This is a genomic window from Haloarchaeobius amylolyticus, assembly GCF_026616195.1.
Classification (GTDB): domain Archaea; phylum Halobacteriota; class Halobacteria; order Halobacteriales; family Natrialbaceae; genus Haloarchaeobius; species Haloarchaeobius amylolyticus.
The window spans coordinates 989,323-1,045,439 of sequence record NZ_JANHDH010000002.1 but is presented as its reverse complement, the minus strand read 5'-3'; the positions used below and the strand labels follow the sequence as shown (position 1 = coordinate 1,045,439).

Sequence of the window (56,117 nt, the reverse complement as noted above, 5' to 3'; positions counted from 1 at the left end):
GTCGTACCCGAAGTGTTCGAGGACGCGGGCGGTCTGGTAGGGCGCGGGTGAGAGCAACGTCGTCCCGTGGAGGCCCCGAATCGCGTGCTCGGCCGGGACCGGCCCGGCATCCCAGACCGCGGCCTCGGCTACGCTCGCGCTCGGCACACCGACGAGTTCCAGCGGGAGCCCGTCGGGAGCCTCGAACGCGAGGCCCTGCTCGTCGAAGCGCGAGAACCGGGTCACCTCGACACCGTGGTCGGCGAGCCGACCGCCCCAGTAGTCGAGCGAGTCCGGGGGCACCGCCAGCGCGGTGGCACCGGGCTGAGGCGGCCCGACCCGCCCGTCGGGGCCGGCGTTGGACGGGAACAGCGTGAGCAGGGAACCGAGGCTCCCGGCCCCGTCACCGAAGTAGACGTGGTGGGCGAACTGGTCCTCGTAGTTCACGGTGCGCTTGACGAGGCGCAGGCCGAGCACGTCGGCGAAGAAGTCGACGACTGTCTGGGGGTCACCCGAGAGCGCGGAGACGTGGTGGAGCCCGGTGACCGGCGGCGGCCCGTCCGCCGTCCCGGTCTCCGGCCGGGACTCGTCGTCGTGTCCAGTCACTCAGTTCTCACCCTCGTCGGCTGCCTTCGGGCCGTCCGAACCGTCCTCACCGTCGTCGCCGTCGCTGTCGACCAGCCCCGCGACGATGTCGCGGACGTGCTCGATCTCGTCTTCGTTGACCGTGTGGCCCATCCCCTGGTAGATGCGCTCGGTCACGTCGGCATCGAGGCGCTCGAACACCTGCGTCGTCTCTTCGACCCGTTCGAGTGGGATGTGCGGGTCCACGTCGCTGCACCCGAGGAACACCGGCGTCCCCTCGAGCGACCCCTCGTAGTCGCGGGGCGTGCCCTCGGGTCCGATGACCCCGCCCGAGAGCGCCATCAGGCCGCCGTAGCGCCGGGCGTTCCGGGCGACGTACTCGCTGGCGAGGCAGGCCCCCTGCGAGAAGCCCATGAGTGCGATGCGGTCGTACGGGATGCCCGCCTCTCTCGCCGTCTCGACGGCGTCCTCGACGGCCTGCAGCGCCGAGGTGAGGTAGGGCTCGTTCGACTCGATGGGGGCCATGAACGAGTTCGGGTACCAGGTGCCGCGCTGGGCCTGCGGAGCGAGGAACGCGACGCCGTGTTCGAGGAACTCGTCGGCCATCGCGAGCATGCTGCGGGCGCTCGCGCCGCGGCCGTGGCACATGACCACCGCGCCGTCGGCGACCGCGAGTGGGGCGCCCGCGCTGGCGAGTGGCTGGTCCTGGTGGACGCCGGAACTCACTCGCTCGTCACCTCCGGGGCGGAGAGCGAGGGCAGGCTCGCCTCCAGTTGCTCGCGGTCGTCCTCGAGCCACGCCGGGAGCCTGAGTTCGGTCCCCAGGGTCTCGGCCGGTTCGTCGACGGTGAACCCGGGGTCGTCGGTGGCGACCTCGAACAGCACCCCGCCGGGCTCGCGGAAGTAGATGGACCGGAAGTAGTTGCGGTCCTTCTGCTCGGTGACGTACAGGCCGATCTCGTCGAGGTCGGCCGCGATGGCCTCCTGTGCCGCGTCGTCGGGCACCCGGAAGGCGACGTGGTGGACCGTGCCCGCGCCGGGGACCCCGCGGCCGCCGACGCCACGGAAGACGTCGACGACGCTGGCGCGGTCGCCGCCGACGCGGTAGCGGACCCGGTCGTCGCTCTCGGCGGCGCGCTCGTAGCCGAGGGTCTCGAGGACCGACCCGGTCACGTCTGGGTCCATCGAGTGCAGGGTGACACCGTGGAACCCGCGGATGGCGTACTCGGCAGGGACCGGGCTCTCGGTCCAGGGCTCGAGGTCGGTGGCGTCGTCGGTGTCGGTCGCGACGAGTTCCATCGGCTGGCCGTCGTGGTCGCGGAAGGGGACGACCGTCTCGTCGAAGCGCGACAGGGGCTCGTCGTGGTCGACGTCCAGCGTCGCGAACCGGTCGAGCCAGTAGTCGACCGCGCCTTCGGGGATGGCGAACGCGGTGGCCGTCGCCTGTCCCTTCCCGGGCTGGCCCTGCTGGCCGCCGTCGAAGGGGAAGAACGTCAGGATGGTCCCCGGCGTGCCCGTCTCGTCGCCGTAGTAGAGGTGGTACGTCGACGTGTCGTCGAAGTTCACGGTCCGCTTGACCAGCCGCAGCCCGAGGACCTCGGTGTAGAAGTCCACGTTCCGCTGGGGGTCGCTGGCGACCGCGGTGACGTGGTGGATACCGTCTGTCTGCATGGACCATCCTAGGGACCCCACGGACATATACCTAATCTGACAGTGGTGTCACCAGGGGACATCGATGTCAGGTGGGCAGTGAGGGCGTGGTCGGGCGACCGGACGACCCCGTACCGGTTGCATACCTAACAGGATGGGCAGGGAGCGTACAGGACCCGCCGAGAATGCACCCGTATGACTACGAAACCACTCGGGCGCATCGTCGGCGAGACGGACCTCCAATCGAAGACGTTGCACGCCTGCAACGTGACCGACGAGAGCGCGCTGGCCACCGTGAGTCGGTTCCTCTCGAAGCACGAGGTGGAGAAGGTCAAGGACAAGACGGCGTCTGGCCAGCCCAGGGACACCCTCGTGTTGCAGTCCGACGGGCGATTCGTCGCCGCGAACTCGATCCAGACGGTCGCCCGGTTCGCCAGCCGGGACGACCAGCCGTCGGACCGTGCGGAGATTCCCGCCGTCATCCAGCATCTGGACGGGACGCGCTTCCGGTCGTACGACAAGCGTCGGATGATCATGGCGTCGCGCAACGTCGAGTTCCGGGCGTGGAACGATGGGGAGGGGACCCTCCACTCGGGGTTCCAGCAGCTCTCGAAGGTCGACTTCCAGCGGAACGTCTACCGGAACCTCTCCCGGAGCGACCTCGACGTCCACGTCTACGGGCAGGCCGACTGGGAGCGCCCGGACGACCTCGACCTCACCGTCCACGCGAGCGACGCGAAGGAGGTCACGAAGCACTGGTGGGTCGTCTACGACGGGAACGGTCGCGACGACCGCAAGGCTGCGCTGCTCGCCCAGGAGACCGGCGACAACGAGTTCTACGGGTTCTGGACCTACGACGCCCGGACGACCGACGAGGTCCTCGACCGGCTCGCGGCGATGGGGTAGTCGGCAAACCAGTTCTCATCTGATAGCTGGTTCGGATACGAACCTCTAAGTGTGGCGGCGGCCAACGGTGGGGCAATGGCGACGAGTTCCGACGAGAACCCCAACGCGGCTGCCTGTCCCGTCATCGACTCCCTCGAACAGATCGGTTCGCAGTGGCGACTCGTCGTCCTGCACGACCTGCAGGGCGGTGAGAAGCGCTTCAACGAGCTCAAGCGCTCGACCGACGCGAGTTCGCGCACCCTCTCGCGGGTGCTCGACGACCTCCAGGAGATGGGGTTCGTCGACCGCCGGCTGGAGGAGGACGCCCCCGTCGCGACCTACTACTCGCTGACCGAGAAGGGCGAGTCGCTCTGCCCGGTGTTCGACGCCATCGGCGAGTGGGCCGAGGAGTGGATCTCGACCGAGGGCGGCGACGAGGACGAGACCGCCCCCGAGCGCGTCGAGACCGACGGCGGCTCGACGGCCGGGACCGAATGAGAGGGGTCCACACGGGCAGGCCACCGTCCCGCCGTTAGCCGGGACATAATCTTGGGGCCGGGTCCGCTGGTCTGTACCGATGCAACGACGGACGTTTCTGCGACGGGCACTCGCCGGACTCGCAGCGACCGCTGTCGGCTTCGGCGGGCTCGGCGGGTTCGGCGGTCGTGACGAGACGATGGCGACCGCCCAGCCAGCCGCGGACGACCGCACCCGCGGGACACTGCTCCCCGGGACGACGTACGAGACGCCGGTGGTGACCATCGACGGCGGCCAGCCGGGCCCGACCGCGGTCGTGGTCGGTGGGCTCCACGGCGACGAACGCAGCGGCTACCGGGCCGCCGGGGCCGTCGCCGAGTGGTCGTTCGAGGCAGGGACCGTGGTGGTCCTCCCGCGAGCCAACCAGCCGGCCATCAGGCGGGGGACCCGCGAGAACGACAACGGGGACCTGAACCGCCAGTTCACGCCCGGCGAGGAGCCCGCGACGAAGCTCGCCCGTGCCATCTGGTCGCTGGTCGAGGAGCACGACCCCGACGTGGTGCTCGACCTCCATCGCTCGCGTGGCATCTACCGGCTCCACCCGCGGAACGTGGGGCAGGCCATCTTCCCGACGGCGGCGGGCGACGCGACCGCCAACGCCGAGGCGACCTGCACCCACCTGAACGAGACGCAGGTCCCGTGGTCGATGCCACTCCACGACTTCACGACCGGGCCCGCGATGGGCGGCGGGTCGCCCCTGCTCGCCCACAAGGTCGGCGCCGAGCTCGGGACGCCGGCGTACGTCGTCGAGACGACCACGTTCCTCACCGACCTCGGCACCCGGGTCGACTGGACGACGGCCGCGGCCGAACACCTGCTCGCACAGCACGGTCTCGACCGACAGCCACCGGCGAGGGCCAACACGTGACCGACCCCGAGTCCCCGCCGTTCCGGCGCTGGTTCGCCGGGCGCGCCGTGGCCGTGACGTTCTCGCTGCTGGTGTTCCCGGTCGTCCTCCTGAAGTACGGCTACCACAACCCACTCGCACTCCCGGGCTACCTCGTCCTGGCCATCGGGAGCGCCATCGGGAACCGCATCGCCCCGGCGTACGAACTCTGGGTGTACTGGGGGCCGTTCGTGGTCGCCTCTTACGGGCTGTCGGTCGTCTTCGGCGGCCTCTACCGCCACGTTCGCGGGCGGGTCGCCGACCGCTGACGGGCTGGCGGCGCAGTCGGAGAACCCTGAAACCGCCGATTCGTACCGTCTCGGTACCGTGACGATACGAATTCTCGCCTTTCTACCTTGGGTGATGAGTTAGGCGCGCGGCGTCGAATGCTCCGATGAGGACGATACCATGCCACAGGACGACCGGACGACGGGCGGTACCGACGGTCGACAGCAGAACCAGGGACAGAATCAGGGACAGCAGCCGCAGGGACAGCAGTCCCAGCAACAGCCCCAGCAGCAGCAGGCGTCCAGGGGCTCGGGACGGCGGTCGGTCGGCTCGCGGCTCAGGGACTACCTGGCGACGACGGTCGTCCGGTTCGGCCTCGCGGCCATCGGCGTCGTCCTGCTGCTGTTCTCGCTCGGCCAGGCGTTCGGCGTCGACCTGCTCGGCGCGTTCGCCGACGCGCTCTCGACCCAGACCGGGCAGTGGCTCGTCGTCGCCCTGTTCGCGCTGTTCCTCATCGGCGCCGCCGAGCGCGGCCTCTCGCACGGCTAGAAAAGCACTCGCCGCGCGGTCGTTCTTCGCAGTCGCGGCTGTCGACCAGCGACGCGACCCCCCGGTTCGCGGCTGGTCGGTCGCGACCGCCATGCCGGGTTCCGCCCGGCACGCACGCCGCGAGCCGCGGCTACTCCAGTATCGGGACCGGCGTGTCCGTCGCGATCCACGCGTCCTTCTTCCCCAGCTCCTTGATCTCGACCCAGCCGTTCGTACAGTACACCAGTTTGCATTTGCTCTCTTGCTGTTTCATACTCCCCCCGGTCGTGCAATCGCGAGGACCCCGAGATTGCGACGTGATAACAGACGGCAGATTTGCTAAAAGTTATGTGCTTCGTACTGGCGCTGGCACGGGTCACTCCGTGTTTCGAGGGCGCCACTCGCCGGCGGTAAAGGAGAGCATACCGGTGAAAACGGGGCGTTAGGAACGACCGATTACCGGCCGGTGCCCCGGGTATCCGAACACGACGGTACCGTGGTGGTGAACCGTCGAACGGGGCGTTCGGTCAGGCCTCTTCGTGGGGGGCGATGCCGAGTTCCTCGTTCACGAGATCGACCGCCTCCTCGACGGCCCCGACCGAGGAGAGGTAGCCGGCGCCGACGGTCGTCTTCAGCGTCAGCGCTCCGCGCCCGGTGAAGACGCTCGGGCCGACCTGTGCGACCGCGCCGTTCCCGACCGTGACGAGCCAGCCCGGCGAGTCGAAGGTGTAACGCTCCAGCCGGGGCTGGAAGTCGCCGGCGTCGCCGTCTCGCAGGTGCGAGACGAGCCGCTCGACGTTCTTCCCGGCGACCCGGGCCTCCCGGATTGCCGCCTGCGCGCTGGCCGGGACGGCCGTGCCCGCGTCGTCGACGACCTTCGCCGCGTCCCCGACGACGAAGGTTGTCCCGTCGAGTCGCAGGTTGCTCCGGACGACCGGGCGCTCGCCGTGGAGGGCGTCGGGGCCGCGGATGCCGCCGGTCCAGACGAGCTGGTCGTAGTCGAGCGACTGCCCGTCGGCCAGTTCGAGCGTGTCGGCTGTCGCCTCGGTCACGGCCGCGTTCGTCCGGACCTCGACGCCCCGGGCGACGAGTGCGTCGTGGACCGCCCGCTGGAAGTTCTCCGGGAAGGCGGGCGCGACGCTGTCGAGCTGTTCGAGGACCGTGACGGTCACGTCGGCGCCCGTCTCGTCGGCGAGTTCGGCGAGTTCCCCGGCGACCTGGATGCCCGAGAGGCCGGCCCCGCCGACGACGACCCGGCCACCTGCCGGGCCGTCCTCGACCAGTTCCATGAACTCCTCGCGGATCTCGTGGGCGTCCTCGAGGCGCTTCAGGGGTGTCGAGTGTTCTTCGACGCCCGGCAGGTCGTAGTAGGCGGTCTCCGCGCCGAGGCAGACCGCGGCCACGTCGTAGGAGAGCGAGGAGTCGTCCGCGAACTGGACGGTCCGGGCGTCGGTGTCGACGTCGGTGACCCGGCCGATGCGGACCGTCGCCCGGTCGACCACGTCGGAGAGTGGGACCGTGATGAAGTCGGCGACGGCCGGGCGGCGGACGACCCGGTGCAACTCGTGCTGGACGAGGTGGTCGTCGGTGTCGTTGACGAGCACGACCTCCACGTCGGCGGGCAGGGACTTCTCTAACTTCTTGGTGAGGGTGACGCCAGCGTAGCCGGCACCGAGTACGGCGACCTTCATGCCGGCGCCTAGGTGGGCCGGGTGCTTAGTTGGTCGGCTGGCGGGCCACCGACGCCCCGGGACGAAATCGAGCCTTCTTACCCCCGGCCCACCAACGCTCGGCCATGACCGACGCGATAGTCGCCGACGGCCTCCGGAAGGCGTACGACGAGACGGTCGCGCTCGACGGCGTCTCCTTCGCCGTCGGCGCGGGCGACGTGTTCGCGCTCATCGGGCCGAACGGGGCCGGCAAGACCACGCTCGTCCGGGCGCTGACCGGGTCGGTCGCACCGGATTCGGGGACGGCGAAGTTGCTCGGGTCGGCCCCCGAGGCGGTCTCGAAGGAGCGCCTCGGCGTGCTCCCGCAGTCGTTCGCGCCGCCGGCGCGGCTCTCGGCGCGCGAGGTCGTCTCGTACTACGCCGGGCTGTACGACGACCCGCGGGACGTCGACGAGATTCTCAGGGAGGTCGGCGTCGCGGACGCGGCCGACACGTGGTACGAGAACCTCTCGGGCGGCCAGCAGCGCCGGGTCTGCCTCGGCGCGACGCTCGTCAACGACCCCGACGTGCTGTTCCTCGACGAGCCGACGACCGGCATCGACCCGGCGGGCCGGCGCACCCTCTGGGACCGCATCGAATCGCTGGCCGCCGGCGGGACGACCGTCTTCCTGACCACCCACGACATGGCCGAGGCGGAACGCCTCGCGGACCGGGTCGGCCTGCTCTCCGACGGGGAACTGGTCGCGGTCGGGACGCCGCAGGAACTCGTCCGGGCCCACGGTGGCGACCGCCGGCTCACCGTCACGGTCGACGGGGACGTGACGGCAGCAGCAGCGGTGCTCGGTGCCTGGAGCCATCGAACCGCCGGCAACCAGGTGGTCCTGGAGGGGTTCGACCCGCAGGCCATCGGCGACGTGGTCGACGCGCTCGACGACGCCGGCGTCGCCTACACCGAACTCTCGTGGGCGGAACCGGACCTCGAGGACGTCTACCTCTCGCTCACCGGCGAGGCGTTCGAGGGGCGCACCTCGGTCCCGGTGGAGTCGCCTGCCGACTGAGGCGGTCGGGACAGGTGACACGCACACACGGCGAATCGTCACGAAAGCGGTAAGGCACACAGGGTCATGTTTTCGCGTAGCAACCACGTGAGCACGATACAATGGACGACAGGGACCTGACCGACCGGCTGGAACGACTCGGCCTCTCCGAGAAGGAGATAGACACCTACCTCACCATCCTCGACCACGGGGAGGCGAAGGCGAGCACCATCGCACAGGACGCGGGCGTCTCGAAGCGCTACGTCTACAGCGTGAGCGAGAAACTGGAAGAGCGCGGCTTCGTCGAGGTGAACGACCACGCCGTCCCGACGCTCATCCGGGCGAACCCGCCCGAGGAGGTCATCGAGCGCCTCACGACCGAGTTGCGCTCGCTGGGGCCCGACCTCGCCGAGCGCTGGAACCGCGTCACCGAGGAGCAACGCGAGTTCGAGGTCATCAAGGCCCGCGCGACGGTACTCAAGCGCATCCGGGAGTTCCTCTCGACCGCCGAGGACGAGGTGACGCTCTCGATTCCGGCCAGCGTCCTGCCCGAGATCGAGGACGAACTCCGGGAGACGGTCGACCGCGACGTGCTCGTCTTCCTCATCCTGACTGGCGCGGAGTCGTCGGCCGCCGACGTCGGCGACGAGGACGACCCCGTCGCGAGCGTCGTCCGGGTGTGGGAGGAGCGCGCCCCGGTGCTGTTCACGGTCGACACCCGCCTCGGCGTGTTCGCGCCCTACGACCTGCTGGCCCGGTCGAACACCGGCGAGCAGGCGGTCGCCATCGCACAGGAACAGCTCGTCCCCATCCTCGTCGGCTCGTTCTTCGGCAACTACTGGCCCGTCGCCGAGGAGGCCGTCGTCGCCGAACCCGAGCCGCTGCCGGTCACCTACCAGGGCTTCCGGCACGCGGTCTTCGCCGCGACGCGCTACCGCAACAAGGGCATCGAACTGGTCGCGACGGTGGAGGCGAAGGCGGTCCCGGGCGACGGCGAGGTCGAGACGCTCCGGGGGCGTGTCGTCGAGGTCCACCAGACGCTGGTCACGCCCGTCGTGAAGAGCTCCATCGCGGTCGAGAACTCGCTGGTCCTCGCGGTCGAGGACGACGGCGAGGTCACCGAGGTCTCCATCGGTGGCCCCGGCGCGTTCATCGAGGACTACGAGGCGCAGTCGGTGCGGCTCGAAGCGGCGGAGTAGGGTCGGCACCCCTCGCGCGCACCCACGACGAAACCGACGCGCCTTAGCGGGTCGACGCCCGACCCCGAGGTATGACGACGGTGAGACGCGTCCGCTCGGAGTTCGTCGCGGCGTGGCACTCGTTCCTGCGCCGCCGCGTGGCAGTGTTCTTCACGTTCTTCTTCCCGGTGTTGCTCATCGGCATCTTCGGGGCGCTCGTACAGACGAACCCGGCCGGCGGCGGCCTGTTCGCCGAGGACCCGGCGTACTACGTGCCGGGCTACCTCGCGGTGGTCGTCCTGCAGACGCCGCTGTCGCGCATGGGCTCGGAGGTCGCCCGCTACCGCGAGGGCAGCCGGTTCGAGAAACTGGCGACGACGCCGCTCTCGCGGGCGGAGTGGCTCGCCGCCCACACGCTCGTGAACACCGTCATCATCGCCATCGCCGGCTTCGTCCTGCTCGTGCTGACGGTGCTGCTGACGGGCGCGACCGTCACGTTCTCGCCGCTCATCCTCGCGTTCGTCCCCCTCGGCGTGGTCTGCTTCTGCGGGGTCGGCTCCCTGCTCGGGAGCTTCGCCGACTCGCAGGACGGTGCCATCACCGCGGCGAACGCCATCGGGCTCCCCCTGCTGTTCCTCTCGGAGACGTTCGTCCCGCCGAGCATGCTCCCCGACTGGTTCCACCCCATCGTCGCGCTCTCGCCGCTGACGTACTTCGCTCACGGCCTGCGACAGGCCATCTGGGCGGGCGCGGAGTCCGGGACCGTGGTACTCGGACTCGACGCGGTCCAGTCGCTGGCGGTGCTCGCGGTGCTCGCGGTCGTCTTCTTCGCGCTGGGTGCCCGGGCGATTCCGCGGGCGGACTGAGAACGGGTCCGGGGTCAGAGGAAGTCCGAGAGCGTCTTCTCGCTCGCCTCGCGCGTCTCCACGTCGAACTCGGCGAGCCGGACGAACTCCATGTCGTTGTCCCGCAGTGCCCGCTTCACCCGGTCGCTGGCCGACGGCGCGACGAGCATCCCGCGGACCTCGGGGTTCGACTCGCGGTACAGCTCGATGTACCGTTTGAGCTGGTCGAAGTTGTTCAGCGTCGCCTGCCGGCGCTTGACCTCGACGACGACCGGAACGCCCGACTCGTCCTTCGCGAAGAAGTCGACGAAGCCGTACTTCGTCTCGCGCTCGTGCTCGACGATGCGGATGCCGGGCTCCAGCGCGGTCTCGGGGTTGCGCTCGATGTACTCGTGCATCTCGGCCTCGGTGCCGCGCTCCTGGTACTCGACGGGGTCGTCGGCGTCGAACCTGGTGAGGAGGTACGGGTCGTGGAGGTAGACGCGCAGGTACTCGTTGGGGTTCGACCGCCGGGCGTAGAGCAGGGGCGCGCCCGCGTCGGCCGGCTCGTCGCCGTCCCCCTCGCCCTCGTCGATCTCGACCTTGATGGTCGCGCCGCCGGGCATCCAGTTCACCGGCTTGTGCCCCGAGGGCCGGTGGACGAGCAGGGTGCCGTCGGGCTTGCAGACCACCATGCGGTCGCCGGGACCGAGGTAGCCGCCGCTGCGACCGTCGTACTCGACCTCGCACTCGGCCATGACCGAGACCATGGCCCCGTCGCGGAGCCCCTCGCGTACGACGCGCTCGACCGTCTCGGCGTCGGGCGCGTGGTGTCGTTCCGTCGTCATGGCTCTCGGGTTCCGGCGACGGCACGAAAAAGGTAGTCGGTTCGCGGTCGCGGCGACCGTTGGCGGGGGAGTTACTCGAGGTCGAAGCGGTCGGCCTGCATGACCTTCGTCCAGACCTCGACGAAGTCCTCGACGAACTCCTCCTCGCCGTCGTCGGCGCCGTAGACCTGCGAGACGGCGCGCAGACGGGCGTTGGAGCCGAAGATGAGGTCGAAGCGGGTGGCCTCCCACTCGGCCTCGCCGGTCTCGCGGTCGCGGATCTCGAAGACCAGCTCGTCGTCGTCGACGGGCTCCCACTCGTAGTCCATGTCGAGCAGGTTGACGAAGAAGTCGTTCGTCAGCTCGCCCGGGCTGTCGGTGAGCACGCCGCGGTCGGTGTCGCCGTAGGTCGCGCCGAGCGCGCGCAGGCCACCGACGAGCACCGTCATCTCCTGCACCGACAGGTTCAGCAGGTCGGCCCGGTCGACCAGCGTCTCCTCGGGGTCCTCGTCGACGTCACCGAGGTAGTTCCGGAAGCCGTCCGCGTCCGGTTCGAGCACCTCGAAGGACTCGACGTCGGTCTGCTCCTGGGTGGCGTCCGTGCGGCCGGGCTCGAACGGGACCGTCACGTCGTAGCCGGCGTCGGCCGCCGCCTGCTCGACGGCAGCGTGGCCGCCGAGGACGATGAGGTCCGCGAGCGAGACCTTCGTGCCGTCGGACCGCGAGCTGTTGAACTCTTCCTGGATGTCCTCGTAGGTCGAGAGGACCGACTCCAGCTCCTCGGGCTCGTTGACCTCCCAGCTGCGCTGGGGTTCGAGCCGGATGCGGGCGCCGTTGGCGCCGCCACGCTTGTCGCTGTCGCGGTACGTCGAGGCCGAGGCCCAGGCGGTCTTGACCAGCTGGGACCGGGTGAGGTCGGAGTCGAGAATCTCCTCCTTGAGGTCGGCGGCCGCCGCCTCGTCGATGATGTCGTAGTCGGCCTCGGGGATGGGGTCCTGCCAGAGCATGGTCTCCTCGGGGACCTCCGGGCCGAGGAAGCGCTCCGGCGGGCCCATGTCGCGGTGGATGAGCTTGTACCACGCCTTCGCGAACGCCTCCTGGAACTCGTCGGGGTTCTCCTGGAAGCGCTCGAGGACCTCGCGGTAGTCGTCGTCGTGCTTGAGCGCGATGTCCGTCGTCAGCATCATCGGCGCCTCGGTCTCGGACGGGTCGTCGACGCCCGGCGCGTCCTCGACGGCCTCGTCGTCGACGGGGCGCCACTGCCAGGCACCGCCGGGGCCCTTGACCGAGGTCCAGTCGTTGTTCAGCAGGTTGTCGACGTAACCCATGTCCCACTGGGTGGGCGCGCTCGTCCAGGGACCCTCGATGCCGCTGGTGATGGTGTCGGGACCCATGCCCTCGCCGAAGTCGCTCTCCCAGCCGAGACCCTGCATGTCGATGGGGGCGGCCTCGGGCTCCGGCCCGACGTGCTCGTCGGGGTCCGCCGCGCCGTGGACCTTCCCGAACGTGTGGCCGCCGGCGATGAGCGCGACGGTCTCCTCGTCGTTCATCGCCATGTGGCCGAACGTGTCGCGGATGTTCTGTGCGGAGCCCTCGACGTCCGGCTCGCCGTTCGGGCCCTCGGGGTTCACGTAGATGAGGCCCATCACGGTGTTGCCGAGCAGGTCCTGGAGCCGGCCGTCCTCGTCGAAGCGCTCCTGGGAGCTCGCCTCCCACTCCTCCTCGGGACCCCAGTCGACGGCGTCGTCGGGTGTGTAGTCGTCCTCGCGACCGCCCGCGAAGCCGAACGTCTCGAAGCCCATCGACTCGAGCGCGACGTTACCCGCGAGGACGATGAGGTCGGCCCACGAGAGCTGCCGGCCGTACTTCTGCTTGACCGGCCAGAGCAGGCGCCGGGCCTTGTCGAGGTTCGCGTTGTCCGGCCAGCTGCTGATCGGCGGGAGTCGCTGTCGGCCGCCGTTGGCGCCGCCGCGACCGTCGCTCGTGCGGTACGTCCCGGCGCTGTGCCACGCCATCCGGATGAACAGCGGTCCGTAGTGGCCGTAGTCTGCCGGCCACCAGTCCTGCGAGTCGGTCATGACGGCCTCGATGTCGGCCTTGACCGACTCGTAGTCGAGCTGCTGGAACTCCTCGGCGTAGTCGAACTCCTCGCCCATCGGGTCTACCTGCTGGGCGTTCTGGTCGAGAATTTCCAGGTTCAACTGGTTCGGCCACCAGTCACGGTTGGTGTTTCGCATCATAGGACGTTTGTCGCTTTCGTATGTTAAGATTGTCTAATTCGGAAACGAAGCTCTCGAAGTCACCAAAGATATCTATCGGTTGCAAGAACTATTGTTGGTGAAGCGTGGGGCCAGACCGGCTCAGTCGAGGGGAATCCGCGTTCCGCCGCTGGTTTCCCCGTCCCAGTCGGGGGCGCCCACGTCTGCCTCGTGGGAGTTCGTCCGGTCGGTCACGACCAGTCGTTCGGTCGTCTCGCCCGCGGGGCGCCTGACGGTCACCTCGACGGTGTCGCCCGGTCGCACCTCGGTCATGAGGTAGCGGACGAGCTCCTCGTGGGCGTGCAGTTCCCGGCCGTCGATGCCGGTGATGACGTCGCCGCCGACGGGGACCTGCCGACCCCGGATGGTCATCGTGTCGGTGCAGCCACCGAGGACGCCACTCGCGGGCCCCTCACGAACCTCGACGACGAGGACCCCGCGGGGCTCGTCGAGGCCGTTCGCCTCCGCGACCGTGGGCGAGACGTCCATCGTCCGGACGTGCAGGGTCGCGTGCTCGACGTGGCCGGTCGCGACGAGTTCGGGGACGACCCGGTGGACGAGTTCGGGCGAGATGGCGAACCCGATGTTGTCGCCCTGTCTGGCGCGGTTGACGCCGACGACCTCGCCCGCCATGGTGACGAGGGGGCCACCGGAGTTGCCGGGGTTGATGGGGGCGTCGGTCTGGACCGTGTCGGGAATGGTGAACCCCTCGTGGGTCGGCATCGACCGGTTGACGCCGGAGACGATGCCGGCCGAGATGGTCCCGTCGAGCCCCATCGGGTTGCCGAGGGCGGCGACCGGGATGCCCGGCTCGGGGTTCGACGCCGCGACCGGGAGGGGCGCGACGTACTCGGGGACGTCGTCGACCCGGAGCACCGCGAGGTCCGTCGCCGGGTCCGACCCGACGAGCGTGGCGGTCCGCCACTCGCCGCGGGAGAAGCGGACCTCCAGCCGGACCGGGCCGGCGGCGTCCGGTTCGGGGCCGCGATTGTGCCCGCGCCCGTGCCCGTTCCCGAAGACGACGTGGTGGTTCGTGACGACGTGGCCGGCCTCGTCGTAGACGAACCCTGAACCGGCGCCGTGGAGGCCGTCACCGGAGGTCGGGTAGATGGAGACCACCGCCGGGCTGGTTCGACGGTACAGGGCCGCGTAGGACTGGTCGTGTGATGTCATGAGGTGTGCGAGGCGTTCGCACTAACCTTGGGTAAGTGTCGGTCGTACTTAACCGAGGCGCCACCTCTCGGCGACTCGTCCAGACCAACTATCATATCCCATGCCCGAGAAGTGCGGGGCATGACTGGCGTCTACGAGCGCGCACTGGGCGAGGCGGCCGACGACCTGCACCCGAAGGTCCGCGAACGATACGACCTCGGCCCGGACGACAGGGTCGCCTGCGTCGGCGAGGGGCGGATGGACATCACCCGCGGGACGCACACCCTGCCGGTGCTGTACGCGATGACGACCCAGAACCTGCTGTTCCCGGAGGCGGGCAAGGACGTGCCATTCACCGTCACGACCGTCGGCTGGAAGAACGACGCCGGCTACGAGGTACTCACGACGCGGCGCGAGTTCGACTTCGGTGACAGGCGTCGTCACTTCGACTCCCTGACCGTCTGGGACCACGTCCGCGGCCGCCTGCTCGACTTCCTCGGGACGGACGGCCTCATCGCCTCCGAGTTGCACCCGCGGGTCGAGAACGGCGCACTCGTCGTCGAGGGCGGGAAACAGTGGGTCCGCGTCGGTTCGCGGTACCTGCCCCTGCCGGGCCCCCTGGCGGCCACCGTCGAGGTGCGCGACCGCTACGACGAGGCCGACGAGCAGTTCCACGTGGACGCGACCGTGGAGAACCCGCTGGCCGGCCACATCCTGAGCTACCGCGGGAGCTTCACGCAGACCTTCGAGGAGCGAGAGCCGGTTCCCGCGGACATCCGACCCTCCCGCAACGTCTCGACGCTGCCGTCGCGATGAGCGACGCGGGCGGGGAGCAGACGGGGCTGGACCCGACCGACCTGAGCGCCGTCCTCGGGGGCGTCGGCTGGCTGGTGCTGGTCGCCGTGGCCGACCTCGACGCTATCGACCGCGCACTGGCGCTGGCCCCGCTGGTGCTCGTCCCGCTGGGTCTCGGGATGGCGGCGACGCCCTCGTTCGCCGGGCTCGCCGGGCGACTCCACCGGCTCGCGGTGCTCGGCCAGCCCATCGGCGCGGGCCTGTTCGTCGCGTCGGTCGTCGCGCCAGTCGAGGGCACGACCGCGGCGCTGCTGGCAACCCCCTGGGTGCTGGTCACCGGACTCCTCGCACTCGTCGCTGCGGTGCGGGTCCGGGCGCGGGTCCGAACCCGGACCCGGGATACCGAGGTCGCGCTCGCACCACTGTCGGAGACCGTCCTGGACGCCGGCCTCGCCTACGCGGTGGTCGGCGCGGTCGCCCTCGTGCTGTTCCACCTCGGACTCACGTTCTGGTTCGACCCGACGATCGTCCGGCTGACCGCGGTCCACTTCCACTACGCCGGGTTCGTGCTCCCGGTCGTCACCGGCCTCGCGGGTCGGACCCTCGACAGGGAGGTCGGCCTGTACCGGGCGGTCGCCGCGGTCGTGCTCGTCGGGCCGGGGCTCGTCGCGGTCGGCATCTCGTTCTCGCCGACCATCGAGGTGCTGGCAGTCTCCGCGTTCACCCTCGCCGTGACGGTCCTCGGTGGCTTCGTCGCGACGCGGGTCGCACCGGCCAGACCGCGGCGGCAGGGCCTCCTGCTCGGCCTGTCTTCACTCGCACTGCCGGTGTCTATGGCGCTCGCGCTCGGCTACGCCGTCTCGGTGTTCACCGGGACCGACGTGCTCGGGCTCCGCATCCCGGTGATGGTCCGGGTGCACGGGTCGCTGAACGCGTTCGGGTTCGCGTTGCTCGGGCTGGTCGGCTGGCGGCTCGCGGTGCCGGAATGGTGAGGCGCCGGGGAGCAGTCAGGCGGTCTGTCCGTTTCGGCGTCGCCGGACGACGCCGCGGAGGTACGCACCACCGCCGGTCAGCAGCAGGAGCAGGCCGGTCGCGAGGGCGAGGTACACCCCCGGTTCTGGCGCGTAGCGGTCCACGCCGGCGAACGTCTGGAACCGGGTCCAGCCGACCAGGGTGACGAACGCGCCGGCGAGCGCGACCACCACGTCGGGTCGCCAGCGCCGGACGCGGGAGATGACGACCACGACGAGCGCGACCGCGACCGGCCCGAGGATGGCCATATCGGTCCCGCGGAAGCCGGTCTCCATGCCGGCGACGAACTCGCTGGTGTAGTAGGGCTGGCCGTCGGTGTAGCCGACCGGGAGCTTGCGCACCCAGGGCAGCCACGCGCTCGCGACCGCGAGCACGCCGGCGAGGGCGGTCGCTGCGAGGTAGGAGGTGGAGGGCGACTTGCGCATACCGGGACCTGTCACGGGGCGGGTAAATGCTTTCCCCGGGGCGCCGGTCTACGCCGAGAACGCCCCGAAGACCGCCTCGAAGTACGGGCCGACGACGGGCGAGACGCCGGCCACGTCGAACACGACGAGCAGGTAGTAGCTCGCGACCAGCAGCATCACCGCGCCGGTGACCCGGTTGATGCCCGAACTGTGCTGGGCGAGGGTGCGGGTCACGCGCTGGCCGGCGGACTGCGAGACCAGCCCGAACAGCAGCAGGGGCGTCCCCATCCCGATGCCGAACAGCAGGAAGCCGAGGAGACCCTCGACCGGCGTGTCGAACAGCACCGGGGCGCGGGCGAAGAAGAGCGCCAGCAGGCCGGGGTTGCAGGGCAGCACGATGGCCCCGAAGAAGAACCCGTAGCCGAAGGCGGTCGAGGCCGGGTGGCTGGTCTGTGGCGGTTCCTTCGTCGGCAGCCGGTGTGCGAGGTCGAGGTCGAAGATGAGGGCGACGCTCAGGACCGCGAGCACGCCGAAGGCGACCGGCGACACCACCTCCACGACGGTCGTCAGCGACTCGCCGAGGAGGAACGAGAACAGCACGCCCACCAGTCCCATGAACGCGATGACGCCGAGGGTGACGAGCCCCGCGAGCACGCCCGAGGGCAGCGCGGTCTCCTCGCCCTGCGAGGAGAGGTACGCGAGGAACCCGGGGTACAGCGGGAGGGCACACGCCGCCGTCAGCGGGGTGGCGAACCCGATGACGAACACCTCGACGAACCGCCCTAGCATTCCCGGGTCTTCTCCTGGAGGAAGCTCGTGCTCTTGTGGCCGTCCTTCAGCCGGGTCGTGGACCCGTCGGGACAGCGCCGGAGCATCGGGACCACCGGCGGCGAGGCCATCGACGACCCGAACTCGTCGACGAGCTGGCGGGTCACGGCGGGCGGAGAGACGGCGTAGTACCAGTCGTAGCCGTTCGATTCGGCGTGCTGGCGCACCTTCTCGGCGTCCTCGTTCTGGTCCGTGTTGAGCGCGACGCTGACCACGTCGTCGCCGACCGCCTCGTGGAACTCGATGAGTTCGTCCTGCTGGCGCTTGCAGTTCGAGCACCAGACGGCGAATGTCTCCACGAGGACCGGTTTCTCGAACTGGGAGACGGTGAACGTCTCGCCAGAGAGGACGTTCGTCAGTTCGGTGTCGTACCAAGCGGTGTCGCCGGAGCCGCCGCCGTCGGTGCCACCGCCGGTACCGTCGGTTCCCGTGTCGTCCGTACCGCCACCGGAGAGGCAGCCGGCCAGGCCGACCGTGCCGAGGCCTGCCAGTCGGAGGGCATCCCTGCGGGAGAGCGAATCCATGTCGGATATGGAGGACGGGTGAGATATAAAGCGCAACCGGGCAGTGCGTGGCCCGCGCACGACCGATTCGGGGTCGAAGAGCCGTCAACAGGCCTCAGAACAGCGGCCCGACCAGCATGAACCGGTAGTCGTAGATGTGGTTCAGCATGACGTAGGTGACCACGCCGAGCGTGAGCGAGAGGATCCACGAGCCGGCGGCGATGCGGCCGATCTTCTTGTGCGGCGTCTGCTTGAGTTCGCTCGGCGTGTGGGTCAGCCCGAGCACGAGCGCGTAGAGGACGACCGGGACGGAGACGACCGAGAGCACGATGTGGATGGCGAGCATCGCGATGTACGCCCAGTAGACGACGCCGGTCGCGCCGACGATCTCCTTCTCGCCGCCGCCCCCGACCTTCACGAGGTACAGCACGAGGAACACGATGATGAGCGAGAACGAGGTCAGCATCGCCTTGCGGTGCCTGTCGACCTCGCCGTTGCGGATCCAGTACCAGCCGAGCGCGAGGCTGACGGTGGCGATGGTGTTCACGACGGCGATGGCGTGGGACAGCTGGTTCGTCAACTCGCGGGAGATGTCCGGGTAGATGGGGAGCAACCCGGCGAAGGTGCCGAGGACGAGCGCGTACCCGACGACCGTGAGCAGGACGGTCGTCGCGCGGACGTTCTCCCGGACGGTCGCCCTGACGTCTGCGGTACTCATTGGCGGGGGATTAGGACGAGGGTGGAATACCGCTTTCGTTTGCGGGCCCCCGGGCAGCCGGGTGGCCGGCGACCCGCCCGGAATCCTACCGTCGTTGCGCTAATCCAGCCTGAGTTGTAGGCGACGGCGCCGAGACCTCCCGGATTTTCCGTTAAAGTAAAACCTGCCGCAGGGGAAACCCCAGACATGAGTACCGACCAGTCCCAGCGGTCGATTCGTTGCCTCGTGGCCAAGGTCGGATTGGACGGCCACGACCGCGGCGCACACGTCATCGCACGGGCCTTCCGCGACGCGGGGTTCGAAGTCATCTACTCCGGGTTGCACAAGGCCCCCGACGAGATCGTGCAGGCGGCGGTCCAGGAGGACGTCGACGTGGTGGGCATCTCCATCCTCTCGGGCGCACACAACACGCTCGTCCCGAAGATCATCGACGGGCTCAAAGAGTACGACGCGTTCGAGGACACCCTCATCCTCGTCGGCGGCGTCATCCCCGACGACGACAAGGAGCACCTCAAGGAGCTGGGCGTCGCCGAGGTGTTCGGGCCGGGGACCTCGATGCAGGAGACGGTCCAGTTCGTCCGGGACAACGCGCCGGAACGATGAGCACGAGCACGGCCGACCTGCTCGAGGACCTCCTCGCCGGGAAGCACCGCGCCCTCGCGCGGGCCATCACGAAGATAGAGAACCGCGAGGCGGGCTACCGCGACCTCGTCTCGGCGCTGTACGAACACACCGGCGACGCCGAGGTCATCGGCATCACGGGCAGTCCCGGCGCCGGCAAGTCGACGCTCGTCGACAAGCTCGCGAGCCGCTACCGCGAGCAGGGCGACACCGTCGGCATCGTCGCCATCGACCCGTCCTCGCCGTACACCGGCGGGGCGGTGCTCGGCGACCGCATCCGCATGGCGTCGAACGTCGGCGACATGGACGTGTTCTTCCGGTCGATGAGCGCCAGGGGCAACCTCGGTGGCCTCTCGACCGCGACCGCGGACGCGGTGAAGGCGATGGACGCCTTCGGCAAGGACAAGGTCATCATCGAGACGGTCGGGGCCGGCCAGAACGAGATCGACATCGTGCAGGCGGCCGACACGGTCTGCGTCCTCGTCCCGCCGGGCTCGGGCGACAACGTCCAGATGCTCAAGGCGGGCATCCTCGAGATCGGCGACCTCTTCGTCGTGAACAAGGCGGACATGGACGGCGCGGACCGGACCGTCCAGGAACTCAGGGAGATGGTCCACATGGGCTCGGGCTCGATGCGGGTCGACGCCGGTCACCACGGCTTCGACGACGTCGACGTCGACCTCGACATGCCCGGGGCCGGGGACGACGCCGGCGAACCCGATTTCGAACCGTGGGACCCGCCCGTGCTCGAGGCCGTCGCCACCGAGGGGACCGGCGTCGACGAACTCATCGAGACGTTCGACGAGCACCACGAGTACCTCGTCGAGTCGGGGCAACTCGAACGCAAGCGCCGCCAGCGCATCGCCGAGGAGATACGGACCCTGCTGCGCGACGACGCCGCCGGCCTCGTCCAGCGGGAACTCGAGGGGCTCGGCGGACTGGACGACATCGTCGACCGCGTCGTCGCGGGCGAGACGGACCCCTACACCGTCTCGGACGAGATCATCGAACCCATCGCCGACTGCGTCGAAGAGGAGTAGCCGGCACGATTCTCAACGCTCGTCGCTGCCGACCGTCGCCGCGACGAGCGCCTTCGCCGCCCGCCGGAACCGTTCCGAGGCGGCGTTCTCGGAGATGCCGAGTCGCTCGGCCAGCTCCGCCAGCGAACTGTGCCGGGGTATCTCCAGGTAGCCGGCGGCGAGCGCCGTCTGGAGGACCTCGCACTGGGCCTCGGTCAGGCCGTACGCCCCGGCACCGGTCAGGTCGCGGCCCTCGTACCGCCGATGGAGCGCGAACCGGAGCTCGTGGCGCGCACAGAACCGCCAGAAGCGCTCGAACGTGCGCTGGTCCGGGAACCCGACCTTGTACCGCCAGCCCTCGCCGTCGGCCAGCACCTCGTAGACGACCCCACCGACCTCGACGATGGTGGGGTAGACGCTGGTCTCGAGGCCCGCGCCGACCAGTTCGGTCTGGTACAGGCGGCCGTTCCGGAAGTCGACCACGCGCGTCGGCGTCGCGACCGTGCGGTCGGCTTCGAGGGCGGCCTCGAACGTCGCGAAGTCGCCGCCGCCGGCCCACAGCAGCATCCGGACCCGCCGACCGTCGGTCGCGTCGAACCGCTCGACGCGCATGGCCATCTCGGGGACCTCGGCGCGGGTCTCGCGCAGCATCGGGACGTCGAGACTGAACTCCAGCACCAGCATCGTCGGTACTACAGCGGTCTCTGGTACGGCAGATTCAATCGTCGCCATTCGCACGAAGGGACGTTAAGACCCGGTCGGCGTCACGGGGGCGGTCGCGGGGGCGGAGACGCCCTGCCTTATGAACGACGGGAGTATTACTGGTGGCGGACTAAGCGCTCGCCCGTCCAAGTCTGGAACGCCTCACTACCCTCGAACAGAGTGCTGCGGAGCGGCCACAGCGCGTCGTCGAAGTGGGGTTCCTTCGGCCAGCCCACCCCCCGGTCGAAGGCTTCGCGGGCAGGGTCCTCACTGCCTGCACCGGCGCGGGCGAGCGGGCTGGTCGGTGGTCAACCCCCCATCCCCCACACGGCCCGCGACCACCTGCAATCGGTTCGACGACACTTCCGTCGCGGTGGTCCCCACGGCGGTCCTTCCACCCCAACTGTCGGCAAGATTAAGTTACAGCCGGACGAAGGTCTGGTATGAACCTCAAGAAGGCGGTAGCAACAGCAGGCGTCGGTGTCGGTGCTGTCGCCGTGGCGAACGCAGCGCTCTCGCGCAAGGCGGACCCGCTCGGCCCGCCGCTCCCGGGCGAGCAACACACCTACCGCTGGCGCGGGATGGACGTCTCCTACACCGAGGCGGGCGACCCCGACGCGCCCGACCTCCTGTTCCTGCACGGCATCAACGCCGCGGGGACGAGCCACGAGTGGCGCGAGATCTTCGAGCCGCTCTCGAAGGCCTACCACGTCATCGCGCCCGACCTCCCGGGGTACGGGCTCTCTGACCGCCCGCCGCTCGTCTACACTGCCGACCTCTACACCGACTTCGTGTCGGACTTCATCCGCGACGTGACCGACGACCCGACGGTCATCGCCTCCTCGCTCTCGTCGGCCTACGCCACGAGCGCGGCCAAGCAGACCGCGGTCGAACGCCTCATCCTCGTCTGCCCGACCGCGACGAGCATGCCCGGCGGCCGGAAACCGTTCGTCCGCACCCTGATGCGTGCGCCCTTCGTCGGGACGGCGCTGTTCAACGCCATCTCGTCGAACCCGTCGCTGGAGTACTTCAGTTCGGACCACGGCTACTACGACATGGCCGGGTACAGCCACAAGAAACAGGAGTACCAGTGGCAGACCACCCACCAGCCCGGTGCGCGCTACGCGCCCGCGTCGTTCCTCTCGGGGTACCTCGACGCCGACATCGACCTCGCGACCGCCCTCGACGAGGTCGACGCCCCCGTGACGCTGGTCTGGGGCCGCGAGGCCGAGACCACGCCGCTTGCGGAGGGCCGCCGCCTCGCCGACGCGACCGGCGCGAAACTGGTCGTCATCGACTACGCGATGCTCGTCCCGCACGACGAGCACCCCGACAAGTTCGTCGAGGCCATCGAGGAGGACCTCCCCGAGATCTCGGCGGAGACGTTCAAGGAGGAGCGCAAGCAGAGCCTCGAGAAGCGCCGCCAGCGCGAGCGCGAGGGCAAGGACCATCCCGGTGACGTCGGCGTCACCGTCGAGAACGAGCGCGACGCCAGCGACTCGGCAGGGGCTGTCGAGATAGACGTCGAAGACACCGGCGAGAACTGAAGCGACGCCGGCCGCTTTTCCTGCGTCTCAGTCCGCGCGGAAGACGATGACGCGGTCGCCGGTCGTCTCCGTCTCGTCGACGCCGAGGGTCACCGACATGCCGACCTCGACCTCGTCGGGGGCGACGCCGGTGACGATACCGGTCACGCGGACCGGGCCGAACCGCGCGATGGCGGTCGCGAACGGTGCGTCCTCGCTGAAGTTCGGCGTCGGGACGTGGACGATGGTGAACGTCTCGACCTCGCCGGTCTTCGGCAGTGCCTCTTCGGTCAGTTCGGTCGACCCGGTGGCGGGGTCGACGCGCCGGGGCGGCAGCCAGCCGTCGCCCTCGGGCCCTTCGAGGTAGTACGGCTCGCCGTCCTCGATGGCGTCGAGCCAGTCATCGTAGCCGGCGTTGACCGCGGTTCCGTCGCTCATCCTCTCACCTCCAGGACGTGGACGACAGCACTGGCAACCGTCCCACCCGCGTTGTGGGTGATGCCGGTCGTCGCGCCGTCGACGTACTCGCTGTTCGGGTGGTCGCCGCGCAGGATCTGCGTCAGCTCGGCGACCTGGGACGCGCCGGTCGCGCCGACCGGGTGACCCTTGGCCTTGAGCCCGCCGGAGAGGTTGACCGGCAGGTCGCCCTCTCTGGTCGTCGTGCCCTCGCGGGCGGCCGAGATGCCCTCGCCGACCTCGAACAGGCCGAGGGACTCCATCGCCAGAACCTCGGCGATGGTGAAGCAGTCGTGGACCTCCGCGACGTCCACGTCGCTCGCCGAGATGCCGGCGTCCGCGTAGGCCTCGTCGGCGGCCTCGTCGGCCGCGGGCGAGCGAGCGAGGTAGTCGCGGTCGTGCAGGGCCATCAGGTCGCCGCCCTGCCCGGTGCCGGTGATGCTGACCGGGGCCTCGAGGTCGTGCTCCTCGGCGAACTCGTCGGAGACGAGCACGAGCGCGCTCGCGCCGTCCGAGATGGGACAGGAGTCGTACAGGCCGAGCGGTTCGGCGACCATCGGTGCCTCGATGACGTCCTCGGGCGTGATCTCGCGCTGGTACTGTGCCTTCTCGTTCGGGACCGCGTTCTCGTGGTTCTTCACCGCGATGGCGGCGAGGTCCTCGCGCGTGCCGCCGTACTCGCTGAAGTAGGCGTTGGCCATGAGCGCGTAGGCGCCCGGGAACGTCATCCCGGCCTTGACCTCCCAGAGGTCGTCGGCCGCGATGGCGAGCGCCTCCGTCGCGCCCGCGGTGCCCAGGTTCGTCATCCGCTCGGCGCCGCCGACGAGGATGACGTCCGTCTCGCCGTTCCGGATGTTCTTGACGGCTTCGCGGACCGCGACACCGGAGGAGGCACACGCTGCCTCGTAGCGGGTCGCCGGCGCGTCGACGCCGACGGCCTCCGCCATCAGCGGCCCCTGGTGGCCCTGGTGCTCCGCGAGTTCGCCCATGAAGTTCCCGTAGAACAGCGATTCCACGTGCTCTCTCCCAACCCCAGCGTCCTCGAGGGCGTCGAGTCCAGCCTCCGCGAACAGGTCCCGGCCCGTGCGTTCCGGGGAGGCACCGAACTTCGTCAGTCCGACACCTGCGATGCGTACCTCTGTCATCGTTTCCGACTACTCCACGCGGCGTTTAATATGTCGTGGTTAACGCGCCGAAACCCACAGAGAGCGGCTATACACGGAGAATAGTTTACTCGGGTTCGAAACAATACTCGTGGCGCGGGCGGGGCACCACCCTTCGTGACCTGTTTATACTTCCGTTCCCAACCCGGGCACATGGCAGAGGAACCGCAGTCGTCCACGCGCGCTCCGAAGCGGTCGAAGGCGAGTGCCTGGCCCATGCTCGTCGCCGTCGGACTCGCCCTCTCAGAGGTCGGCGTGTTGTTCGGGAGCCTCCCCATCTCGGTGTTCGGCCTCCTCATGTTCTCCGGCAGCGTCGGTGGCATCCTCGCGGAGACCGGCTACGTCGACCACCCCTGGTCCGTCATGACGGGGTTCGCGGTCGTCCTCGTCGTCGTCGGTGGCTACCTGTTCGTCGGCTACGGCGGCACGCTGGGCGGCGCGGAGCTCGTCGGCGTCGACAACCGCATCGCGTACCGCGGCGTCGCCATCGCGATGGCCGGCGTCGTGACGCTCGTCGCCGCGGTGGTCGGGATGTTCCAGACCTCGCTCGACACCTCGGCCGCCTCCTGACCGCGCCGAATCAACAACCTATTTGGTCGCCGCGCCGAAGCCACCGACAACGATGGCGCAACAACGGAAGATATTCGACAAGGATACTCTCCTGGACCTCACGGTCAACATCATCCCGCTGGGGATCATGCTGTTCTTCCTGGTCCTGTTCGTCCCGATGGTCTACGGGCCGTTCTCGTGGGACTCGACGTACTCGATCCTCATGCTGGCCCTCATCGTCGCCCCGTTCGTGCTGCTGGCGATCCTGACGTACTTCTCCGCGCTGGCCATCGAGGGTGACGCCCACGAGAGCGAGGGCGAGGGACACATGACCCAGGAGCACCACGACCGGGCGTACGGCACCGACGAGGACGAGGAGCAGACCGACAGCGACGGCGAATCGACCTCCGAGGCCGCGGCCGCCGAGTGACCGCGCGGTATCTTCTCTCGAAATCGACACACCGCGAGCGTCCCGAATCTTTCTTTAGGGTGTAAGCCTCAGCCCCCTACATGGACCTTAGCGGACAGATACTGCTGACTGCCCTGATGGCGGCGGTCCTCTTCGGCGTGTTCTTCTTCATAACGCGCCTCGAGGACTGGCGCACGTACACACCGCTGGCCGGCGGTGGCACGGGCATCGTCAGTCGTGAGACAGGCTACGGCCACGAAGAGAAACCCGGCGGACTGATTCGGTGGTTCACGACCGTCGACCACAAAGACATCGGCATCCTCTACGGCATCTACGCGATCATCGCGTTCGCGTGGGGCGGCCTCGCCGTCGTCCTCATGCGGGCCGAACTCGCCACGGCGGAGGTCGACGTCACCTCCGCGCTCGCGGGCGCCGCTGGCGTCGGACAGGGCCAGCTCCTGTACAACTCGCTGCTCACGAGCCACGGCATCACGATGCTGTTCCTCTTCGGGACGCCCATCCTCGCGGCGTTCTCGAACTACCTCATCCCGCTGCTCATCGGCGCGGACGACATGGCGTTCCCGCGCATCAACGCCATCGCGTTCTGGCTGCTGCCGCCGGGCGCCATCCTCATCTGGGGTGGGTTCTTCCTCGCGCCGTTCATGGACAGCGTCGCACCCTCGATGATCAGCTGGACGATGTACCCACCGCAGTCGACCGCACAGACGGCGACCGGTGGTGCCGCACAGACCATCGCCCAGCTCAACGCCGGGACCGACCTCATGCTGCTCGGCCTGCACCTGACCGGTGTCTCGGCCACCATGGGTGCCATCAACTTCATCGCGACCATCTTCGCCGAGCGCGGCGAGGACGTCGGCTGGGACAAGCTTGACATCTTCTCGTGGACCATCCTGACCCAGTCCGCACTCATCCTGTTCTCGTTCCCGCTGCTCGGCAGCGCACTCGTGATGCTGCTGCTCGACCGGAACCTCGCGACGACGTTCTTCACGGTCGACGGCGGTGGCACCATCCTGTACCAGCACCTGTTCTGGTTCTTCGGCCACCCCGAGGTGTACATCCTCGTGCTGCCCCCGATGGGCATCATCAGCTACGTGCTGCCCCGCTTCTCGGGCCGGAAACTGTTCGGGTTCAAGTTCGTCGTCTACTCCACGCTGGCTATCGGCGTGCTGAGCTTCGGCGTCTGGGCGCACCACATGTTCGCGTCCGGTATCGACCCGCGCATCCGCGCCTCGTTCATGGCCGTCTCGCTGGCCATCGCGATACCGAGTGCGGTGAAGACGTTCAACTGGATCACCACGATGTGGAACGGCAAGCTCCGGCTCACGACGCCGATGCTGTTCTGCATCGGGTTCATCTCGAACTTCATCATCGGCGGTGTCACCGGCGTCTTCCTCGCCGCGGTCCCCGTCGACCTGCTGCTCCACGACACCTACTACGTCGTCGGGCACTTCCACTACGTCATCATGGGCGCCATCGCGTTCGCGGTCTTCGCGGGCGTCTACTACTGGTTCCCGCTCGTCACCGGCCGGATGTACCAAGTCACCCTGGCCAAGGCACACTTCTGGCTGACGATGGTCGGGACCAACCTGACGTTCTTCGCGATGATCCTGATGGGCTACGCCGGGATGCCGCGCCGGTACGCCGGCTACGCGGGCATCACGGTCGGCCCCATCGACCTCATCACGCTGATGCACCAGCTCGCGACCGTCGGGGCGGCGATCCTGACCGTCGCGACCGTCATCTGGCTGCTGAACATGGTCCAGTCCTACCTCGAGGGCCCGCGCGTCGGCCCCGACCCGTGGAACCTCGAAGAGGACGGGCTGCCGTCCCACGAGTGGGACTGGTTCGCGGACCAGCAGGAGACGGCCCTCGCCGACGGCGGTGAGGAACAGGAGGTCGCCACGGACGGCGGCGAGGTCGTCGACGACGACGAGTAACGAACGACCGTTCTCTCTCTTCTACTGCGTTCCGGTTCGAGAGACGCGTCTCTCTGTCCGTCGATTCCAAGAGAGCAGGTACCCAACCGCCCAGAGAACGTTAGCTGAGAACGAGGACGAACCCGGTCACGAACATCAGGAGGACGATAGCACCGAGGACGAGGCCGATGAGTTCCTTTTCGCTCATATCGCGGCGTTAGGAGTCGAGAGGGAAAGGCTAATCGTTGCGAGGGCCAACCTCCGAACGTGAGCAATCTCATCTCCGGACGACTCCGCGGGACCCGGGTCGTCCTCACCGTCTACGCCGTCGTGGTCGCGCTCTCGGGCGTCTTCGGCGCCGCGGTGGGCGTCCTGCTGCCGGTCGACGTGGGGCGCGACGTGGACGTCGCGAGCATCGCCGGGTTCGAGTTCGCCGTCACGCCGCTGAACTTCGCCATCTACGGGATGGCGATGGTCGGCATCAGCCTCGGTCTCTTGCTGTTGCTCGTCACGTTCGTCTCGCGATACGACGACGAGAAGATCTCTGAGTAAGGAGTCCTCAATAGCGGTCGAGACGGGTATCGACCGGTCGTTACGGGACGTGGGCACAATATATCAAAATTTGTAAACTTCTATACGCGGCGGGGCGGAACTCGCCGTATGGCACTCTCCGAGTACGTCGGTCGTCCGTCGCCGACCGGCGGCGCGACCGTCGTTCGCGTCGCACCCCACAGCCACTGGCGACCGGGCAGGAATCGAACGGAACCGTGTGCACACTGCGGCGAGGAACTCGACCTCGCCAGCAGGCACGTCCTCGTCGAGGTCGAGGACGAGGAGACCGGCGAGACGGACCGGCTGTTCTTCCAGAACGAGCGGTGTCTCGACGAGTGGTTCGAGGGCTGAGCTAGACCTCGTCCTCGCGGACCTTCGCGGCGATGTCCTCGACGACCTCGGGGTTCCGGAGCGTCGAAGTGTCGCCCAGTTCCGCGTCGTTCGCGATGTCCTCGAGCAAGCGCCGCATTATCTTGCCCGAGCGGGTCTTCGGCAGCTCGGGCGTGAAGACGACGCGCTCGGGCTTGGCGATGGGGCCGATAGCCTCGTCGACGCCGTCGACGATCTTCTGGCGGAGGTCGTCGTCACCCTCGACGCCGTCCTCGGTGATGACGTAGGCGTACACCGCCTCACCCTTCACGTCGTGGTGGCCACCGACGACCGCGGCCTCGGCGACGCCGGGGACGCCGACGATGGCGGACTCGATCTCCATCGTGCCGAGGCGGTGGCCGGAGACGTTGATGACGTCGTCGACGCGGCCCAGCACCGTGATGTAGCCGTCCTCGTCGATCTTCGCGCCGTCCTCCGGGAAGTACACCCACTCGTCCGCGTCGGGGTCGGAGTACTCTCGCCAGTACTCGTCGATGAAGCGGTCGTCGTTCTGGTAGAGGGTGCGGAGCATCCCCGGCCACGGTTTGTTCACCACGAGATAGCCCGCTTCGCCGGCTCCGACCGGGTCACCGCCCGCGTCGACCACGTCGGCCGAGACGCCGGGGAGTGGCGGGCCCGCCGAGCCGGGTTTCATCTCCCCGACGCCGGGGAGGGTGGTTATCATCATCCCGCCGGTCTCGGTCTGCCACCACGTGTCCACGACGGGGCAGGACTCGTCGCCGATGTGCTTGTAGTACCACTTCCACGCCCGCGGGTTGATGGGTTCGCCGACGGTCCCGAGGAGACGCAGGCTGGAGAGGTCGTGTCGGTCGGGGTACTCCGCGCCCCACTTCATGAACGCCCGGATGGCCGTCGGCGCGGTGTAGAACTGGTCGACGCGGTACTTCTCGACCAGCTCCCAGAGCCGGTCGCGGTCGGGGTAGTCCGGCGTCCCCTCGTACATCATCGTGGTCGTCCCGAGCGCGAGTGGGCCGTAGACGATGTAGCTGTGGCCGGTGATCCAGCCGATGTCCGCGGCACACCAGTACGTGTCCTCCGGTTTCACGTCCAGGACGGCGTGACTGGTCCAGGCCGCGTAGGCGAGGTAGCCACCCGTCGTGTGCTTGACGCCCTTGGGCTGGCCGGTGGTGCCCGAGGTGTACATGAGAAAGAGCATGTCCTCGGCGCTGCGCTCGACCGGCTCGACCTCCTCGCCCTCGTGGGCGTCGACCAGCTCGTCGTAGTCGTGGTGGTGCGTGCCGAGGAAGTGCTTCAGGTCGTCGCCGAGGCGATCCACGACGACGGTCTCGACGTCGTGGTCGACACCCCGCAGCCCGCGGTCGGCCTTCTCCTTGTGGTTGAGCGCGTCGCCGCGGCGGTAGTAGCCGTCGCAGGTGACGAGGTACTCCGAGTCGGCCGCGTTCATGCGGGTCGCGAGCGCGTCCGCGGAGAAGCCCGCGAAGACGACCGAGTGCGGCGCGCCGATGCGGGCACACGCCAGCATGGCGATGGGCAGCTCCGGAATCATCGGCATGTAGAGTGTGACGACGTCGTCCTCGCCGACGCCCAGCTCGCGCAGGCCGGCCGCGAAGGCGTTCACCTCGCGGTAGAGGTCCTGGTAGGTGTAGGTCCGGGTGTCGCCCGGCTCGCCCTCCCACCGGATGGCGGCCTGGTTCTTCCGCCCGTTCTCGATGTGGCGGTCGATGCAGTTGTACGAGGCGTTGAGCGTGCCGTCGCCGAACCACTCGTAGAAGGGCGCGTCGCTGTCGTCGAGTAGCTCGGTGTACTCCTGCTCCCAGTCGAGGAGGTCGGCCGCCCGCTCCCAGCACTCGGGCCAGTTCTCCTCGAACTCGTCGTAGATCCCCGGGTCCGAGACGTTCGCCTGCTCGACGAACGCGGCCGGTGGTTCGAACGAATCCTGTTCGGCCAGCCGTGCCTCCAGTTCGACCTCGGGTGCATCGCTGTCGTCGGCCATGGTACTCCTTCTCCCATCACGGGGATAAAAATTCCCCCGCCCCCGACGCTTTCGGTCGGTTTTCGGTCAGTCTTCGAAGACGACGCGACCGTCGACGAGAGACTCGAGTGACGCGTCCGGAACGCGTCGAAGAAGGAGCGCCCCGGCTCAGACGCCGAGGTAGCGCTGGCGCGTCTCCTCGTCGGCGGCCAGCGTGTCCGATTCGCCCTCGAAGACGATCTCGCCCTGGTCGATGACGTAACAGCGGTCAGCGATGTTCATCGCCGCCCGGGCGTTCTGTTCGACCAGCAGTATCGTCTGGCCGTCGGCCCTGATGCGCTCGATGGCGGCCTCGACCGATTCGATGATCTGTGGCGCCAGCCCCTCGTAGGGTTCGTCGAGCAACAGCAGTTCCGTCGGCTGCCTGAGCGCCCGCGCGATGGCGAGCATCTGCTGTTCGCCACCGGAGAGGGTCCCACCGGCCTGTTGCTGGCGTTCCTCCAGCCGGGGGAAGTACTCGAACACCGCCTCCAGCGACAGCCCGGTGTCGGTCGTCGCGGCCGACCGCCCCCAGCGGTTCGAGGGGTTACGGGCGACCTCCGGGAGCCGGAGGTTCTCGGCGACGGTCAACTCGGTGAACACGCGTCGCTCCTCGGGGACGAACGAGATACCGCGTGCCGCCACGTCCTCCGGGTTCTGTGCGGTGATGTCGGCGCCGTCGAACTGGACGGTGCCGGACCGGACCGCGGGGGGTTCGGTGCCCGCGATGGAGCGCAGCGTCGTCGTCTTCCCCGCGCCGTTCCGGCCGAGCAGGGCACAGATCTCGCCCTCCGAGACCGACATCGACACGTCCCGCAGGATGTGGCTCTCCCCGTAGTGGGCGTTCACGTCGGACAGTTCCAGCAGCATCACTCGGCACCTCCGAGGTAGGCCTGCTGGACCGCCTCGTTCTTTCTGATGGCGTCCGGTGGCCCCTCCGCGATGACCTGCCCGCGGTTGAGCACGATGATGCGGTCGGAGACCTCGAAGATGATCTCCATGTCGTGCTCGACGAGCAGGAACGTCAGGCCCCGCTCCTCCTTGACGCGCTCGATGAGGTCGACCGTCGCTTCGGTCTCCTCGGGCGACATCCCCGCCGTCGGCTCGTCCATGAGCAACAGGTCGGGGTCGGCCGCGAGGGCGATGCCGATCTCCAGGCGCCGCTTGTCGCCGTAGGGCAGGTCGGCGGCCCGCTGGTCGTGCTGGTCCCAGAGGCCGACCGACTGGAGCGTGTCTCTGGCCACGCCCTCGACCTCGGCGTAGCCGTCGAGCCGACGGAAGAAGTTGTACCGGAACGAGCCGTGTTCCGCGCCGAGGGCGGCGATGCGGGCGTTCTCCTCGACCGTGAGGTCCGGGAAGATGGAGGCCGTCTGGAACGACTTGCTCACGCCGCGCTGGACGACCTCGTGGGGGTCGAGGCCGACGATGGACTCGCCCTTGAACCGGATGTCGCCCTCGGTCGGCTCCAGCCGGCGGGTCATCAGGTTGATGAGCGTCGACTTCCCGGCCCCGTTCGGTCCGATGAGGCTGACGCGTTCGTCCTCGTGGATGTCGATGGAGACGTCGTCGGTCGCGGTGACCCCGCCGAAGCGCTTGACGAGGTTGTCCGTCTCGAGCAGCGCCATCAGGACTCACCCCCGTCGGCACGGGCCTGCCTGTCGCGTTCTTCGCCCGTGAGCCGGGCCTTCAGGTCCTGGACGCCGCCCCAGAGGCCGCGCGGGACGAGCCAGACCACGAGCACGAACAGGAGCCCGAGCATGAGGTGCCAGCTGTCCCCGACGGTCGAACTCAGCACGTTCGACATGTAGAGGTACACGCCGGCTCCGAGGAAGGCGCCGAACAGCGTGCCGACGCCCCCGAGGATGCTCATGATGACGACCTCGCCGCTGACCAGCCAGTAGAACGTCTCGGCGGAGGTCGACCCGTTGTACACCGTGAACAGTGCGCCGGCGACGCCGGCGAACGCGCCCGAGATGACGAACGCGACGAGCTTGTACCGCCACACGTTCAGGCCGACGAACTCGGCGCGCTGTTCGTTCTCGCGGATGGCCTTGAACACCAGCCCGTAGGGCGACCTGAGGATGCGGTAGGCGACCGCCACGGAGATGACGGTGAAGATGGCCACCAGGAGGTAGAGCCAGCTGCCGACCAGTCCGAGCGGGGTCAGGATGGGCACGCCCGCCGACAGGGGGATGACGCCGACGAGCCCGCCGATCTCGAGCAGGAGGCCGTCCTCGCCGCCCGTGATGGGCCCGAGTGGTCCGAAGATGGTGAAGTACAGCATCTGGCCGAACGCGAGCGTGAGGATGGAGAAGTAGATCCCCCCGCGTCGCAGCGAGAGGACCCCGAGTATCCACGCCACCGCGATGCTCGCGAGCAGGCCGGCCGCGACCAGTACGAGGGGGTAGCCGATGCCCGCGTACTCGACGAGCAGGCCGGCGACGATGCTGCCGGTGCCCCAGAAGGCCGCGTGGCCGAACGAGAGCAGGCCGGTGTAGCCGTGCAGCAGGTCGTACCCCATGGTGAAGATGCCCCAGATGAGGATGAGCGTCGTCAGCCCGTAGTACCCACTCAGCAGGTCGCTGATGACCGGTGCGCCCGCGAAGAGGTACGGGAACAGCAACACGGTGAGCAGGGTCAGGAGTACCACCGTCCCCTCGTCGCCGATGACCGTCGCGTAGTGGTCGAGGAGGCCGTCGCCGGACTCCTCGCGGGCGGACCCGCCCGCGGTCCCGTGACCGCCGTCGGCACGACCGTCGGTCATGCGGTACTCACCTCCTCACCCATGATGCCCTGTGGCCGCCAGAGCAGGATGACCGCGGCCATCGCGTAGATGGCCACCTGCGCCCACGGCGCCAGGTTGTACGTCCCGATGGACGTCTGGATGAAGAACGACTGTATCAGTCCCAGTGTGACGCCGCCGAGGACCGCGCCCCTGATGCTCCCGACCCCACCGATGACGACGGTGACGAACGCGGGCACCAGGATGTCGGTCCCCGCGGTCGGGTTGATGGGGTTCAGCGGCCCGCCGACCACGCCGGCGACGCCGGCCAGGGCCGCCCCGATGCCGAAGACGACGACGTACGGGCGGGTGATGCGGATGCCGAGCAGTCTGACCATCTCGGCGTCCTCGGTCCCGGCCCGGACCACGAGGCCGAAGTCGGTGTACTCGATGAGCAGGTACACCCCGAGGACGAGGACGGCGGTGATGCCGATGACGGCGATGCGCCACCACGTGGTCGCGACGCCCTCGATGGGCACCGACCCCTGGATGGGCTGGGCGAAGCTCTGGCTGCTGGAGCCGAACAGCAGCCGGAGCGACTCCTGGACGACGATCGCCAGCCCGAACGTCACGAGTATCTGGTCTGTATCCGGCCTGTCGTAGAACGCCCGTGTCACGAACCGCTCCATGAGCAGTCCGAGGAGGAAGACGACCACGATGACGGCGACCAGCGCGAGGAGGAACCCGGCCTCCAGCCCGAGCGAACTGAATCCCCAGCTCGAGAGGTACCCCTCCGAGAGCGTGAGCGTCCCGGCCACGTAGAGGCCGAAGTACGCGCCGACGATGTACAGCGCCCCGTGGGCGAAGTTGACGAACTCGAGCGTTCCGAGGATGATCGACAGCCCGACCGCCAGCAGGACGTATATCGACCCCTGCTGGAGCCCGTTCAGTAGTATCGAGACGACGGTGGTAGCGAGACTCATGTGCGACCCTTGTTTTCGTGTAAATTCATATACAATTTCTGTGAAGTTCGACGGCTACGCGGCTGTGTCCTCACTTGTACGGCCCGAGGTCGCACTTCCCTGCGGGACCCTCGTTGCAGCCGTACGTGACCTTGTCCGCGGGCGTGAGTTCGACGATCTCGTAGTAGTTCGCCTTCGAGATCTGGTCCTCGGGGAGCCCCCTGACGACCGGTACCGCCCGCTGGGCCTGGTGGTCGCACTTGCGCATCGTCTCCGACCCCATCCCGATGTTGTTGTACTGGTGGTCCTCGAGTTCCTTGATGACCTTCTCCGGGTTGAACGAGCCGGCGCGCTCGACCGCCGCGGAGTACTGCAGCGTCTGCGCGTACGCGAGCTGTGCCGGCCCGGACGGGATGCGCCCGTTGTACTCGTTCTTGAACGCCTGCGTGAACTGGTTCGACGGCTCGTTGTCGATGGCGGAGTCCCAGGCGACGGTCCCGAACACGCCGGAGATGGCCGAGCCCGCGGCCTTCGCCATCGGCCGGTTGTACAGGGGCACCACGATGGTCAGGTCCTCCTTCATGCCGGCCTCGGTCGCCTGCGTCAGCGACTTCGCCAGGTCCAGCCCGTAGTGGTCGAGCATCAGGACGTCGGCGTCGGAGTTCGATACGTCCGAGAGGTACGAGGAGTAGTTCTTCGTCCCCAGCGGGGTCGCGACGGAGTCGACCTGGCTCCAGTTCGCCTGCTCGGTCATGAACTGGCGCATCGACTGCTCGACGGACGCCCCCCAGGTGTAGTCGGCGTACAGCTGGTAGAACTTCTTGCCCGTGCCGTACTCGCTCTTCAGGACGGGTGCGAGCGCCGCCGCCGTGTGGTAGGCGTCGAACATCTCACGGAAGCCGTACCGGACACAGTCGGCCCCGGTCGTGTCGTTCGAGTGGGTCAGACACGCCATGAACACCACCTTCTGCTTCTGGCACTCGTCCTGGACGTTGATCGCCACCGACGAGGACGACCCGCCGGAGATCATGATGGCGTTGTCGCGCTCGATGAGCTGGCGGGCGTTCTCGCGGGCCTTCTTCTTGTCCGTGGCCGTGTCCGCCTTCACCCAGTCTATCTGCTTCCCGGCGACCCCGTCACCGCTCAGGTCGTCGAACTGGGTGTCCACCCAGCCACCCCCGTTGTTGAGGTGCTTGACGGCGAGCTTGTATGCTCGCAGCTCGTCCTTCCCCTCGGAACCGTACGGTCCCGACAGTGGAACGTTGAACCCGTAGGTCGCCGTGTCCCCGTCGATCGGGAAGTTCCCGATCTGTTCCTGTCCTCCACCGCTGGTCAGGCTCCCGGTACAGCCGGCGAACGCCGCCCCGATGCCGGTCGCGGTCGTCGCCTTCAGCAGGTCGCGCCGGGAGTGTTGGCTATTTCGTGCCACGTCAACAGCTACCATGAAACATAGTATAATAAAAGTACTGGATATTTCTTCTAAACGCTCTCTTGAAGCCCTCTATGTCCACAATAGAACACAATCTAAAATCTTTTAAATACCTTTATCGGGGTGCTGACCAGGCCCGCCGGCCGGTCAGTCGCCCTGCACCTGGGCGCGGATCTCCTCGGGCACGCTCGGGTCCCGGAGCGTCGTGGTGTTCCCCAGTTCCTCGCCGTTCGAGATGTCCTCCAGCAGCCGGCGCATGATCTTGCCAGACCGGGTCTTCGGCAGGTCGGCGACGAAGGCGACGTTCGCGGGCCGGGCGAACGGGCCGATCTCGTCCTCGACGGCGGCGACGATACGGTCGCGGACCTCGTCGCTCGCGTCCATCCCCTCCCGCAACACGACGTACACGTCCGGTACCTCGCCCTTCTCCGGGTGTTCGCGCGCCGCCACGGCGGCCTCGGCCACGTCCTCGACCTCGGCGACGGCCGATTCGAGCTCCATCGTCCCGAGGCGGTGGCCGGCGACGTTCATCACGTCGTCGAGCCGGCCGAGGATGCGGTAGTAGCCGTCCTCGGCCTGGACCGCGCCGTCGCCGGCCTTGTAGTTCCAGTCGCGCCAGTCGTCGCTGTCGACGTCGGAGAACTCGCGCCAGTACGTGTCGATGAACCGCTCGTCGTTCCCGTACACCGTCTGGAGCATGCTCGGCCACGGGCGCGTGATGACGAGGTTGCCCGCCTTCCCGCTGGCTGGGTCGATCTCCTCGCCCTGGTCGTCGACGATGGCCGGCTCGATACCGGGACAGGCCCGCCCCGCACTCCCGGGTTTCATGTCGTCGAGCGCCGGGAGGTTCGTGATGAGGTGGCCGCCGGTCTCGGTCTGCCACCACGTGTCGACGATGACGGCGTCCTCGTCGCCGATGTGCTTGTAGTACCACAGCCACGCCTCGGGCTGGATGGGTTCGCCGACGGTGGTCATGTGCCGGAAGTCGAAGTCGTACTCCGCGGGGTACTCCTCGCCCCACTTCATGAACATCCGGACGGCCGTCGGCGAGGTGTGGAAGATGTCGACGTCGTACCGCTCGGCGATCTCCCAGATGCGCCCCTTGTGCGGGTGGTCCGGGGTCCCCTCGTACATCACCGAGGTGGTGCCGAGGGCGAGCGGGCCGTAGACGATGTAGCTGTGCCCGGTGATCCAGCCGATGTCCGCGGCACACCAGTACGTGTCCTCGGGCTCGATGTCGAGGACGTTCTTCGACGTGGCGGCGGCGTACGCGAGGTAGCCGCCGGTCCGGTGCTGACACCCCTTCGGCTTCCCGGTCGTCCCCGACGTGTACATCAGGAACAGCGGGTCCTCGGCGTCGCGCGACACCGGCTCGACGCGCTCGCGGCGGTGGTCGGCGAGCAGCTCGGAGACGAGCGTGTACTCGTCGGCCACGTCGGTCCGTGGCTCCTCGTGGCGTGTCCAGGTGAGCACCTCGGGCTCGCTGTCCAGCTCGGCCATCGCGGTGTCGGTCTTGTCGAGGTGGGTGAGGAACTCCCCGCGGCGGTAGTAGCCGTCGATGGTGACCACGTAGTCCGAGTCCGCGGAGTCGACGCGCTCGGCCAGCGCCGACGCCGAGAAGCCCGCGAACACCACCGAGTGCGGCGCCCCGATGCGCGCACACGCGAGCATCGTGATGGGCAGGGCCGGGACCATCGGCAGGTGGACGGTCACCACGTCGTCCTCCTCGACGCCCATCGAGCGCAGCGCCGCCGCGAACTCGTTCACCTCGCGGTAGAGGTCCTGGTAGGTGATGTTGCGCTGTTCCCCGTCCTCACCCTCCCACAGGAGCGCGGTCTGGTTCTTCCGGTCCGCCAGGTGGCGGTCGATGCAGTTGTGACTCGCGTTCAACTTCCCACCGACGAACCACTCGAAGAAGGGTGGGTCGGACCCGTCGAAGGTCCGATCCCAGCGCTCGTCCCAGTCGAGCAACTCGGCGTACCGCTCGAACCCCTCCGGGAAGTCCCCGACCTCGTCGTAGATGGCCGGGTCCGAGACGTTCGCCTGCCCCACGAACGCCGGCGGCGGTCGGAAGTACTCTTGCTCTCGCAACCGTGCCTCGATCGTCGCGTCTGGCTGCCCCTCGTTTGGCATACTATGCCATGAGGATAAGTGACAACCACAATAACCGGCGTATCTAACTATGATAAATCAGGATAGTCTCTGTGCAGTCGTGCGATTCGAAACGCGGGGGAGACGGGTGCTAAGACGGGGATACTGGGCCTTGTCTCCCGTTCGAAACGCTAGTCACCTAGAGCCGCGAGTCGACAGTGACGGGCCCCCGGTCACGTCCCGACGTCGCTCCCGTCGAGGAACGCGTCGAGGAGCTTGTACTGGCTGCGCCGCAGGTGGTTGTGGAGGGTGGGCGAGGAGACGCCCATCGACTCCGCGAGCTCCTCGGCCGTCGAGTCACGCGGCCAGTCGAAGTAGCCCGCGTGGTAGGCCGCCTGCAGCACGGCGAGTTGCTTCTCGGTCAGCGACGAGGACAGCGACTGCTGGAAGCCGGTCGTCCCCGTCGCGTCCGCGGCGACCTCGCGCTTGGCCACGAGTTCCGTCTCCGGGAACGCCGTCGTGACCGCGTCCGCGACCGCCCGGACGTCGGTCTCCGGCGCGAACTCGGCGCGAAGCCGCGCCTGTCCGTCCTCGGCGACCAGTTCCTCGACGCTGCCGCCGTGGTCGACCAGGGTGCCGGCGACCGTCTCGCTGGAGACGGTGACCTCCAGCAGGGACGCGTCCTCGTGGTCCGTGACGAGGCGGGCGTCGTCCACGAGGCGTTCGGCCACGGGGTGGACCGTCTCTGGGGTCCGCCCGACGGCGCTGACGTAGCACAGCAGGGCCCGGTCGTCGACCGGGACGACGCCCTCGAGCCGGATGGTACAGGAGAGCTCCGCCGAGAGCGCCACGACGAACGAGTCCGGGTCCGTGCAGGCGAACTCCAGTTCGACGACGGTGTCGGCCAGCAGCAGGCGCTTGCGTTCGGCGCCCGTGAGCGCCTCGCCGACGCGCTCGCCGAGCGTGGCCAGCGCCCGCCGTTCGTACTCGCCGATGGAGGCCGTCGGGGCGACCAGACACAGCGCCCCGTAGACCGAGTCCCCGTGGACCAGCGGTGTCCCGACGACCAGCCGGGGGTGGGACTCGCCGGCCTGTCCCGGGTCGGGGCCATCCCGGAGACTGGTCTCGACCTCGCCGGTCTCGACCACCGTCTCGGCCAGCGTGTCCCCGTCCGATCCGGGGCCCGTGAACGCGAGACGCTCGATGGTGCCGTCGTCCGCACCGGCCCAGACGGTCGGGACGGTCTGGCTGCCGGGCGGCGCCTCGCTGGCCCACGCGCACTCGTAGGCGTCGCTGTCGGTGAGGTGGGCACACACCGCCTCGAGCACGCCCTCGTGAGTCGTCGCGTCGGCGTAGGCGTCGCCCACCTCGCGGATGGCCTGCTGGACGCTGGCGAACCGGTCGTCCGGCACCGGGCCCTGCGGCCGGTCGGTGGTCACGACCGCGACGAAGCGCGAGGGGTCGGCGGCGGTCGGGTTCGCCGGGGTGATGGTCGTCTGCCCCCGGAGCGAACAGTCCGGGCCCAGACAGAACGTGAGGGTCCCGTGCCACGGTTCGAGCGCGGCCATCGCGTCCCTGACCCCGCCGACGGTGTCCGGGTCGGCGGTCGTGGCCGCCGTGAGCGGCTCGCCGACGATGGCGTCGGCGGTCCGACCGACCCGGGCCTCGAAGCGCTGGTTCACGCGGGTGATGGTCGCCTCGGCGTCGAGGACGAGGGTCGGCTGGTCGGCGTCGTGGCGGCGCTCGACCCGCGGCTCGCCGGCGGTCCCGGCCTCGTCGTCGAACGCGGCCAGGACCTCACCGGGGGTCGGGTCGTCGACGTAGGTGTCGAGACTCGACAGCTCCGACCAGCCACCCACGGCCATGACGACCGAGGCCGGGACCTCCCGGTCGACGAGGAGACTGCGTGCGAAGTAGTGCCGCAGGTCCCGGCTGGAGACGCCCGCGAGCGACTCGCGGCCGGTCTGGTCGGCCGCCCGCGAGGAGACCTCCGAGACGAGCATCTGGAGCCGTCGCACCGAGACGTCGAACAGCGGTTCCGCGGGTTCGACACCTTCGTCGCGGGCGTATCGCGAGATGGCACGTTCGAGCTCGCTCGGCAGGTAGGCGTCGCGTGGCTCCTCGCCCCCGGCCACCCGGAGCAGGAACCGGACGCGCCCGTCGACGACGTGCGGCGCGACGTCCATCGGCCGCACGGCGACCATCTCGAACGGCCGCAGGCCGACCTCCCCGCCGAGCCGGAGGACGAGGCGCTCCCGGGGCGTCGTCGCCGCCCGCAGGAGGCACTCGTAGCCGTGCCGGTCGAGGCCCCCACCGGCACCGCGGTTCGTGTTGCCGAGTGCCATGCTTCGTGGTATCGTCGCTACCACGAAATAAAACGTTGGTATCGTTTGTCAGGCAGTTCCTCGGAATCGACGGGTTCAGTCGTCTGAGACGTCGCGTCTGTGTCCCGCAGTTCGGTCCCGGCGAGACGTTATCCACCGGTGAGAAGACCGGTCGCCGTTTCGTCCCTGCAGGCTGGAACGAAGTCTCCGCGGGTCGGAGCTCACCGGTCGGCACGGGACCGCCCCCTCGGGGCGACCGAGAGCGTCGCTGGACGAACCCGTCTCTCTGGCCGGTGTTGCACAGTACCGCGCCGGGGGCTGTCGGCCCGGCTAGTCCGAAACCTCGCGGCCGACGACTAGTTCGATCTCCCCGACGGTCTCCGGGTTGCGGAGGGCGCTCGTGTCGCCGTAGTCGTCGCCGTCGACGATGGCGGCCAGCACCCGCCGCATGATCTTCCCGGAGTGGGTCTTCGGGAGTTCGGCGGTGAACACGAACCGGCGGGGGCAGGTCTCCTGACCGAGCACCTGGATGACGTGGTCGACGATGTCTCCCCGGAGCTGCTGGTCGGCCTGCCGGTCGCGGGTCGTGCTCACGTACGCGACCACGTCCTCTCGACGCGCCGATTCGACGACCGCCGCCTCGGCGACCCCGTCGACCTCGACGATGGCCCCCTCGACCGAGGTGACCCCGACGGGTTCGTCGTCGACGGTCAGCGTGTCGTCCGCCCGGCCCAGCAGGGTGACGTAGCCGTCCGCCTCCTGGACGGCCCGGTCGCCGGTGACGTACGCCCAGTCCGGGTCGGTCGCCTCGGTCAGCATCGACCGCGGCATCCCCGGCCAGGGGCGGGTGATGGCGAGCGACCCGGCCACGTTGGGGCCGACCTCGGCCCCGTCGTCGTCGACGACCGAGACCGCGATGCCGGGGACGCCCCGGCCGGCCGCACCCGGCTTCATCTGGTCGACGCCGGGGAGCGTCGAGACCATGATGCCGCCCGTCTCCGTCTGCCACCACGTGTCCACGACGGGACACCGGCTGTTCCCGACGTGGGTCCGGTACCAGTGCCAGCCGCTCGGGTTGATGGGTTCGCCGACCGACCCGAGCAACCGGAGGCTCGAGAGGTCGTACTCGTCGGGACCGTCGGCGCCGCGTTTCATGAACGACCGGATGGCCGTCGGGGCGGTGTAGAACACGTCCACGTCGTGGGCCTCGACCTGCCGCCAGAGCCGGTCGTGGGCGGGCTGGTCGGCCGACCCCTCGTACAGCAGCGTCGTCGCCCCGAGCGCGAGGGGGCCGTAGACGATGTAGCTGTGGCCGGTGATCCAGGCGATGTCGGCGGCACACCAGTACGTGTCCTCGGGTTCGACGTCGAGGACGGCGTGGCTCGTCCACGCGACGTAGGAGAGGTAGCCGCCGGTCGTGTGGGTCACCCGGTCGGGTTCGCCGGTCGTCCCCGACGTGTAGATGACGAACAGCGGGTCTGCGGCCGCCCGGGGGACCGGGTCGACCTGCGCCCCCGCCTGCGCCGCGAGGAGGTCGTCGAACTCGTGCTGGTCGTCGCCGAGGTAGGTGTCCCCGAACCGCCTGACGACGACGGTCTCGACGTCGTGGTCGACCGACAGGCAGGCGTTGTCCGCCTTGTTCTTCTGGTTCACCGCGGCCCCGCCCCGGTAGTAGCTGTCGCAGGTCACCAGCACCCGCGAGTCGGTCCGGCTGATGCGCTCGGCGAGTTCGGCGGCCGAGTACCCCGAGAACACGACGTTGTGGAGCGCGCCGAGCCGGGCGCAGGCCAGCATCGTCACCGGCAACTCGGGCATCATCGGCATGTAGAGCGTGACGACGTCGCCCGCCTCGACACCCAGTCCCCGGAGCGCCGCCGCCGTCTCGTTCACCTCGCGGTGGAGGTCGTCGTAGGTGTACGTGGTCGATTCACCCGTTCGCCCCGCCCAGTGCAGGGCCGCCTCGTCGCCGCGACCCGCCTCGACGTGGCGGTCGACGCAGTTGTATGAGGCGTTCAACACGCCGCCGTCGAACCACCGGAGGGCGGCGTCGCCCCGCGTCAGGACGCTGTCGTAGGCGTCCGCCCAGGTGAGCAACGAACCCGCGGTCCGCCAGCACGCCGGCCAGTCGCGCTCGAACCGGTCGTAGACCGCCGGGTCGGCGACGTTCGCCTGGTCGACGAACCACTCCGGCGGGTCGACCGTCTCGGTCGCTCTGAGGCTCGATATCGGCGGGCGACTGTCGGGTTCGTGTGCCACGTGTACGCATGCCACATACGGGTAGCCCGCTGGTAAAAGGTTTGGTCGAACAGAACCGACAGGCAGCGACCGAGAACGGGGGAGCTGGAGGGTCGGCTCAGGCCAGCCCGATCTGCTCGGAGTACGCGCCGTACTCCGCCTCGAACACCTTCATGACCTCGCCCATCGTCGCGTACTCCTTGACCGCGTCGACGATGTACGGCATGACGTTCTCGTCGTTCTCGATGGCCGCTTGCAGGTCGTCGAGGCGGGCCTCGACGGCCTCGTCGTCGCGTTCCTCCTTGACCCGGGCGAGGCGGTCGAGTTGCTTCTCCTGGACCTCCTCGTCGACCTTGAGTATCTCCGGTTCGGTGTCCTCGGAGATGGTGTACTTGTTGACGCCGACGACGACCTCCTCGTCGTCCTCGACGCGCTCCTGGTACTCGTAGGACGCCTCCTGTATCTCGCGCAGGAAGAAGCCCTGGTCGATGCCCTCGAGGACGCCGTCGCGGACCGAGCCGTCGCCCATCTCCTTGATGTGCTCGATGTACTCCATCGCCTCCTGTTCGACCTGGTCGGTGAGGGCCTCGACGGCGAAGCTACCGCCCAGCGGGTCGACGATGTCGGCTGCGCCGGACTCCTCGGCGATGATCTGCTGGGTGCGCAGGGCGACCCGGACCGCGCGCTCGGAGGGCAGTGCCAGGGCCTCGTCGAAGGAGTTTGTGTGCAGCGACTGGGTGCCGCCCATGACGCCCGCGAGCGCCTGGATGGTGACGCGGACGACGTTGTTGAGGGGCTGCTGGGCGGTCAGGGACTGGCCGGCGGTCTGGGTGTGGAACTTCAGGCGCTTGGACTCGGGCTTCTCGGCGTCGTACCACTCGTCCATCACGCGGGCGTAGATGCGCCGGGCGGCGCGGAACTTCGCGATCTCCTCGAAGATGGAGTTGTGCGAGTTGAAGAAGAACGAGAGGCGGGGCGCGAAGTCGTCGACGTCGAGGCCGCGGTCCATCGCGTCCTCCACGTAGGCGAAGCCGTCGGCGAGGGTGAACGCGAGCTCCTGGACCGCGGTCGAGCCGGCCTCGCGGATGTGGTAGCCCGAGACCGAGATGGGGTGGATGCGCGGGGTCTCCTCGGTGGCGAACTCGACCGTGTCCGTGACGACGTCGAGGCTGGGTTCGGGCGGGATGACCCACTCCTTCTGGGCGATGAACTCCTTCAGCATGTCGTTCTGCATGGTCCCGCTGATCTGGTCACGCGGGACGCCGCGCTGGTCGGCGAGGGCGACGTACATCGCGAAGATGACCGGGGCGGAGGGGTTGATGGTGAACGAGGTCGACACCTCACCGAGGTCGATGCCGTCGAAGAGGATCTCCATGTCACGGAGCGTGTCGACGGCGACGCCCTCCTTGCCGACCTCGCCGTCGGAGAGGGGGTCGTCGGAGTCCTTGCCCATCAGGCTGGGCATGTCGAAGGCGGTCGAGAGGCCGGTCTGGCCCTCGTCGATGAGGTAGTGGAAGCGGTCGTTGGTCTCCTCGGCGGTCCCGAAGCCGGCGAACTGGCGCATCGTCCAGGTGCGCCCACGGTACATGGTCGGGTACGGGCCGCGGGTGTACGGCGGTTCGCCGGGGAAGCCGAGGTCCTCTCCGTAGTCCATGTCCGCCACGTCGTCGGGGGTGTACAGCCGGTCGACCTCCATGTTCGAGACCGTCGCGAACCGGTCCTTGCGCTCCCCGAACCGGTCGAGTACCGGTTCGAGTGTCTCCTCCTCCCAGTCCTCGCGCGACGAACGGATGTCGGCGAGTTCGTCCTCGTCGTACATGGACGTAATTTTTGCCAGACAGGGCAAAAGCGTTCGGTTGCCTGCCCTCTCCTACCGCGTCGTCCGCCGATGGTGGAGGCCGGCGATACCGGCGGCCACGAGCGCCGACAGCAGGGAGACGAGTACCGGCGTCGTCGACCCACCCGTCGGCGCGACGACCACCACGAGGAGGCCCATCGCCAGCAGTGCGGTCGTCACGGCGACCGTCGTCAGTACCGTCGCTCGCGTCTCGGCATCCATACGGGTCGCTGACGGGTCCGCCCGACAAATATTCGTGCGTTAGCGAAGTGAAACGTTCGCTCGCTCAACTCGTCTCGAGGGGGAGCTCGACGACGAAGACGCTCCCGCGGGGGTCGTTGTCCTCGATGTGGACCGTCCCGCCGTAGCCCCGGACGAGCTGGTCGACGAGGTAGAGCCCGATGCCCGTCCCGGGGCTGTCGACGCCGCGTTCGCCCCGGCCGAAGACGGCGGTCTTCCGCGAGTCGGGGATGCCGGGGCCGTCGTCCGCGACCCGGACCGTGGCGGTCCCGTCCTCGACCACGAGGTCCACCGCGATGGCCGGCGAATCGCGGTCGTTGTGGATGACCGCGTTGCTGAGCAGGTTCCCGAACACCGACGAGAGCATCTCGTTCGCCACCACCCGGGCCGACGTGGAGACGCCGTCGTAGGTGATGGACGCGTCCGGGTACTTGTTCCGGGCCTTGATGACCTGTGACTGGACGACGTTCGGCAGGTCGACCTCCTTCCGTGGGACCTCCCCACCGGCGGTGAGCGCCTCCGCGAGGTCCCTGACCTCGTGGGTGAGTTCGACGGTGTGCGCGACCGCCTCCTCGACGTGGCCGAGGTACGTCTCTGCCGCCGGGTCGTCGATGTACCCCTCGAGTTCGCCGAGCCACCCCATCACGACGTTCATGTCGTTGCGGATGTCGTGGCGAAGGACCCGGTTGAGGACCTCGAGTTGCTCGGAGAGGTCCCGGGCGGTCCGTTCGCGCTCTTTGAGTTCGGTCAGGTTGCGGACGACCACGACCACGAACGTCTCGAACCTGGCGAACCGGCCGTCCGCCGGGATGGTCTCCTTGCCCTCGCCCTCGTCCTCGACCACGAACTCGAACTCGACGCGCTCGGAGGACGACTCCCCCGTCGCCACCCGCTCGTACGCCGCCGTCAGGTCGGCCCGGTCGGCGGCGGCGATGTAGGACTCCACCAGCGCGTCGAACGTCTGCCCGAGGAGTGCCTCTCGCCCCTCTCCACTGTACTCGCCGACGCGCGCGTTCGCGTCGACGAGCACCCGGTCGTCGCCGAACACGTAGAAGGCGTCCTCCAGCGCGTCGTGGAAGTCGGAGAGGTGGTCGTGACCCGCTACTGATTCCTCCATGTATGCCCTCACCGGGGGGAAGGAGTAAGGGCTTCGGCCAAGTCTCCGCCGCGCGAAAGGCAAATATCCATAACGAACGAATATTACATAAGGCTCGTTACCGCAGCGTAGCGGCCGGTGAAACCCTATGGCAGCAAAACTCCACCAGAACCTGGCCATCATCGGACACGTCGACCACGGCAAGAGCACGCTCGTCGGTCGGCTGCTGTTCGAGACAGGCAACGTCCCCGAGCACATCATCGAACAGTACCGCGAGGAGGCAGAATCCCGCGGGAAGGGCGGCTGGGAGTTCGCGTACGTGATGGACAACCTCGCGGAGGAGCGCGACCGCGGCCTGACCATCGACATCGCACACAAGCGCTTCGACACGGAGAAGTACTTCTTCACCATCGTCGACACGCCCGGCCACCGCGACTTCGTCAAGAACATGATCACGGGCGCCTCGCAGGCCGACAACGCCGTCCTCGTCGTCGCCGCCGACGACGGCGTCGCACCCCAGACCCGCGAGCACGTCTTCCTCGCGCGCACGCTCGGCATCGGCGAGCTCATCATCGCCGTCAACAAGATGGACATGGTCGACTACGACCAGGCCCGCTACGACGAGGTCAGGGCCGACGTGTCGAAGCTCCTCAAGCAGGTGAACTTCCGCTCCGACGACGCGACGTTCATCCCCATCTCGGCGTTCGAGGGCGACAACGTCGCCGAGCACTCCGAGCACACCCCGTGGTACTCCGGGCCGACCCTGCTCGAGGCCATCGACGACCTGCCGGAGCCCGAGATGCCGACCGAGGCACCCCTCCGGCTCCCCATCCAGGACGTCTACACCATCTCCGGCATCGGGACCGTCCCCGTCGGCCGCGTCGAGACCGGCGTCCTCGAACCCGGTATGTCGGTCACCTTCATGCCCTCGGGCGCGACCGGCGAGGTGACCTCCATCGAGATGCACCACGAGGAGGTCCCGAAGGCCGTCCCCGGCGACAACGTCGGGTTCAACGTCCGCGGCGTCGGCAAGGACGACATCAAGCGCGGCGACGTCTGCGGGCCCGCCGAGGAGCCGCCGACCGTCGCCGAGACGTTCCAGGCACAGGTCATCGTGATGCAACACCCCTCGGTCATCACGGCCGGGTACACGCCGGTCCTGCACGCCCACACCGCACAGGTCGCGTGCACCTTCGAGTCCATCGACAAGAAGATCGACTCGAAGACCGGCGAGGTCGTCGCGGAGAACCCCGACTACATCGAAGCCGGCGACGCCGCCATCGTCACCCTGCGCCCGCAGAAGCCGCTGGTCATCGAGAGCTCGGCCGAACTCCCCGAACTCGGGAGCTTCGCGCTGCGTGACTCCGGCCAGACCATCGCCGCCGGGAAGGTCCTCGAGGTGACCCCCAAGGTCGGCGCGAAGGACAGGAAGAAGGCGGCCTGAGCCGGCCACAGACACGAGATTTTTTGTACGGGACCGCGGCCACCGGGCGTATGCCCTGACCAGCGAGGCGGGTCGCGCCGCGGGTGAGTGGCGCACGCGACTCGTCAGCCCCACCGCGCTACCTGTTCGCCCCTACTGCAATCGCTTCGTCGTCTCTACTAGCGGATGGCGCGCGTAGTCGACCACCTGCACGTCCTCGAGTGACTCCAGCCCCTCGCGTTCGGCCGTCTTCGCCATCCCCAGCTCGATGGGGTCCTCGATGACGATGACGTAGGCGTCCATCTTCTCGATGCCGATGCGGTCGGCCGCCATGACCCGGTGGTGGCCGTCCGCCAGCAGCAACGTCCCACCGTTGTCGATGACCACGAGTGGTTCGGCCAGCCCGCGCTCCAGCTCGTAGCGCCGCCCCTCGAGTTCGTCCGCGTACACCTTCTTCTGGGTCGGGATGAGGTTCCGCAGCGCGACCTCGCGGCGCTCCTGTTCGAGCTTGATGCCGTGGATGCTCTCCAGCGTCCGCCGGAGCTTGCCGACCTTCTCGGGGGTCGCCCGCTCGATCTGGCTGCGGATGACGTCGGCGTTCGAGATGATGCCGACGAGGTTGCCGGCGTCGTCGACGACCGGGAGCTTCTGGATGCCCGAGCGAAGGATGACCCGCGCCGCGTCGGACACCTTCATGTCCGGGTGGGCGACGATGAGGTCGGTCGTCATGACCTTGAAGATGGGCTCGTCGTCGTCGGCCAGCAGCAGGTCCCGCGCGCTGACGAACCCCTCGACGCGGCGGCGGTCACACACGGGGAACCCGCTGTGCTCTTCGCTCTCGGCGATGCGCGTGGCCACCTCGCGCACCGTCACGTCAGGCGAGACGGTCACCACGTCCTGTGTCATGTACTCCTTCACTCGTGGCTTCCCGTGGTCGCTCGACTCGTCGTCCATGTTCGACAGAACTGTCGCGGATGGGAAAAGCCCTTCTGCGTCGCAGTGACCGAGAGAAGTCCCTGGTTACTCGTCGGCGACGGTCAACCCACCGTCTTCGCGGACCGACTCGTCCTCCTCGCCGTCCGAGCCCGGTGCCGAAGACGGAAGCGGGAGTTCGATGCCACCGTCGTAGGTGAACTCCAGGTGGCGGTCCCGGTCCCGCGTCCGCCGCGCCGACGGCGGGAGCTGCTCGGTCGCCTCGAAGAAGCGCTCCTCGATGACCTCCTGGATAGCCTCGTCGCGGTCCTCGTCGGTCTCGAACTCGCCGAAGGCCTGCGTGATGGGTATCTGTGCGCCCGCCATGTCGGCGTGCCCGCCGGCGCTGCCGATCTGGTTGAACGCCGAGCGGAGCGTCTCGCCGAGGTCGATGTCCGTCCCCTGCGCCCGCGCCGAGATGTACACCATGCCCTCCATGAAACCGTAGACGAGGGTCGTGGTGATGCCGTCCATCGTCAACAGTTTGTCCGCGGCCTGTGGGAGCGCGTCGCGGTCGTTGATGCGGCCCGCACCCGTCACCAGCACCGACCCGCGGACCTGCCGGTTCTCGATGGCCCGCGCCATCGTATCGAGCGTGTCGCCGCTGATGCTCGGCGACTCGATGCGCTCCAGGACGACCTCGTCGACGTGAGGCAACAGCGTCGCCGCCGCCTCGAAGTCGAGCGTGGAGACCTCGCGGGAGAACTCCTGTGTGTCGATCTGGATGCCGTACAGTAGCGCCGTCGCGACGGTCTTGTCGAGTGACACGCCGAACCGGTAGAAGTGGTCGGTCAGCAGCGTACTCGTCGCGCCCACGTCGTACCGGAGGTCGGTGTACGTCCCCTGTATCGCCCCGCGTGGCGGATGGTGGTCGACGACGATGTCGACGTGGAGTTCCTCCGGGAGCTGGTCGTTCACGCCCGGGCGGGAGTGGTCGACCAGTGCGAACCCGTCGAACTCGCCGAGGTCGTCCGCCGGGTCCAGGTTCCGCAGGTCCAGGTCGAGCAGGTTCACCATCGCCCGGTTCTGCTGGTGCGAGATGTCGCCGAAGTAGCAGGCTTCGGCCGGTGTGCCCACGGCCTTCGAGAGCCGGGACAGCGCCACCGCGCTCGCGATGGCGTCCGGGTCCGGGTTGTCGTGCATGACGACCGCGAGCTTCCCGTCGATGCTCTCGAGCACGCGCCGGAGTTCGAGGGAGTCCTCGGCCCGTTCGCCGGCGACGCGGTCGGCCACGACGGACGCGAACGACGTCTCCGGGTCGATGACCCGGTCGACGAGCCCGGACAGTGCCGCGTCGTCCGTCGTGCTCGCGCCGATACCGGCGTACGCGACCAGCAGCGCGTCCTCGAACCGTTTCCGTGCGGCAGCCGCGATAGCCCGGTTCTCGTGCGGGTCGTCGCTGGCGACGATGACCACGTCTGCGTCCGCGAGGTCGACCAGTACGTCCGGGTCGGTCGGGTCGGCACCCAGCGCGTCGACGCCCTCCTCGCGAAGGGCCTCGACGCGGCTCTGTCGCTCACAGACGACACGCTGGACGCCGGCCCAGTCGGCCAGTTTCTCTGCGAGTCGCTGACCGACGGCTCCACAGCCCAGTACGACCCGGGAGACCATACCCGGCGTTGCCACTCCGAACGGTAAAAGCTACCGAACAGAACGGGATGGCGGCCTACAGCAGGGCGCCAGCGGCGTCGACGGCCACGTCAGAGAGCGGGCCGAAGAAGCCGTACATCACGACCGTGACGACGGCCGCGAACATGACGGCGGTGTAGATGCCGACCGGTCGGCTGCCGACCGAGAGCGGCTTCTTGCTCTCCGGGCGGTCGTCGATCCAGAGCGCCTTGACGACCCGGCTGTAGTAGAACAGGCTCAGGGCACTGTTCACCGCGCCGAAGGCGGCGAGCCACCAGAACCCGCTGTCGACGGCCGCGCCGAACAGCAGGTACTTGCTGAGGAAGCCGCCGAACGGCGGGAGCCCGGCCAGCGAGAACATGAACACCGTCATCGCGACGGAGGCCAGCGGGGCCTGCCGCCCGAGTCCGGTGTAGTCCTCGAACGTCCGGCCGACGTCCCAGTACTCGGCGAGCGCGATGAACAGGAACGCGCCCGTGTTCATGAACCCGTAGACGAACAGGTGGAGCATGCTGCCGGCGAGGACGAACTGCCCGGCCTCGATCTTGGCAGCGACGCCCGGGCCACCACCGGTGAGCGCGGCGAGTCCGATGAGGACGTAGCCGGCGTGCCCGATGGAGGAGTACGCGAGCATGCGCTTGACGTTCGTCTGGGTCGCGGCGGCGAAGTTACCGAGCGTCATCGTGACGACGGCGAGGATCTGGAAGATGAGCACCCAGTCCGCGCCGAGGACGATGAACTGCCCGGCGGACTCCGAGACCGCGAGGAACGCCTCCGTGAAGACACGGAAGGCGATGACGAAGCCGGCGGCCTTCGAGGCCGACGACAGGAAGCCGCTGATGGGGGCGGGTGCGCCCTCGTAGGCCTCCGGCGCCCAGAAGTGGAACGGGACGGAGGCGGTCTTGAAGGCGATGCCGCCGACGACCATCACGACACCCATGCCGAGCAGGCCCGAGGCGTCGCCGCCGATGGCTGCCTGCACGTCCGAGAGGAGCAGGGAGCCGGTCGAGGCGTACACCAGGCTGATACCGTACGCGAAGACGGCACTCGACAGTGCGCCGATGAGGAAGTACTTCAGCCCCGCCTCGACGCTGCCGCGGTTCTTCTTGAGGAACGCGACGAGCGCGTACGACGGGAGCGAGGCGAGTTCGAGGCTGACGAAGACGGTCGCCAGCGAGTTCGCCGACGCCATCAGCGTCATCCCGGTCGCGGCCAGCAGGACGAGCGCGTAGTACTCGGCCTGGTAGCTGTGGTCCGCGATGTAGTTGTAGCTCGCGAGGGTCACCATGGCGGTGACGCTCGCGACGATGACGGCGAACAGCAGCGCCATCTGGTCGACGACGAGCGACTCGCCGAGCGGTTTCGCGGGCGCGTTCGCGAGGTCACCGTAGGTCGCCAGCAGGGCGACCGCGGTGACCAGCGCGGTCAGTGCGCCGGCCGTCGAGATGCCGGAGAGGAGCCGGCGGTTGCGCGTCCGCGGGTCGATACTGTCGACGATGAGCAACAGCAGCCCGGTCAGACCCAGCACGATCGCCGGTGCGAGCCACTGCAGGTCCATGTGTCCTGCCATCAGGCACCACCTCCGTTGACGAGGTCGGCGACCGGGCCGGTCGCGTCCTTGATCATCTCGAAGAAGATGTCAGGGGCGACACCCAGCGCGATGATCATGATGAGCAGTGCAGCCAGCGGTGCGACGTCGTGCAGCGGTGCCGGACCGACCTCGTAGTCGGTCTCGAGCCGGAAGTCACCGAAGAGGGTACGCTGCATCGCGAAGAGCAGGTAGCCGGCGACGATGACGATACCGAACATGCCCAGCGCGGTGAACAGCTGTGCGTTCACCAGCCCGGAGCCCCACGACGCCTGGAACGAGCCCAGGAAGACGTAGAACTCCGCGGCGAAGCCGGACATGAGCGGGAGGCCCATGTAGCCGAACGCACCGGCGATGAGGATACCGACCGTGTACGGCATCTTGTCCGCCATGCCGGACATGTCGGTCACCATGCGCGTGTGCGTCGTGTTGTAGATGACACCGACGGCCATGAACATCAGGCCCGAGATGAGTCCGTGAGAGATCATCTGGAACGTCGCGCCGCCGACGCCGTAGAGCGTGTAGGCGACGAGCCCCAGGATGACGTAGCCCATCGAGGACACGGAGGAGTAGGCGACGATGCGCTTGAGGTCGCTCTGTGCGAGCGCGAGCATCGCGCCGTAGATGATGGAGACGACCGCGAACGCCGCGATGATCGGGGCGTTCACGTTCGCGATGTCGGGCATCATCGTGAAGTTGAACCGCAGCAGGGCGTAGGTACCCATCTTCAGCAGGACGCCGGCCAGCAGCACCGACACCGGGGTCGGTGCCTCGACGTGAGCGTCCGGCAGCCAGGTGTGGACCGGGACGACCGGTACCTTGACCGCGAAGCCGGCGAACATCGCGAAGAACGCGGCGGCCTTGAGGGTCTCCACGTTCACGCCGAAGAACGTCTCGGCGGCGGGGTCCGCGGCGAGGCTCGCCTCCGTGACGGCCGGGAGGCCGAACGAGTCGACGCCCAGGCCGAACACGAGCGCGGCGAAGCCGATGAACATCACCAGCGAGGCGACGTTCGTGTAGACGAACATCTTGATGGCCGCGTACTTGCGGCGCGGGCCGCCCCAGATACCGATGAGGAAGTACATCGGGACGAGGACGGCCTCCCAGAAGACGAACCAGGCGAAGAAGTCGAGCGCCGTGAAGACGCCGATGAGACCCGCCTCGAGGAACAGGACCAGTCCGAAGAACTGGGCCTGCCGTTCGTCGATGGGTGTCCACGCGCTCACGAGCGCGAGCGTCGTGAGCACGGTCGTCAGGACGATCAGTGGGAGGCTGATACCGTCGACGCCGACGTACCACTGGATGTCCGGGAGCGGACCCAGCGAGAGCCACATCTCCTGGCTCTGGTAGGCCAACTTCCCGTCGGCGAGCAGTGCGTTCTTCTCGCCGTCGAAGTTGGCCCACATGTACAGGCTACCGACGACCGGCAGCAGACTCCAGGCCGTCGCCAGCTTCGCCGCGTAGCGGTCGGGGCTGGCCATGACGACGAACGATCCGACCAACGTTATCGCGATGAGCGCTTCTATCGTTCCGTTTATCATGCGAACCACCCCCCTGTGATACCGACGATGACGAGCAGGATGACCAGGCCCAGCGAGAGCAGGGCCGCGTAGTTGGTCACGATACCCGTCTGGATCTTCTTCATGCGCGACCCACCGGAGAGGCTCACACTGGAGACGCCGTTGACGACGCCGTCGATGACGCCCTGGTCGAAGGTATCGGCGGCCTTCGACAGGGGCAGGGTCACGTTCTCGGCCAGGAAGACCTGGTACTCGTCCTGGTAGTAGTTGTTGTACCAGAGCGTCTTGAGCGGGCCGAGCTTGGCCGTGTGCTCGGTCGGCGTCGCGTCGCGACCGTACAGCAGGTACGCGAGCCCGACGCCGGCCAGCGCGATGGCCAGCGAGAGTGCCGAGCTGGCCAAGATGCTGAACTCGGCGGTACCGATGCCAGCGCTGTCCTTGATGAGCGTCTCGTAGTGCTCGACCGACAGGTTGGCGAACGCCTCACCGCCGTGGTGGGCGCCGATGTTCAGGAAGTGCTCGAGCTCGTGGATGCCGAGCACCGGCACCGCGTTGACGAACCCGGCGAAGGTCGCGAGCACGCCGAGTGCGACGAGCGGGACCTTCACGTTCCAGCGGACCCCGTGCGGGTCGCGGGCGGTGTCGGTCCGTGCTTCACCGTGGAAGGTCAGGAAGACCATCCGGAAGGTGTAGAAGCCGGTGAACAGCACCGAGACCAGGCCCATCCCGTAGGCCACGAGCAGCAGGGTACCGACCATGCCGTCCGTGCCGAGGCCGTGAACGAGCGTCTTGAACAGGACCTCGTCCTTCGACCAGAAGCCGGCGAACGGGACGATACCCGCGAGCGCGAGCGACCCGGCGAGGAACGTCGCGTAGGTCACCGGCATCTTGTCCTTCAGGCCACCCATGTCCCACATGTCCTCGTTGTGGTGCATGGCGATGATGACCGAGCCAGCACCGAGGAACAGCAGCGCCTTGAAGAAGGCGTGGGTCATGAGGTGGAAGGTCGCGGCGACGTAGCCACCGCCACCCAGCGCGAGCATCATGTAGCCGTACTGGGAGATGGTGGAGTACGCGAGGACCTGCTTGATCTCGTCCTTCACGACACCCATCGTCGCGGCGAACAGTGCGGTGAACCCACCGGTGAGCGCGACGACCGCGAGCACCGTCGGGAGCAGCGCGTAGAAGCCGTACATCCGGGCGACGAGGTATACACCGGCTGCGACCATCGTCGCGGCGTGGATGAGCGCGGAGACGGGCGTCGGACCCTCCATGGCGTCTGGCAGCCACGTGTGCAGGGGGAACTGCGCGGACTTGCCGATGACGCCACCGAGGACGAGGAGCCCGAGGATCGGGAACCAGGCGTCTGCGCCCATGCCGACGATGTCGAGGAAGCCGGCGACGACCTCGGGGGTCTCACCGGCCAGGGCCGCCTCGGCCAGGACCGGGAACGACTGCTGGGACTCCGTGCTCACGAACATGCCGGTCCCGAACGTCGCGATGATGCCGACCACGCCGACGAGGAAGAAGTAGTCCCCGAAGCGGGTGACGAGGAACGCCTTCTTCGCGGCGGACGGCGGGCCGTCCTGCCGGAACCAGAAGCCGATGAGCAGGTACGAACACAGGCCGACCAGCTCGAAGAACATGAACGCCATGAGGATGTTGTCCGCCATGACGAACGCGAGCATCGAGAAGGTGAACAGCCCGAGTTCGCTGTAGTAGCGCGGGAGGCCCGTCTCGCCCTCGTCGTTCATGTAGCCGAGGCTGAACATGTGGACGAGGAACGCGATGAGCGAGACGATGACGAGCATCATCGCCGACAGCGGGTCGATGAGCACGCCGAAGTGGAGGTTGATCGCCTCCGTGGGCCCCCACGTCAGGAGCTCGGTGTGGTACGTGTGGCCACCGAAGACGGTGACCGCCAGCCACAGCGACAGGATCAGCGAGCCGCCGGTGGCGGCCATCCCACCGATGGCTCCCTTCTTCGGCATGTACTTCCCGAGCGCGAGAGCGACCAGGAACGACGCGAACGGTAGCGCCGCGATCGCGGGCGCGAGTTCGAATGCGAGTTCTCCTGCCATCGTTACCACCTCATCGTCGTGGCGTCGGCCACGTCTACGTCTTCGAAGTTACGATACAGTACGAGGATGATGCCGATACCGATGGCCACCTCGGCCGCGGCCAGCGCCATCCCGAAGAGGGCGAACGTCTGACCGGTGAGGTTGCCCCAGTACTGGCTGAAGGCGACGAGGTTGATGTTCGCCGCGTTCAGCATCAGCTCGACCGACATCAGGAACATCAGCGCGTTCCGGCGCGTGAGGATGCCGAAGAGGCCGATGCAGAAGATGGCCGCGGACATGACGAGATAGTACTCGACCGGAACCGCCATCAGGCATCACCTCCGTCGTCCTCGACCGTCTCGCCACCGTCGGCGGCGACGCCGGCCGCGGAGCTGTTCCCGACCGAGTCCTCGCTACCGAGGCCCAGGCCGAGCGCCGAGACGACCTCGCCGCCGACCTCACGGCGGGCGAGCATCACGGCGCCGACCAGGGCTGCGACGAGCACCAGGTCGATGATCTCGAACGCGACCAGGAAGGACTCGCCGGGCACCGTCGGCTCGGCGGTGCTGCCGAGGCCGAACAGGTGGTAGCCGAGGTCGTCCGTGACGCCGCCGTCGACGTCGCTGGTCGCCGCGTAGACGTCTCCGTCACGCGTGAACAGCGACGCCGAGGCGTTCGTCGAGTCGGACAACGTGACGTTCTTCGTCTCGCTGTCACCGTCGACGACCACCGCGTACGTCGAGCCGCTGGCCTGCTTGATCTGTGCGTACGCGCCACCGTCCGTCTGCTGGGTGGCGATCTCGTCCGCCGGCCCGAGCTTGACGGTCGCTTCGTTGAAACCCTGTTCTTCGCCGGTGATGGGCGCGTTGATGAACACGGCCGCCATCACGACGAACAGCGCGACCGCGACGAGACCGGGGACGAGATGGTTCCCCAGTTTCAGTTTCGGTCGTGTTGTCATCTCTGTACCACCTCCGTTTCGCCTTCGTCTCGTACGAGCATCACGGCGAACGTGATGAGGATGAGGACCCCGCCAACGTAGACGAGTACCTGCATCGCAGCGACGAATTCTGCGTTCTCCATCACGTAGAAGACCGCGACGCTGAGTAGCGCGGTGCCCAGAAGGAGTGCGGAGTGCCACACGTCCTCCACGAGCACGACGCCGAGGCTACTTCCCACCGTGACGATGGCGAAGAGCGCGAAGGCGACGAGTTCTGCGGTTACCATTGTTTTGAGTTCTCCATTCGATGTCTGTTGAACATTTCGAGACGTTCGTCTCGACTAGTGGTAATCGACCTCGCCATCACCCTCGCCGATCCACGCGCCACGATCGGGCTCGCGGGACTCGAGTGGGTCGATGTCCTTGTACCACGGGACCGCACGAAGCTGGTCCTTGTTGTACACCAGGTCGTCTTTCGTGTCGCCGGTGAACTCGAAGTTCTGCGTGAGCAGAATCGCGTCGACCGGACACACCTCCTCGCACAGCCGGCAGTAGATACACTGGCCGATGTGGAGGTTGTACTGTTCACCCTGTCGCTGTGCGTCCGTCACGATGTGGATCGTGTCGTTCGGACACACGTTCTCGCACTGGCGACACCAGATGCAGCGTTCCTGGCTGAACTTGTGCACACCGCGGAACCGCGGCGACACCTCCGGAGCCGTCTCCGGGTACTCGACCGTGAAGGTCTCGTTGTCCAGTGCGTGCTTCATCGTCACCGCCATGGATTTGAGTATACCGATCATGCGATCACCCCCACGAGGAGTGCGGTCAGCAGCAGGTTCGCGAAGGAGAGCACGAGCATCCCCTTCCAGCCGATCTCGATGAGCTGGTCGATGCGAACGCGCGGGACCGCCGAGCGCGCCCACTGGGTGAACAGGAACACGCCCCAGATCTTCACCGTGAACCAGATGAACCCGATGGATTCCGGGCCCGGCCCGGACGGGCCGCCCAGGAACAGCGTCGCGACGATGGCGCCGCCGAGGAAGATGTGCAGGAACTCACCAAGGTAGATGAGGACGAAGTAGACCGAGGAGTACTCGGTCTGGTACCCTGCGACGATCTCGGTCGGTGCCTCGGGGATGTCGAACGGGTTCCGTCCGACCTCCGCGAGGTTCGCGATCATGAACAGCACGAACGCGAACGGGTTCACGAACGCGAACCACGAGGGGATCGAGAGACCGGCGATGGTC

The 56,117-nt window shown here is 68.1% G+C and carries 54 protein-coding genes and 2 pseudogenes (2 of these 56 only partly in view); 19 read left to right on the top strand and 37 right to left on the bottom strand.

Annotation, left to right across the window (positions count from 1 at the left end):
* The 3 genes in view from NOV86_RS23250 to NOV86_RS17750 are tightly spaced (each overlapping or abutting the next) and all read right to left on the bottom strand, a layout consistent with a single transcriptional unit that may run on beyond the window.
* On the bottom strand, positions 1-585 hold the 5' portion of the coding sequence (locus NOV86_RS23250) for a VOC family protein (protein WP_267643093.1). 423 nt of this gene lie to the left of the window's left edge; only the first 585 of its 1,008 coding nucleotides appear in the window; its start codon is at positions 583-585; its stop codon lies beyond the left edge, outside the window.
* Positions 586-1,290 carry an alpha/beta hydrolase gene (locus tag NOV86_RS17755; RefSeq protein WP_267643092.1) on the bottom strand — a complete coding sequence of 235 codons (705 nt, stop codon included), beginning with the start codon at positions 1,288-1,290 and terminating at the stop codon, positions 586-588. It lies immediately after the preceding gene.
* Entirely contained in the window at positions 1,287-2,234 is a 948-nt protein-coding gene (locus NOV86_RS17750; RefSeq protein WP_267643091.1) for a ring-cleaving dioxygenase, read from the bottom strand. Before NOV86_RS17750 ends, NOV86_RS17755 begins: the two co-directional genes overlap by 4 nt.
* A gap of 174 nt (positions 2,235-2,408) precedes the next feature.
* On the opposite strand from NOV86_RS17750, the gene NOV86_RS17745 reads away from it, so the two are divergent.
* The 5 genes from NOV86_RS17745 to NOV86_RS17725 all read left to right on the top strand — a co-directional run bounded on the left by NOV86_RS17745 (position 2,409) and on the right by NOV86_RS17725 (position 5,298).
* The gene (locus NOV86_RS17745) at positions 2,409-3,119 is read left to right on the top strand and encodes a DICT sensory domain-containing protein (protein ID WP_267643090.1); all 711 of its coding nucleotides are present in this window, start codon (positions 2,409-2,411) and stop codon (positions 3,117-3,119) included.
* Positions 3,120-3,194: 75 nt separating this feature from the next.
* A complete protein-coding gene (locus NOV86_RS17740; protein WP_267643089.1) occupies positions 3,195-3,596 on the top strand; it encodes a winged helix-turn-helix transcriptional regulator in 402 nt (133 codons plus the stop codon).
* Positions 3,597-3,675: 79 nt separating this feature from the next.
* Positions 3,676-4,503, top strand: coding sequence for a succinylglutamate desuccinylase/aspartoacylase family protein (locus NOV86_RS17735; RefSeq protein WP_267643088.1), 828 nt, complete (start codon positions 3,676-3,678; stop codon positions 4,501-4,503).
* Positions 4,500-4,790, top strand: coding sequence for a hypothetical protein (locus NOV86_RS17730; protein ID WP_267643087.1), 291 nt, complete (start codon positions 4,500-4,502; stop codon positions 4,788-4,790). Before NOV86_RS17735 ends, NOV86_RS17730 begins: the two co-directional genes overlap by 4 nt.
* A gap of 139 nt (positions 4,791-4,929) precedes the next feature.
* Positions 4,930-5,298: a hypothetical protein gene (locus tag NOV86_RS17725; protein ID WP_267643086.1), complete on the top strand. Its 369-nt coding sequence runs from the start codon at positions 4,930-4,932 to the stop codon at positions 5,296-5,298.
* A 130-nt stretch (positions 5,299-5,428) separates the two neighbouring features.
* Here the strand turns inward: NOV86_RS17725 and NOV86_RS17720 are convergent, their stop codons facing one another.
* Both NOV86_RS17720 and NOV86_RS17715 read right to left on the bottom strand, forming a co-directional pair.
* On the bottom strand, positions 5,429-5,551 hold the full coding sequence (locus tag NOV86_RS17720) for a hypothetical protein (RefSeq protein WP_267643085.1): 123 nt from the start codon (positions 5,549-5,551) through the stop codon (positions 5,429-5,431).
* 253 nt (positions 5,552-5,804) lie between these two features.
* Positions 5,805-6,968, bottom strand: coding sequence for an NAD(P)/FAD-dependent oxidoreductase (locus NOV86_RS17715; protein ID WP_267643084.1), 1,164 nt, complete (start codon positions 6,966-6,968; stop codon positions 5,805-5,807).
* A gap of 104 nt (positions 6,969-7,072) precedes the next feature.
* On the opposite strand from NOV86_RS17715, the gene NOV86_RS17710 reads away from it, so the two are divergent.
* The 3 genes from NOV86_RS17710 (at position 7,073) to NOV86_RS17700 (ending at position 10,028) form a co-directional block, all read left to right on the top strand.
* Positions 7,073-8,005, top strand: coding sequence for an ABC transporter ATP-binding protein (locus tag NOV86_RS17710; protein ID WP_267643083.1), 933 nt, complete (start codon positions 7,073-7,075; stop codon positions 8,003-8,005).
* Positions 8,006-8,106: 101 nt separating this feature from the next.
* Positions 8,107-9,183 carry a TrmB family transcriptional regulator gene (locus tag NOV86_RS17705; protein WP_267643082.1) on the top strand — a complete coding sequence of 359 codons (1,077 nt, stop codon included), beginning with the start codon at positions 8,107-8,109 and terminating at the stop codon, positions 9,181-9,183.
* A gap of 71 nt (positions 9,184-9,254) precedes the next feature.
* Complete coding sequence (locus NOV86_RS17700; RefSeq protein ID WP_267643081.1) at positions 9,255-10,028, top strand: ABC transporter permease; 774 nt, start codon at positions 9,255-9,257, stop codon at positions 10,026-10,028.
* Between the two features lie 14 nt (positions 10,029-10,042).
* On the opposite strand, the gene nucS is transcribed toward NOV86_RS17700, so the two are convergent.
* From nucS to NOV86_RS17685, 3 genes are all read right to left on the bottom strand, one after another.
* The gene (gene nucS, locus NOV86_RS17695; protein ID WP_267643080.1) at positions 10,043-10,834 is read right to left on the bottom strand and encodes an endonuclease NucS; all 792 of its coding nucleotides are present in this window, start codon (positions 10,832-10,834) and stop codon (positions 10,043-10,045) included.
* A gap of 71 nt (positions 10,835-10,905) precedes the next feature.
* On the bottom strand, positions 10,906-13,050 hold the full coding sequence (katG, locus tag NOV86_RS17690) for a catalase/peroxidase HPI (RefSeq protein ID WP_267643129.1): 2,145 nt from the start codon (positions 13,048-13,050) through the stop codon (positions 10,906-10,908).
* A gap of 123 nt (positions 13,051-13,173) precedes the next feature.
* Entirely contained in the window at positions 13,174-14,244 is a 1,071-nt protein-coding gene (locus NOV86_RS17685) for a S1C family serine protease (RefSeq protein ID WP_267643079.1), read from the bottom strand.
* 120 nt (positions 14,245-14,364) lie between these two features.
* Between NOV86_RS17685 and NOV86_RS17680 the strand changes: the two genes are divergently transcribed.
* Both NOV86_RS17680 and NOV86_RS17675 read left to right on the top strand, forming a co-directional pair.
* Positions 14,365-15,039 carry a DUF4166 domain-containing protein gene (locus NOV86_RS17680; RefSeq protein WP_267643078.1) on the top strand — a complete coding sequence of 225 codons (675 nt, stop codon included), beginning with the start codon at positions 14,365-14,367 and terminating at the stop codon, positions 15,037-15,039.
* On the top strand, positions 15,036-16,010 hold the full coding sequence (locus NOV86_RS17675) for a YndJ family protein (protein ID WP_267643075.1): 975 nt from the start codon (positions 15,036-15,038) through the stop codon (positions 16,008-16,010). The genes NOV86_RS17680 and NOV86_RS17675 overlap by 4 nt, the downstream gene beginning before the upstream one ends.
* Before the next feature lie 15 nt (positions 16,011-16,025).
* Here NOV86_RS17675 and NOV86_RS17670 read toward each other — a convergent pair whose 3' ends face one another.
* The 4 genes from NOV86_RS17670 to NOV86_RS17655 all read right to left on the bottom strand — a co-directional run bounded on the left by NOV86_RS17670 (position 16,026) and on the right by NOV86_RS17655 (position 18,503).
* On the bottom strand, positions 16,026-16,475 hold the full coding sequence (locus NOV86_RS17670; RefSeq protein WP_267643073.1) for a hypothetical protein: 450 nt from the start codon (positions 16,473-16,475) through the stop codon (positions 16,026-16,028).
* Positions 16,476-16,523: 48 nt separating this feature from the next.
* A complete protein-coding gene (locus NOV86_RS17665; RefSeq protein WP_267643071.1) occupies positions 16,524-17,243 on the bottom strand; it encodes a cytochrome c biogenesis CcdA family protein in 720 nt (239 codons plus the stop codon).
* On the bottom strand, positions 17,237-17,806 hold the full coding sequence (locus tag NOV86_RS17660) for a TlpA family protein disulfide reductase (RefSeq protein WP_267643069.1): 570 nt from the start codon (positions 17,804-17,806) through the stop codon (positions 17,237-17,239). Before NOV86_RS17660 ends, NOV86_RS17665 begins: the two co-directional genes overlap by 7 nt.
* A 94-nt stretch (positions 17,807-17,900) precedes the next feature.
* Positions 17,901-18,503 (bottom strand): DUF420 domain-containing protein, encoded by a 603-nt coding sequence (locus NOV86_RS17655; protein WP_267643068.1) that lies wholly within the window; start codon positions 18,501-18,503, stop codon positions 17,901-17,903.
* Positions 18,504-18,689: 186 nt separating this feature from the next.
* Here NOV86_RS17655 and NOV86_RS17650 point away from each other — a divergent pair, with 186 nt between their 5' ends.
* A complete protein-coding gene (locus tag NOV86_RS17650; RefSeq protein ID WP_267643066.1) occupies positions 18,690-19,106 on the top strand; it encodes a cobalamin B12-binding domain-containing protein in 417 nt (138 codons plus the stop codon).
* Complete coding sequence (gene meaB / locus NOV86_RS17645; RefSeq protein WP_267643064.1) at positions 19,103-20,164, top strand: methylmalonyl Co-A mutase-associated GTPase MeaB; 1,062 nt, start codon at positions 19,103-19,105, stop codon at positions 20,162-20,164. Before NOV86_RS17650 ends, meaB begins: the two co-directional genes overlap by 4 nt.
* A 12-nt stretch (positions 20,165-20,176) precedes the next feature.
* Here the strand turns inward: meaB and NOV86_RS17640 are convergent, their stop codons facing one another.
* Positions 20,177-20,821 carry a helix-turn-helix domain-containing protein gene (locus NOV86_RS17640; RefSeq protein WP_267643062.1) on the bottom strand — a complete coding sequence of 215 codons (645 nt, stop codon included), beginning with the start codon at positions 20,819-20,821 and terminating at the stop codon, positions 20,177-20,179.
* Between the two features lie 467 nt (positions 20,822-21,288).
* Here NOV86_RS17640 and NOV86_RS17635 point away from each other — a divergent pair.
* Positions 21,289-22,209: pseudogene (locus NOV86_RS17635) on the top strand (alpha/beta fold hydrolase); the annotation flags it as partial.
* 210 nt (positions 22,210-22,419) lie between these two features.
* On the opposite strand, the gene NOV86_RS17630 reads toward NOV86_RS17635, so the two are convergent.
* A complete protein-coding gene (locus tag NOV86_RS17630) occupies positions 22,420-22,809 on the bottom strand; it encodes a Zn-ribbon domain-containing OB-fold protein (protein WP_267643058.1) in 390 nt (129 codons plus the stop codon).
* A complete protein-coding gene (locus NOV86_RS17625) occupies positions 22,806-23,972 on the bottom strand; it encodes a thiolase domain-containing protein (protein WP_267643056.1) in 1,167 nt (388 codons plus the stop codon). Before NOV86_RS17625 ends, NOV86_RS17630 begins: the two co-directional genes overlap by 4 nt.
* A gap of 171 nt (positions 23,973-24,143) precedes the next feature.
* Between NOV86_RS17625 and NOV86_RS17620 the strand changes: the two genes are divergently transcribed.
* The 5 genes from NOV86_RS17620 to NOV86_RS17600 all read left to right on the top strand — a co-directional run bounded on the left by NOV86_RS17620 (position 24,144) and on the right by NOV86_RS17600 (position 27,788).
* The gene (locus tag NOV86_RS17620) at positions 24,144-24,560 is read left to right on the top strand and encodes a DUF7541 family protein (protein ID WP_267643054.1); all 417 of its coding nucleotides are present in this window, start codon (positions 24,144-24,146) and stop codon (positions 24,558-24,560) included.
* A gap of 52 nt (positions 24,561-24,612) precedes the next feature.
* Positions 24,613-24,969, top strand: coding sequence for a DUF6684 family protein (locus NOV86_RS17615; RefSeq protein WP_267643052.1), 357 nt, complete (start codon positions 24,613-24,615; stop codon positions 24,967-24,969).
* Positions 24,970-25,049: 80 nt separating this feature from the next.
* Complete coding sequence (locus tag NOV86_RS17610) at positions 25,050-26,906, top strand: cbb3-type cytochrome c oxidase subunit I (protein ID WP_368408782.1); 1,857 nt, start codon at positions 25,050-25,052, stop codon at positions 26,904-26,906.
* Positions 26,907-27,152: 246 nt separating this feature from the next.
* Positions 27,153-27,437: a DUF7520 family protein gene (locus tag NOV86_RS17605; protein WP_267643050.1), complete on the top strand. Its 285-nt coding sequence runs from the start codon at positions 27,153-27,155 to the stop codon at positions 27,435-27,437.
* A 108-nt stretch (positions 27,438-27,545) separates the two neighbouring features.
* The gene (locus tag NOV86_RS17600; RefSeq protein WP_267643048.1) at positions 27,546-27,788 is read left to right on the top strand and encodes a hypothetical protein; all 243 of its coding nucleotides are present in this window, start codon (positions 27,546-27,548) and stop codon (positions 27,786-27,788) included.
* Position 27,789: 1 nt separating this feature from the next.
* Here the strand turns inward: NOV86_RS17600 and acs (NOV86_RS17595) are convergent, their stop codons facing one another.
* From acs (NOV86_RS17595) to NOV86_RS17540, 12 genes are all read right to left on the bottom strand, one after another.
* Positions 27,790-29,781 carry an acetate--CoA ligase gene (acs, locus tag NOV86_RS17595; RefSeq protein ID WP_267643046.1) on the bottom strand — a complete coding sequence of 664 codons (1,992 nt, stop codon included), beginning with the start codon at positions 29,779-29,781 and terminating at the stop codon, positions 27,790-27,792.
* A 147-nt stretch (positions 29,782-29,928) separates the two neighbouring features.
* Positions 29,929-30,672: an ABC transporter ATP-binding protein gene (locus tag NOV86_RS17590; protein ID WP_267643044.1), complete on the bottom strand. Its 744-nt coding sequence runs from the start codon at positions 30,670-30,672 to the stop codon at positions 29,929-29,931.
* Complete coding sequence (locus tag NOV86_RS17585; RefSeq protein ID WP_267643042.1) at positions 30,669-31,424, bottom strand: ABC transporter ATP-binding protein; 756 nt, start codon at positions 31,422-31,424, stop codon at positions 30,669-30,671. Before NOV86_RS17585 ends, NOV86_RS17590 begins: the two co-directional genes overlap by 4 nt.
* Positions 31,424-32,563 carry a branched-chain amino acid ABC transporter permease gene (locus NOV86_RS17580; RefSeq protein WP_267643041.1) on the bottom strand — a complete coding sequence of 380 codons (1,140 nt, stop codon included), beginning with the start codon at positions 32,561-32,563 and terminating at the stop codon, positions 31,424-31,426. The genes NOV86_RS17585 and NOV86_RS17580 overlap by 1 nt, the downstream gene beginning before the upstream one ends.
* On the bottom strand, positions 32,560-33,504 hold the full coding sequence (locus tag NOV86_RS17575) for a branched-chain amino acid ABC transporter permease (RefSeq protein ID WP_267643039.1): 945 nt from the start codon (positions 33,502-33,504) through the stop codon (positions 32,560-32,562). Before NOV86_RS17575 ends, NOV86_RS17580 begins: the two co-directional genes overlap by 4 nt.
* Before the next feature lie 70 nt (positions 33,505-33,574).
* Positions 33,575-34,792: a substrate-binding protein gene (locus NOV86_RS17570; protein WP_368408791.1), complete on the bottom strand. Its 1,218-nt coding sequence runs from the start codon at positions 34,790-34,792 to the stop codon at positions 33,575-33,577.
* Between the two features lie 267 nt (positions 34,793-35,059).
* The gene (gene acs / locus NOV86_RS17565; RefSeq protein WP_267643035.1) at positions 35,060-37,045 is read right to left on the bottom strand and encodes an acetate--CoA ligase; all 1,986 of its coding nucleotides are present in this window, start codon (positions 37,043-37,045) and stop codon (positions 35,060-35,062) included.
* 191 nt (positions 37,046-37,236) lie between these two features.
* Complete coding sequence (locus NOV86_RS17560) at positions 37,237-39,348, bottom strand: bacterio-opsin activator domain-containing protein (protein ID WP_267643034.1); 2,112 nt, start codon at positions 39,346-39,348, stop codon at positions 37,237-37,239.
* A gap of 309 nt (positions 39,349-39,657) precedes the next feature.
* On the bottom strand, positions 39,658-41,583 hold the full coding sequence (locus tag NOV86_RS17555; RefSeq protein WP_267643032.1) for an acetate--CoA ligase: 1,926 nt from the start codon (positions 41,581-41,583) through the stop codon (positions 39,658-39,660).
* A 97-nt stretch (positions 41,584-41,680) separates the two neighbouring features.
* Positions 41,681-43,381 carry a methylmalonyl-CoA mutase family protein gene (locus NOV86_RS17550; RefSeq protein WP_267643030.1) on the bottom strand — a complete coding sequence of 567 codons (1,701 nt, stop codon included), beginning with the start codon at positions 43,379-43,381 and terminating at the stop codon, positions 41,681-41,683.
* A gap of 51 nt (positions 43,382-43,432) precedes the next feature.
* The gene (locus NOV86_RS17545; RefSeq protein ID WP_267643028.1) at positions 43,433-43,621 is read right to left on the bottom strand and encodes a hypothetical protein; all 189 of its coding nucleotides are present in this window, start codon (positions 43,619-43,621) and stop codon (positions 43,433-43,435) included.
* 64 nt (positions 43,622-43,685) lie between these two features.
* On the bottom strand, positions 43,686-44,756 hold the full coding sequence (locus tag NOV86_RS17540) for a PAS domain-containing sensor histidine kinase (protein WP_267643026.1): 1,071 nt from the start codon (positions 44,754-44,756) through the stop codon (positions 43,686-43,688).
* 127 nt (positions 44,757-44,883) lie between these two features.
* Here NOV86_RS17540 and tuf point away from each other — a divergent pair, with 127 nt between their 5' ends.
* On the top strand, positions 44,884-46,179 hold the full coding sequence (gene tuf / locus NOV86_RS17535; RefSeq protein WP_267643024.1) for a translation elongation factor EF-1 subunit alpha: 1,296 nt from the start codon (positions 44,884-44,886) through the stop codon (positions 46,177-46,179).
* A gap of 132 nt (positions 46,180-46,311) precedes the next feature.
* Here the strand turns inward: tuf and NOV86_RS17530 are convergent, their stop codons facing one another.
* From NOV86_RS17530 to NOV86_RS17485, 10 genes and pseudogenes are all read right to left on the bottom strand, one after another.
* Positions 46,312-47,112: a CBS pair associated ParBc domain-containing protein gene (locus NOV86_RS17530; RefSeq protein ID WP_267643022.1), complete on the bottom strand. Its 801-nt coding sequence runs from the start codon at positions 47,110-47,112 to the stop codon at positions 46,312-46,314.
* 66 nt (positions 47,113-47,178) lie between these two features.
* Entirely contained in the window at positions 47,179-48,741 is a 1,563-nt protein-coding gene (locus NOV86_RS17525; RefSeq protein WP_267643020.1) for a DHH family phosphoesterase, read from the bottom strand.
* A 55-nt stretch (positions 48,742-48,796) separates the two neighbouring features.
* Positions 48,797-50,329: an NADH-quinone oxidoreductase subunit N gene (locus NOV86_RS17520; protein WP_267643018.1), complete on the bottom strand. Its 1,533-nt coding sequence runs from the start codon at positions 50,327-50,329 to the stop codon at positions 48,797-48,799.
* The gene (locus tag NOV86_RS17515; RefSeq protein ID WP_267643017.1) at positions 50,329-51,888 is read right to left on the bottom strand and encodes a complex I subunit 4 family protein; all 1,560 of its coding nucleotides are present in this window, start codon (positions 51,886-51,888) and stop codon (positions 50,329-50,331) included. The genes NOV86_RS17520 and NOV86_RS17515 overlap by 1 nt, the downstream gene beginning before the upstream one ends.
* Entirely contained in the window at positions 51,885-53,948 is a 2,064-nt protein-coding gene (gene nuoL, locus NOV86_RS17510) for an NADH-quinone oxidoreductase subunit L (protein WP_267643015.1), read from the bottom strand. The genes NOV86_RS17515 and nuoL overlap by 4 nt, the downstream gene beginning before the upstream one ends.
* A 2-nt stretch (positions 53,949-53,950) precedes the next feature.
* Entirely contained in the window at positions 53,951-54,256 is a 306-nt protein-coding gene (gene nuoK / locus NOV86_RS17505) for an NADH-quinone oxidoreductase subunit NuoK (protein ID WP_267643013.1), read from the bottom strand.
* 500 nt (positions 54,257-54,756) lie between these two features.
* Positions 54,757-54,888 (bottom strand): annotated as a pseudogene (locus NOV86_RS23240) (proton-conducting membrane transporter); the annotation flags it as partial.
* Positions 54,885-55,154: an NADH-quinone oxidoreductase subunit J gene (locus tag NOV86_RS17495; RefSeq protein WP_267643010.1), complete on the bottom strand. Its 270-nt coding sequence runs from the start codon at positions 55,152-55,154 to the stop codon at positions 54,885-54,887. The pseudogene NOV86_RS23240 and the gene NOV86_RS17495, both read right to left, overlap by 4 nt.
* Positions 55,155-55,208: 54 nt before the next feature.
* A complete protein-coding gene (locus NOV86_RS17490; protein ID WP_267643009.1) occupies positions 55,209-55,670 on the bottom strand; it encodes a NuoI/complex I 23 kDa subunit family protein in 462 nt (153 codons plus the stop codon).
* A protein-coding gene (locus NOV86_RS17485) for a complex I subunit 1/NuoH family protein (protein ID WP_267643007.1) crosses the window boundary here: on the bottom strand, positions 55,667-56,117 show its 3' portion. It continues 623 nt past the right edge of the window; the window shows 451 of its 1,074 coding nt (coding positions 624-1,074); its start codon lies beyond the right edge, outside the window; it ends in the stop codon at positions 55,667-55,669. Before NOV86_RS17485 ends, NOV86_RS17490 begins: the two co-directional genes overlap by 4 nt.

Coding starts and splice junctions, on each gene's coding strand:
- NOV86_RS17540 (WP_267643026.1), bottom strand. CDS start 44,756: ATGGAGGAATCAGTAGCGGGTCACGACCACCTCTCCGACTTCCACGAC.
- meaB (WP_267643064.1), top strand. CDS start 19,103: ATGAGCACGAGCACGGCCGACCTGCTCGAGGACCTCCTCGCCGGGAAG.
- NOV86_RS17610 (WP_368408782.1), top strand. CDS start 25,050: ATGGACCTTAGCGGACAGATACTGCTGACTGCCCTGATGGCGGCGGTC.
- NOV86_RS17655 (WP_267643068.1), bottom strand. CDS start 18,503: ATGAGTACCGCAGACGTCAGGGCGACCGTCCGGGAGAACGTCCGCGCG.
- NOV86_RS17660 (WP_267643069.1), bottom strand. CDS start 17,806: ATGGATTCGCTCTCCCGCAGGGATGCCCTCCGACTGGCAGGCCTCGGC.
- NOV86_RS17585 (WP_267643042.1), bottom strand. CDS start 31,424: ATGGCGCTGCTCGAGACGGACAACCTCGTCAAGCGCTTCGGCGGGGTC.
- nuoK (WP_267643013.1), bottom strand. CDS start 54,256: ATGGCGGTTCCGGTCGAGTACTATCTCGTCATGTCCGCGGCCATCTTC.
- NOV86_RS17710 (WP_267643083.1), top strand. CDS start 7,073: ATGACCGACGCGATAGTCGCCGACGGCCTCCGGAAGGCGTACGACGAG.
- NOV86_RS17715 (WP_267643084.1), bottom strand. CDS start 6,968: ATGAAGGTCGCCGTACTCGGTGCCGGCTACGCTGGCGTCACCCTCACC.
- NOV86_RS17735 (WP_267643088.1), top strand. CDS start 3,676: ATGCAACGACGGACGTTTCTGCGACGGGCACTCGCCGGACTCGCAGCG.
- NOV86_RS17665 (WP_267643071.1), bottom strand. CDS start 17,243: ATGCTAGGGCGGTTCGTCGAGGTGTTCGTCATCGGGTTCGCCACCCCG.
- nucS (WP_267643080.1), bottom strand. CDS start 10,834: ATGACGACGGAACGACACCACGCGCCCGACGCCGAGACGGTCGAGCGC.
- NOV86_RS17530 (WP_267643022.1), bottom strand. CDS start 47,112: ATGGACGACGAGTCGAGCGACCACGGGAAGCCACGAGTGAAGGAGTAC.
- NOV86_RS17740 (WP_267643089.1), top strand. CDS start 3,195: ATGGCGACGAGTTCCGACGAGAACCCCAACGCGGCTGCCTGTCCCGTC.
- tuf (WP_267643024.1), top strand. CDS start 44,884: ATGGCAGCAAAACTCCACCAGAACCTGGCCATCATCGGACACGTCGAC.
- NOV86_RS17550 (WP_267643030.1), bottom strand. CDS start 43,381: ATGTACGACGAGGACGAACTCGCCGACATCCGTTCGTCGCGCGAGGAC.
- acs (WP_267643046.1), bottom strand. CDS start 29,781: ATGGCCGACGACAGCGATGCACCCGAGGTCGAACTGGAGGCACGGCTG.
- NOV86_RS17625 (WP_267643056.1), bottom strand. CDS start 23,972: ATGACAGAGGTACGCATCGCAGGTGTCGGACTGACGAAGTTCGGTGCC.
- NOV86_RS17705 (WP_267643082.1), top strand. CDS start 8,107: ATGGACGACAGGGACCTGACCGACCGGCTGGAACGACTCGGCCTCTCC.
- NOV86_RS17745 (WP_267643090.1), top strand. CDS start 2,409: ATGACTACGAAACCACTCGGGCGCATCGTCGGCGAGACGGACCTCCAA.
- NOV86_RS17700 (WP_267643081.1), top strand. CDS start 9,255: ATGACGACGGTGAGACGCGTCCGCTCGGAGTTCGTCGCGGCGTGGCAC.
- nuoL (WP_267643015.1), bottom strand. CDS start 53,948: ATGGCAGGAGAACTCGCATTCGAACTCGCGCCCGCGATCGCGGCGCTA.
- katG (WP_267643129.1), bottom strand. CDS start 13,050: ATGCGAAACACCAACCGTGACTGGTGGCCGAACCAGTTGAACCTGGAA.
- NOV86_RS17575 (WP_267643039.1), bottom strand. CDS start 33,504: ATGAGTCTCGCTACCACCGTCGTCTCGATACTACTGAACGGGCTCCAG.
- NOV86_RS17630 (WP_267643058.1), bottom strand. CDS start 22,809: ATGAGCGACGGAACCGCGGTCAACGCCGGCTACGATGACTGGCTCGAC.
- NOV86_RS17495 (WP_267643010.1), bottom strand. CDS start 55,154: ATGGTAACCGCAGAACTCGTCGCCTTCGCGCTCTTCGCCATCGTCACG.
- NOV86_RS17520 (WP_267643018.1), bottom strand. CDS start 50,329: ATGGCAGGACACATGGACCTGCAGTGGCTCGCACCGGCGATCGTGCTG.
- NOV86_RS17545 (WP_267643028.1), bottom strand. CDS start 43,621: ATGGATGCCGAGACGCGAGCGACGGTACTGACGACGGTCGCCGTGACG.
- NOV86_RS17680 (WP_267643078.1), top strand. CDS start 14,365: ATGACTGGCGTCTACGAGCGCGCACTGGGCGAGGCGGCCGACGACCTG.
- NOV86_RS17720 (WP_267643085.1), bottom strand. CDS start 5,551: ATGAAACAGCAAGAGAGCAAATGCAAACTGGTGTACTGTACGAACGGC.
- NOV86_RS17685 (WP_267643079.1), bottom strand. CDS start 14,244: ATGACATCACACGACCAGTCCTACGCGGCCCTGTACCGTCGAACCAGC.
- NOV86_RS17490 (WP_267643009.1), bottom strand. CDS start 55,670: ATGATCGGTATACTCAAATCCATGGCGGTGACGATGAAGCACGCACTG.
- NOV86_RS17515 (WP_267643017.1), bottom strand. CDS start 51,888: ATGATAAACGGAACGATAGAAGCGCTCATCGCGATAACGTTGGTCGGA.
- NOV86_RS17560 (WP_267643034.1), bottom strand. CDS start 39,348: ATGGCACTCGGCAACACGAACCGCGGTGCCGGTGGGGGCCTCGACCGG.
- NOV86_RS17725 (WP_267643086.1), top strand. CDS start 4,930: ATGCCACAGGACGACCGGACGACGGGCGGTACCGACGGTCGACAGCAG.
- acs (WP_267643035.1), bottom strand. CDS start 37,045: ATGCCAAACGAGGGGCAGCCAGACGCGACGATCGAGGCACGGTTGCGA.
- NOV86_RS17620 (WP_267643054.1), top strand. CDS start 24,144: ATGGCAGAGGAACCGCAGTCGTCCACGCGCGCTCCGAAGCGGTCGAAG.
- NOV86_RS17600 (WP_267643048.1), top strand. CDS start 27,546: ATGGCACTCTCCGAGTACGTCGGTCGTCCGTCGCCGACCGGCGGCGCG.
- NOV86_RS17615 (WP_267643052.1), top strand. CDS start 24,613: ATGGCGCAACAACGGAAGATATTCGACAAGGATACTCTCCTGGACCTC.
- NOV86_RS17650 (WP_267643066.1), top strand. CDS start 18,690: ATGAGTACCGACCAGTCCCAGCGGTCGATTCGTTGCCTCGTGGCCAAG.
- NOV86_RS17580 (WP_267643041.1), bottom strand. CDS start 32,563: ATGACCGACGGTCGTGCCGACGGCGGTCACGGGACCGCGGGCGGGTCC.
- NOV86_RS17525 (WP_267643020.1), bottom strand. CDS start 48,741: ATGGTCTCCCGGGTCGTACTGGGCTGTGGAGCCGTCGGTCAGCGACTC.
- NOV86_RS17670 (WP_267643073.1), bottom strand. CDS start 16,475: ATGCGCAAGTCGCCCTCCACCTCCTACCTCGCAGCGACCGCCCTCGCC.
- NOV86_RS17675 (WP_267643075.1), top strand. CDS start 15,036: ATGAGCGACGCGGGCGGGGAGCAGACGGGGCTGGACCCGACCGACCTG.
- NOV86_RS17750 (WP_267643091.1), bottom strand. CDS start 2,234: ATGCAGACAGACGGTATCCACCACGTCACCGCGGTCGCCAGCGACCCC.